This window comes from Nocardia thraciensis (genome assembly GCF_054782435.1).
Genome location: NZ_BAAGSM010000011.1, coordinates 113,552 through 170,101 on the forward strand (window position 1 = coordinate 113,552; position 56,550 = coordinate 170,101).

Genomic DNA, 56,550 nt, shown 5'->3' on the forward strand with positions numbered 1-56,550 from the left:
CATTCGATGTCGTGGATGTTTCCGTGCAGCCTCAGATCCGGAAGCCGGTCTGCCAGCGTCTGCAGTGCGATGCCGATTTCGAGCCGGGCCAGGGCGGCGCCGAGGCAGTGGTGGGGACCGCGGCCGAACGCCATATGACGTCCCGCCTGCTCCCGTGCCGCGTTCCGGCTCGGGTCGAAGGTATCGGGTTCGGGGAAGTGGGCCGGGTCACGGTTGGCCGCGCCGAGCCGGGCAAGAACCATGTCACCGGCTCGGATCCGCGTTCCGGCCAGTTCCACATCCTCATGCGCCCAGCGCGGGAAGGCCTCGCCGATCTGGCCGATCTGTAAGCGGACAACCTCCTCGACGACCGCCTCCAACTCGGTCGCTGAGCAGCCGCCGAGCGCGGCCAGTCTGCCTTCGGTGGCCAGCTGTATTACCCCGACCGAGATCGCATTGGTGGCGGTCAGGTAGCCGGAGGCGAGGATTGTCAGGGTCAGTGTGGTCAGTTCGTAGTCCTCGAGTCGCCCGTCGTCGCGGTCGCCGGCCTCGATGAGCGTGCTGAGCAGGTCGTCGCCGAGCTGTTCTCGCTTGGCGGCAATCACCTCACCGACGTAGCCGGCGAATTCCGCCCTGCAGACCGTGTTCGGGCACACAGCGTTCCCCGCCCGTCGGTGACAGAAGAATTCGGAACGGTCGTGTGTGATCCGCTGGGCGGCGACCGACTTCCGCCAATGCTGTGGTGGAAATGCCGTGACGCAACAGCGCGAGTTCGGATTCGATGCCCGCCGCAAGGATGACGGTTCCGGTGAGAACTGGGATCTGTTCGTGTTCTTCGGTCCGTTCGTCGACCCCACCGCTCTGGTTGCCGCCGGCTAGTTGTGGTGGATGATCTCGCTAACCAGGTCTGGTCCCGGGAAATCCATCATCAACACGCCGGTGGGCACGCCCGGCCGAGCGCGTAGATGGTCCAGGGTGTGCTGGTTTTCGAAGGAGGCGTAGCGGCTCGGGAATTTGGTGGGGTCGGGGGCGCCGTTGGCGGAGAGGTAGTTGACGGTGAGGGCGGAGGGTGGGGCGGTTGCCGCCTTGTCGAGGTGGGCGGCTATCGCGGCCCATTTCACGTCGCGGTCGGGGCCGTCCCACAGGTCTTGTTCGTCGAGGGGGAGGCCGCGCTCGCTGCCGAATTCGATGCCCGCGAACTGTGTGATCACGATTCTGCCGCGCACGTCACGCAGCGGCGGAACCTCGGCGCGGCCGCTGGCCGAGGGCAGCCAGACGCGGGGGTAGGCGGCCAGGTTCCGATCCACGCGGGCGAGATCCGGCTTCAGCCCACCGGCGTCGACGCAGCCGAAGGGGCGGCCGTCGCCGGTGCATTCGGCCTTCACCCGCATCAGTACGGTCTCGCGCGGATGCCGGTTCAGGAAGTCGTCGACCACGCCGAGCACGTCGTCGAGGGTCGCCTGCTGGTAGAACGAGCCGTGATGCACCGCCAGCGCGTCGGCTTCGTCACGGCGCACCCGGATGTCGAGTGCCCTGATACCGGCCTCCAGCTGAATGCGCAGACTCTGCCGCGAGGTGCAGTTGCCGTCGCTACACCCGGCGTCGAAACTCTCCTGCGTGACCACCGCGGGCCCGGCCTTGCCGCCGTGCACGGACAGGGTGTCGTGGGTGCCGGGTATCGACACCCAGCTCAGCGGCCGGTCGTCGGGCAGCGCGCCCATCCAGTCGGGATTGCTCGCGGTATCCAGCGGCGCCGCGCTCGGTCGAGCGCCCGGCAGCCCGGCCGCGACCGGGGCCACTGGAGGTTCGGAAGTCGTTGGGGGAGTGGAAGATTCGCCACACCCGGCCAGCAAAGCCCCCACCGCGACCGCCACCGCGATCCTGCGCAATACCCCACCCGACATTCGCTCACGGTAGCCGAACGGCCCGCGCCGCGCGAATTATGGTGCGTGACACGACAAAAGCCGCCGTGGTCGTCTGTGTTCACAGACCCTCTGCCACGGCGGCGTTGCGTAAGTAGGTGCGGTAGCGGCTACCGCGGGAAATCAGCCCAGCTTGTTGTAGGCCAGCGACAGCGCCGACTTCTTGTTGGCGGCCTGGTTGGCGTGGATGACGCCCTTGGAGGCGGCCTTGTCGAGGTCGCGGCTGGCGGAGACCAGCAGCTCCTGCGCCTTGTCCTTCTCACCGGCCGCGGCGGCCTCGCGGAACTTGCGGATCGAGGTGCGCAGCGCGGACTTCACCGACTGGTTGCGCTGCCGCGCGACTTCGTTGGTGCGGATCCGCTTCATCTGGGACTTGATGTTTGCCACGCTTGTTCCTCTGATTCCTGTCGTCAGTTCGGTGTCATGCTTCGGGAAGTCTGTGGGCGCACTACATCGGATCGGTAGCGCCGCGCCGACGATCGAGACTACCAGCTATCACGGTTCGGGGTGAAATCGCCCCGGTCGGAAGCATGTGGATGCGAGAAATCTACCCATCTCACCATGCGACGGCGCCCGGTGGTGGACCATTTTGCCATTCCTCCCCGCCGCGACCCCGCGACCGGTCGCGTCCGTGCACGCACCGGCGGGCAACGGCCGGGCGGCGGGGATCTTCGTCGGGTACCGGCCCGGCCGCCCTGCGATCGAAATGCTTTGGTGGACTGCGTCTTGCGTGTCGCGACGCCGCGCTATAGCGTCCCTCACCAGCGATCGGTCAGGGGTGCCCAGCCGGGCATTCGTCCTATCACACAAGGGAGAGCCTCGCGTGCGAGCCTCGGCGCGGACAGCGGCGGTATTCATTGCCACAGCACTGCTTTGTTTCGCGGCGGGTCCAACCCGGGCAGCGGCCGCACCGGCTGCGGATCCGTGCAGGTCGTTCTTCGTGCCGGTGCCGCAGGGTCAGCTGGCCGCGACGCTGTGCCTGCCCACGGACGCGCCGACGGACACCGTCATGGTGCTGATGGCAGGCTCCAATTACAACGGCACCTACTGGGATTTCGCGTATCAGCCGCAGACCTACAACTTCCGGCAGGCGATGAATCGGGCGGGCTACGCGACGCTGATCGTGGACCGGCTCGGCAACGGCGCCAGCACCCGCCCGCCAGCGCTCAGCCTGACGGCGTCGGCCACCGCGGACGCACTGCACGGCATCGTGCAGGGACTGCGGCGCGGCCTGGCCGGGGCGCGGCCGTTCGGGAAGGTCATCACCGTCGGCCACTCGCTGACCTCGGGCACCTCGGTGATGGAGGCCAGTACCCATCACGATGTGGATGGTGTTGTGCTGACGGGATATTCGCATTCGCTGAACGTCGCCGAAACGCTCGGCGTCGTGTCCACCTACCACCGCGCCGTCGACGATCCCGCGTTCGCCGGACGCGGCCTGGATCCGGGCTACGTCGTCTCGCGTCCCGGCACCCGGATGCAGGACTTCTACGGGCCCGGCAACGTCGATCCCGAGGTGCTCGCGCTGGACGAGAGGACAAAGGAGGTCTTCTCGCTCACCGAATATCCCGACGGGCTGCTGTCCACCCTCCCGGGGATGTCCAGCCACATCGACGCACCGGTCCTTGTCGTCAACGGCGGCCTGGACCGGCTGTCCTGCGGCATCGGTTACGCGGCTTGCGCGAGCGCCGACACCCTGCGGGCCGCGGAGGCGCCGTTCTTCAGCCCCGCGGCGCGGTTGCGCACCTTCGTGCTGCCCGGCAGCGGGCACTCGCTCAACCTGGCCCGCAACACCGTCGAGTACCAGTCGGCGGTCATCGAGTGGGCGGACTCGACGGTCGGTCGCTGACCGTCGGCCGTTTACGTTTGGTGCTCGCGGATTTCCGGTGGCGGGCAGGAGATCCCGCGACGGCCGCGTGGCGCGCTGCTGCAGGCCAACGCGGACAACGACCTGAGCACCGAGGAACTGGTCAATATGCTCTGGCTGGTGATCGTGGCGGGCCACGAGACGACCGTGCACCTGCTGAGCAATGCCGTGGTAGCGCTGTGCGGCCACCCCGAGCCGCGCGCGAAGGCGGTCGCGGGGGACCGGCCCGCTCGAACTCCCGGTGCGGCTGAACCCTTCCCACTGAGCGGCGCGGCCGCCCCAGGGTCGTTGTGGAGCGGGTCCGGCTCGCGTAGCGTCCGACGGGAGCGACCGTACCGGTCGTACGTTCACGAATTCTCCGCGTTGTAGCTGCTCTCGATGCTCGGCTCGAAAGGGGAAGGTGGCAGATGTCTCCGACTGCTCAGGAAGTTGTCGAGGAAGACGTCGAACGGCGGCCGGTTCCGCTGGCCCGCAAGTTGCTCGCCGAGGCGATCGGCACATTCGTGCTGGTGCTGGGCGGCGTCGGCACCGCGGTGATCGCGGGGGACCGGGTGAGCGCGCTCGGGGTGGCGCTGGCGTTCGGGTTCACGCTGTTGTTCCTGGTGTACGCGATCGGGCCGATCTCCGGCTGCCACGTGAATCCGGCGGTGACGCTGGGTCAGCTGCTGCTCGGCCGGGTCACCGTGGTGACCGCGATCAACTATGTCGTGGCACAGCTGATCGGCGGATTCGCGGCCGGTGCCGTCGTCTACGCGCTGGCGCAGAACCTGCCGTCCTACGATCGGGTCCGGGACGGCTTGGGCGCCAACGGCTGGGGCGCGCACAGCCCGTCCAAGGTGGAGATCGACGGTCCGATCGGCACGCTCACGCAGAACGGCTACGGCCTCGCCGCCGCCATCACGGTGGAGGTCATCCTGACCGCCCTGCTGGTGTTCGTCGTGCTCGCGTCCACCGATCAGTTGTCCGACGTTCCGCTGGCAGGGTTGTCCATCGGGATTACGCTCGCGGTCATCCACCTGATCTCGATCCCGATCGACAACACCTCGGTCAATCCCGCCCGCAGTCTCGCCGTCGCGCCCTATCAACCCGGCGCGCTCGCGCAGGTCTGGGTGTTCATCGTGTTCCCGCTCGTGGGCGGCGCGCTCGGCGCCCTCGTCTACGGGCTGTTGTTCGGCCGCTCCCGCAACATGGTGTCGTGATCAGAGTGTCCGATCGTGCTCACTGCCAGTGGTATTCGGCGCACAGCCGGTGGGCGACCAGGTCGAAGGTCTTGCGCGGCAGGACGGCGCCCTCGCGCCGGATTCCGGCCTCGGGCACATCCAGCACCCGGTCCAGCCGCGCCCAGCTGGTCCGGCCCTCGTAATCCCAAGGCCCGGAACCGATCTCGATCCAATTGCGGTCGCCCGCGCGTTGCGGGTTGGACGACAGCATGAGTCCCAGCAGGATGGTGCGCTCGCGGCCCACCACCAGCACCGGCCGGTCCTTGCCGTTGCTCGGGTCCTCCTCGAAGGGCACCCAGGTCCAGACAATCTCGCCGGGATCGGCCCGCCCGTCCAGCTGCGGGCAGTAGACCACCTGCCGCGCCCGCTCACGCGTGGGCACCGGCGTCGAGGCGGTCGGCCGGACCGCGACCCCGGGCGCCTTGCGCCGCCCCCGCGCCCGATCCCACATCGAGGACCGCTGCATCCGGTTCACCAGCTTCGGCGCCTGCTTCTTGACGATCCTGGGCCCCTGCTCCCTGGCGATGGTCCCCAACTGCTTGCCGAGTGAGCTCCACGTGCTGGCCATGGATCGGACTATAACGGCGTAAGGACGCAAACTCACCCCGCCCCAACTTCGTTGTGCCAGCTGGGGATTTGCCCGGTTCGCCGAGGCGTGCGCCGACAGCGACGTCCGCGGACCCGACACCGGAACCGAGGACCTGACGCATCCGGAGGCGGGCCCGCTCGCCCTCGAGTACGCCAATTACGTACTGCCCGGCCCACATTGCCTGGAACCGGTGGTGATGACCGCGCCGGAGGGTAGCACCACGCACCGCGCTCTCGCGGCGCGAGTGAGTGCGCCCGGAACCGAGCAGATCGGGTCGCCGACCGGCGCGCATATGTGACCCGCGTCGCTCTCACCGGTGCGCGGTTCCGCGCGGAAGGAGGGGACCGTGCGACGCGGCCCGACGTTGCCCATAAGCTGAAACGGAAGCGGACAGCATCACCCGGCCGCGCACCGTTGCGGCGCGACCCGGTTTCGGGGGGCTGCCGCGTACGCGACGAAGGAGCCAGCGGCGGCCGCCGAGAACCGAACCGTTCGGGCGCCACAGACCCGCGACGCCGGAGGCGGCGCAACAAGAGAGAGAGTGGAGTGCCAAGCTTCGCCGATACGACGTTCACCGAACCCGCGAAGATTCGCAATTTCTGCATCATCGCGCACATCGACCACGGGAAGTCGACCCTGGCCGATCGCATGCTGCAGCTGACCGGGGTGGTCGAGGAACGGCAGATGCGCGCGCAGTATCTGGACCGGATGGATATCGAGCGGGAACGCGGTATCACCATCAAGGCCCAGAACGTGCGGCTGCCGTGGACGGTGGACGGCACCGACTACGTGATGCACCTGATCGACACCCCGGGCCACGTGGACTTCACCTATGAGGTGTCACGGGCTCTGGAGGCGTGCGAGGGCGCGATCCTGCTGGTCGACGCGGCGCAGGGCATCGAGGCGCAGACCCTCGCCAATCTCTATCTGGCGCTGGACAAGGACCTGGAGATCATCCCGGTCCTGAACAAGATCGACCTGCCCGCCGCCGATCCGGACCGCTATGCCGCCGAACTCGCGCACATCGTCGGCTGCGAGCCCGAGGACGTGCTGCGCGTCTCCGGCAAGACCGGCGTGGGCGTGCCCGAACTGCTGGACACCGTGATCGGCAAGGTGCCGCCGCCGCAGGGGGATGCCGACGCGCCCGCCCGCGCCATGATCTTCGACTCCGTGTACGACACCTATCGCGGTGTCGTCACCTACGTCCGCGTGGTGGACGGCAAGCTCACCCCGCGCGAGAAGATCAAGATGATGTCCACCGGCGCCACCCACGAGCTGCTGGAGATCGGCATCGTGTCCCCGGAGCCCAAGCCGACCAAGGGGCTGGGCGTGGGCGAGGTGGGTTACCTCATCACCGGCGTGAAGGATGTGCGCCAGTCGAAGGTCGGTGACACGGTGACCGTCTCGAAGGGTGGCGCCGTCGAGCCGCTCACCGGGTACCGGGAGCCGAGCCCGATGGTGTTCTCCGGTCTCTACCCGGTCGACGGCTCGGACTATCCGGATCTGCGCGACGCCCTGGACAAGCTGCAGCTCAACGACGCCGCGCTGACCTACCAGCCGGAGACCTCGGTGGCGCTGGGCTTCGGCTTCCGCTGCGGGTTCCTGGGCCTGCTGCACATGGAGATCACCCGTGAGCGGCTGCAGCGCGAGTTCGACCTGGACCTGATCTCCACCGCGCCCAACGTGATCTATCGCGTGGTGATGGAGGACGGCGCCGAACACGTCGTGACCAATCCCTCGTACTGGCCGGAGGGTAAGTCGCGCGAGGTCTACGAGCCGATCGTCAAGGTCACCATCATCTCACCGAGCGAGTTCATCGGCTCGATCATGGAGCTGTGCCAGTCCCGCCGCGGCGAGCTGGGCGGCATGGACTACCTGTCGGAGACCCGCGTCGAGATGCGGTACACGCTGCCGATGGCCGAGATCATCTTCGACTTCTTCGATTCGCTGAAGTCGCGCACCCGCGGCTACGCCAGCCTCGACTACGAGGAGGCGGGCGAGCAGCAGGCCGACCTGGTGAAGGTCGACATCCTGCTGCAAGGCGAGGCCGTCGACGCGTTCTCGGCGATCGTGCACCGCGACGCGGCGCAGGCCTATGGCCGCCGGATGACCGAGAAGCTGAAGGAGCTGATCCCGCGCCAGCAGTACGAGGTGCCGATCCAGGCGGCCGTCGGCTCGAAGATCATCGCCCGCGAGAACATCCGCGCGATCCGCAAGGACGTGCTCGCCAAGTGCTACGGCGGCGACATCAGCCGCAAGCGCAAGCTGCTGGAGAAGCAGAAGGAAGGCAAGAAGCGGATGAAGACCATCGGCCGCGTGGACGTGCCGCAAGAGGCGTTCGTGGCCGCGCTGTCGACGGATTCGTCCGCGGACAAGGGCAAGAAATAGCTCCGCGCCTGAGCATGTGACCGGTTGGTAAGGCCGGTTGATCTTGGGGCTTTCGTCCGGTATCGGGCGGTGTCACCCTGGTGTGACGCCGCACGGTACCGCATGCCCCCACCTGGGGGATGTGACAGGCGGGTTTTCCGGAAATAAGGTGTAAAGCGATCTGAATTTGGCAATACCCCGTTCGGTTCGGACGCCGGACAACCGAGAGCGGAGCTTGTATGACGCGTGACCTGCCCATGGAGGACGACGATCCGGGCGCGGGGGATCACGCGGAAGATACCGCGTACCGTGTCGCCACGGGTGTCGCCCGCGTGGCCAGGGCGGGCGCGTACGTCACCGGCGGGGCACTGATCGCCTCCAACGGATCTCCGGCGCCGACGAACGAGTCGCACACCAGCCGCATCGCCGGGTGGGTCAGCAACGATCCGCAGCCGGACGCGCCGAGCCCGGTGGTCACCTATCCGGATCCCGATCCGGACTCCGTACCGCCTCCGGTGCTGGGCGGTTCCGCCCCACCCGCGCCCGCTCCCACCTCCGCGCTGCCCTGGGCCGCGCCGCATCATGCCGTGCCCCCGCAGCAGCAGGGCGGATTCCAGATGTCCACGCCCGACGGCAGCATGAGCGGCGGCGGCTACTGGTACTCCACCCCGCTGGGGGACGGGTATTCGCCGACGGTGCCCTCCGAACGGGACGAGTCGCCCTCCTCGGGCCAGCACCCGGGAACCGGGCACGGAGACTCCGACGCGGTGCCGTTCGGTTCGCTCAGCAATCCAGGTTTCGGCTTGCCCGGCCTTCCGGGGCTCGAGGGCTGGGAGGGGCAGGGATTCGGAGGACAAGGCTTCGACCTGCCCGGATATCTTCGCCACCCCACGCAGTCCGCGGTCGGTGACGTGTCGTCCGGTACCGCGCTGCCGTCCGCCGGTCGGTCCGAGACCGCGGACGACGCCCCGGACCCGTACGCCGGAGTGCCGCACTCGGCGACCTCCTTCGGGCCGGGGCTCGGCCTGCCCGGCACCCAGGGACTGCACCTGCCCGGCATGAACGGCCTGGGCGCGGGCGGCTTCGGCGGGCTGTCCGATTCCGGCCCGGAGACCGGTCACGCCTTCGACGGCGTCGGCGACGGTCCCCTGACGGGCGTGTTCTTCCATACCGAGTCGAACTTCGACGCCCATATCGGCCTCGACGGCGTCTGGGTGACCTCCGGCCTCAGCGCCGACATCGCGGTCGGCAACGTCGGCCAGCAGCTCGACAGTTTCGGTGACTGGCTGGGGCACGGCGCCGACTCCACCGGCGACACCGCGGCGGCGGACGGCGTGACCCCGCTGCTCGCGGGGCTCGACGGGCAGGCGGCCGTTACGCCGGGCGCTGCGGGTTCCGTCCCGGGCGCGCAGCAGGCGGGGGCGCATGCGCACGGCGGCGGTCCGGTCGCGGGCGTGCAGCAGTCGGGCTCTTCGGGTACCGGCTCGGCGCTGGCGGGCGCCCAGGGCGCGCAGGCACCCGGCGCCGCGCCGGGAATGCCGGGCCAGTCTCCGGCCGCCGGTCCGGCGATGGCCCCCGGTCCCATGGCCGTATCTCCGGCGCCGCTCGCCGCGGCCGCGCCGCTGGCGGTCGCCGCGCCGATCGCCGCGCCCGCGCCGATGGCCGCCGCGGCCCCGATCGCGGCTCCCGCTCCGGCGTCGAATATCGCTGTCGCGCAACCGATCGCGGCGGCCCCGGCCCCGGCGCCACCGCCGGTTCCGGCCGCGATGATCCCGCAGCCGGTCGCCGCGACCCCGATCCAGCCCACCCATCAGCCCGACGCGGCCTGGAACCCGATCGCCGATGTGCTGAATGTCCATCCGGGACTGTCGCCGCTGATCGCTCCCGGCGGCGCGGTGCCATCACTGTTCGACCACCTGCCCGGGCACGAGCCGGGTCCCGGGCACGGCGGCGCGGGGACCGACGACGACTGGTCCGGCACGTCGCCGACCTCGCTCTCCCCGTCGCCGACCGGCACCCCGTCCACCACCCCGCACGCCGGGCCGACCTCCGGCGGCGTCACGACGCCGTCGCACAGCGCCGACCCGAGCAAGCCGGATCTGCCGACCTTCGGCCCGGGGAAGTCGACCACGGTCGCGCCCACCACGGAGCCCGGCGCCACCCGGCCGGATGGGACGAGACCCGAGACCACGCGCCCCGAAACCACCAAGCCGGGCACGTCCACGAACCCGGGCGGCGCGCAGGACACCGACGATGCGACGGTCGCGCCCACGGTGACCCGCCCGCGCGGCACCGACTCCGATCAGCCCGGTGGCGTGCACCGTCCCACCGGCTCGGATACGGCCGGGCCGAGCATCACCACGCCGACCAACGACGGGCCGACCACGCACGATCTGCCGACAACCCACGACGGGCCGGGCACCAGCCCCACCCGGGACGTGCCCTCCCACGAGCCGAGCACATCCGTGCCGACCACGATGCCCAGTCATGCTCCGACGGTCCCCAGCATCAGCAGGCCGGTGCAGCCGGATCCCGACGACCTGGGCGGCGCCTCGACGCAGCACACCCTGCCGCAGCACACTCCGGTGAAGCCGCCGACCACCGCGGATCTGTCGCCCAATGGCGTAAATCCGGTGAAACCGATTGCCTATGAGGCGGATTCGTATGCCGCATCGCATTACGACGCCGCGCACGCCACGGCGATGTGGCCCCCGATCCAGCACGCGGGTCTCTCCGCCGACAGCGGCGCGCTGTCCGCCCCGCTGCTGCCGGACGCGTCCGCCCCGCAGCCGCACCATCCCATCGACCACCACATCATGCTGTGACCGAGCGCCGCGAGGGAACCATCGGCACGGCACCCTCGGTGACCGCGGTGGATGCTGCCGCCGCCAAGCACCCCGATGCGATGGCGCCGCTGCTCGGACTGCTCGACGAGCTGCTCGAGCAGACCCGCGCCGCCGGGCGGGCCGACCTGTCCGCCCGGCTCGGCATGTCCCGGGCCCGGGTGGCCGATCCGCGGGTGCGCCTGGTCGTGGTGGGTGAGCCGAAGAACGGGATGAGCACCCTGGTCAACGGCCTGGTCGGGACGGTCGTCAGCCCGACCGACAGCGCGGTCAGCGTGCCCGCGATCGCCGAGTACGGCCCGCGGCCGACGGCCACCCTGGTCCGCGCCATCGGCGGGGGCCGCACCGAGCGTCAGGCGGTCGATCCGCTGAACCCCGGTCCGGCCCTGGCCGCCGAGGGCGTGATCCGGGCGGAGTTCACCGAGCCCAGTCCGCTGCTGGCGCAGGGGTTCGTGGTGATGGACGCGCCCGGCGCCCCCGCCGACACCCCCACCACCTGGTCGCTGATCGCCGCCGCCGACGCCGTGCTGTACGTGGCCGCCGCCGGATCCGAGTACTCGCCCGAGCAGATCGCCCTGCTGCAGCGCATCCAGCAGGTGTGCCCAACGGTGGTGTGCGTCCTCAACAAGATCGACCGATTCCCGAACTGGGCACAGGTGCAGCAGCGCAACCGGGATCTGCTCGACGGGGCAGGCCTCGGGTTCGCCGTCGCGCCGGTGTCGGCGGCGCTGTATCTGCAGGCCTCCGGCGACGAGCGCCGCGACCTCGAATCCGGTGTGCCGCAGCTGATCGAGCACCTGCGCGACTACGTGCTGGCCCGTGCGGACGCGGTGGCCCGCGAGGCCGCGGTGCGCGATATCCGCACCATCACCGACCATCTGGCGATGGCGCTGCGCACCGAGGCCGAGACGCTACGCGATCCGCGCCGCCGCAGCGAGCTCACCGAGCAGTTGCGCAAGGCGCGCACCGACGCCGACGAGCTGCGGCAGCGCTCGGCGAACTGGCAGGTCACTCTCGCCGACGGTTGTTCGGAGCTGATGGCCGATATCGAGCACGACCTGCGGCACCGGCTGCGCACCCTGATCCGCGAGGCCGAGACCGAGATCGGCGCCCGCGACCCGTCCCGCCGCTGGCACGAGTTCGGCGCCGACCTGGACGCGCGCATCTGCGAGGCGGTGGAGGAGAACTTCGTCATCGCGCACTACCGCTCGATCGAGTTGGCCGAGCAGGTGTCGGAGAAGTTCCCGCACACCGAGTGGGATGTGCCGCTGCCCGATATGCGGCTGGAGAATCCGGGCGAGGTGCTCGAACCGGTGGCCTCGCTGGAACCGCTCGGCAGCGCGAAGGTCAGTGTCATCCAATCGGTTCTGAATGCCATGCGCGGTTCCTACGGCGGCCTGCTGATGGTCGGCGTGCTCACCCAGCTGCTGAATATGCCGCTGGTGAACTGGTATTCGGGCGCCGCCGCGGGTCTGCTGGGCGTGCAGGCGGTGTGGGAGGACCGCAGGATGCGCCGCGACCGGCGGCAGGCCGAGGCGAAGGTGGCCGTCGGCAGGCTGATGGACGACGTGATCTTCCAGGTGAGCAAGGAATCGCGGTTCCGCCTGCGCAACGTGCAGCGCACCCTGCGCGACCATTTCACCGAGATCGCCAACCAGACCCTGCGCTCGGTCGACGAATCGCTGCGCGCCGCCGAGGAGGCCGCGGCCGTGCACTCCCCGCAGAGCCGCGACCGCCGCCTCACCGAAATCGAAAAGGCGCTGGTCCGCCTACGCGACGTCCGCGAACGCGCCGACGCAGCCTAAACCAGAAGCCCACCTGACCCGCAGCATGCAGCCCTCCTGCTCCGCGGGCTGCGGCCCTCCTGTTCCGCGGCGTGTAGCCGTCCTGTTCCGCGGCGTGTAGCCCTCCTGATTCGCGGCGTGCAGTCCTCCCTCATCCCGGCGGGGCCCCTCCGTCATCCCGGCATGCTTTTGGCCGGGATCCCAACCGCGTCGATTGATTCCGGCCAAAAGCATGCCGGAATGAGGGAGGGGCCCTGCCGGTATGCGCGAACTGCGGTAAGTTGCTGGACCGAGTGTTGTTCGATGAGGGAGCTGCCGTGCGTACCAAACTGCTGGCCGGGGTACCGGCCGTCCTATTACTGGCCTCGGGATTGTCGGTGCTGGCCGCCCCCGCCGCGGAGGCCGCCCCGGCCTACACCTGCACCGCGAAGAACCACGCCGGTGAGGACCTGCAACCGGTCACCGTGCAGGCGCAGCACGGCGAGTTCCAGGCCCGCAAGCGGGCGCGCCCGGAGTGGTTCGGCCAGGCCGACTTCGAGACCATCCGGTGCGCGCCGACGGGAGGCTATATCCCTCCGGACCGGTGAGCCGGGTGGAAGTCGCCCGCGCTGACCGACTCCTCGGCGCGGATCACGTGCATCACGGCATTGATCAGCGCCAGGTGGGTGAACGCCTGCGGGAAGTTGCCCAGATGCCGGCCCGAGCGCGGATCGATCTCCTCGGCGTAGAGCTTGAGCGGGCTGGAGTAGCCGAGTAGCCGCTCCAGCAGATGCCGGGCCCGCTGCACCTCGCCGATCTCCACCAGCGCCGACACCAGCCAGAACGAGCAGATGGTGAAGGTCCCCTCGACCCCGGACAACCCGTCGTCGGTGGACTCGGTGCGGTAGCGCAGCACCAGCCCCTGCTCGGTGAGGTCGTCGGCGATGGCCAGCACCGTGTTGCGCACTCGGGGGTCGTCGGGCGGCAGAAATCGCAGCAGCGGCACCAGCAGCAGCGACGCGTCCAGAGTGTCGCCGCCGTAGGTCTGGGTGAAGACGCCGTCAGCGTTCACGCCGTTGTCGAGGATGTCGGCGCGGATCTCGTCGGCGATGTCGTGCCACTTGCGCGCGTAGTCGTATTCGCCGTGCATGTCGGCCAGTTTCGCGCCGCGGTCCAGCGCCACCCAGCACATCACCTTCGACGAGGTGAAGTGCTTGGGTGCGCCGCGCACCTCCCACATGCTGCGGTCGGGTTCGCGCCAGTGCTCGATGGCGGCCTGCACCTGCTTCTCCAGGATCGGCCACAGCGATTCGGGCACCTGCTGGCGCGATTTCACGTGCAGGTAGACCGAATCCAGGATGGTGCCCCAGATGTCGTGCTGGTCCTGCTGATAGGCGTCGTTGCCGATGCGGACCGGCCGCGCGCCGTCGTAGCCGTGCAGATGGCCGAGCTCGTACTCCTCGATCTGCCGCTCCCCGCCGATGCCGTAGAGCACCTGCAGCGGCACCGTCTCGCCGTCGTCGCATTTGGCGACGTCGTAGAGGAAGGCGAAGAAGTCGTCGGCCTCGCGGTTGAGCCCGAGCGTGTACAGCCCCCACAGGGCGAAGGTGGAGTCCCGCACCCAGCTGTAGCGGTAGTCCCAGTTGCGTTCTCCGCCAGGGGTTTCCGGTAGCGAGGTGGTCGCGGCGGCGAGTAGCGCGCCGGTCGGGGCGTAGGTCAGGCCCTTGAGGGTGAGAGCACTGCGCTGCAGGTAGCCGCGCCACTCGTGATCCGGGAACTTGCCGAGCGTGATCCACTGCCGCCAGTACTCGGTGGTGGCCCACATCTTCTGCGCGGCCTCGGCGAAGGTGCGCGGCGGCGGCAGCGGCGACCAGGACAGCGCCACGAATACTTCGTCGCCCTCCTGCATGCGCGTGCGCGCCTGTGCGGACCTGCCCTCGAGCCCCAGGCGCAGATCGGTGGTGAGGGTCAGGGTGGGGCTGTCCGGCTTGTCCGAGCAGCTCGCGGTGGCCTGCTCGTAGACCTGGCCGGTGTACTGCCAGTCGGCCGGGCCGCGGTGGTAGTCGAAGGACGGCTCACAGGTCAGCTCCAGTTCCACCACGCCGTTCACGCATTTCACCGTGCGCAGCAGAATGTGCTCGGCGTCCCAGTCGCGCGGGGTGCGGCGGTAGGTGCCGCTGCGCTTGTCGTTGTTGTGCCACGGGCCCAGCACCAGCGCGTCGCGCACGATCAGCCAGCCGGTCTCGGTCTGCCAGGTGGTCTCCACGATCATGCCGCTGGGCAGGTAGCGGCGGGCGGCGGGCACGTTCACGCCGTAGGGTCCGAGCCGGAAGTGCCCGGCGCTGCGGTCCAGCATCGCGCCGAACACGCTGGGGGAGTCCGGCCGGGGGATACACAGCCATTCCACCGATCCGTTGCGCGCGATCAGGCAGTTCGTCTCGCAGTCGGACAGGAATGCGTAGTCGTCGATCGGCGGATACACCGATCGGTGCGTCGTCCCCGCCGCGGTCGGGAGGTATCCCGCGCCCAGCGCCGCATCGGGCACGTCTTCCAGCGCGTCCCGCGGAACCGGCGGATCGTGCGGCGCCATCCTGCCCGGGACATCGGAAATCGGTTCATCGTAGGACGACATACAGCCATCATCGGCCCCACCCACGCACATCGTCCACCACGCATCCGCCCCGCCTCCAACCGACCGCGGACAGATTCCGGCCAAAAGCGCGCCGGAATGACAAGCGCAGGGCGCGTCTCCCAGTCATATTCCCGCGACACCCACCTATTGCCCGACACGTTTCGCGGCAGCGCTTCTACTGCCTGGGGCGTTCCGTGGTAGTGCTTCTATTGCCTGGCACGTTCTGCGGCAATCTTCATATTGCTGGCACGTCCGTGGCAACCTTCATTTCCCGGCATGCTTTTGGCCGGGATCCCGCCCGCGGAGGGACGGCCGGACAGTGCGGGCTCGACGGCTATTACGCTGGGATCGTGCAACGCATCGCTGGTTGGTGGGACGGCTTCGAACTGTGGGTCGCCGGGCTGCCGTTCGTTCCGCAGTTTCTCGTGGTCCTGATCGGGGCGCTCCCCGTGAGCCTCGCCATCGCGTACCTGCTCGACCGGGTACTGCGACTGGTGCTGCGGCTGTTGGGCCGCGACCGGGCGGCGGACGGTGATGCCGGGCCCGCGGCCGCGCCCGCGCGCCCACTGCACGAAGAGGCGGCGTGATGCCGCGCTCCCGCGTACAGCTCGCGCTGGTCGCGCTGCTGGTGCTGGTGATCGTCGCCTGGCTGTTGACCCGCTGAGGTACTGTGCACCGCATGCCAACCGATGAGGAATTCGCGGAGATCGCGCAGATGCTGGACTCCGACGAGCTCGATGAGGGACCGCGCCTGCTCTCCACCCACTACGCCTCCCCGGAGGAGGCCGTCGAGATGGTGAAGGCGGCCCAGGTGCTCGGCTTGGGTGTGCGGCTGCACAATCAGCTGCGGGTCGAGGAGACCAACGAGGAGGGCGAGGAGTCGGCCACCGAGGAGTGGATCATCGACCTGCTGGAGAGCCCGCCCGAGGTCGAGGACGAGTAAGGGCCCAGCCTCGCCATCCCGGCGTACTGCCCTCGTCCGCCCCGGCACGCTTCGACCGGGGCCTATAGGCCCAGACGCTTCCCGAGCTTCGACACGGTATTACCCACCTCTTGTCCCACGGTGCTGACCGCGGCCCCGACATCGCGGCCGAGCTCGCGCACCGTGCGGACGAGCGGGTCCTCCGAGGCGTCGAAGTTCTCCCGATACGAGCGGGCGGCCGCCCGGATCTCGTCACCGATGCGGGTGTTCTTGTCGTGCTCACGCCGCGGGTACTGCCCGTCGAGGATGCGGTCGAACTCTCCGGCGGCGATCCAGCGCCGCAGCTCCGCGGCCCGCAGCACCGAGAACGGATGCGACCGCAGCTCCAGATTGAGCAACTTCAGCACGCCGTCGCGCAGGTCGCCGGTGCGGTCGTAGTCGTCGGCCTGCTGCAGGAACGCCGCGTGGTTCATCTCCCGCACCATCGCGCCGCCCGCCAGCTTCATATGCACCCGCACCGACGCGTCGACGTCCTGCCCGCACAGCAGCCCCGCCCGGTCGCCGGACAGCTCCGACTTGCGGCTCCACTCCATCAGCGCCGCTACGATGGCGCGCAGCGCCCAGCCGCCCACCGGCATCCAGCCGATCCCGGACGCCAGCCGCAGCAGATGCATGAGCATGGTGCGGTAGACGGCGTGCCCCGACAGCGCGTGGCCGAGTTCGTGGCCGACCGCGAAGCGCAGCTCCTCGGTGTCCAGCAACTCGAGCAGCCCCGTGGTGAGCACGATGAACGGCTCGTCCATGCCGATGGTGAGGGCGTTGGCGGACGGATCCTGCAGCACGTACATCTCCGGCGTGACCGGCGCGTCGAGTATCCGCACGGCATCGGCCCGCAGCTCGTGCAGCGTCTTGAACTGGCGTTCGTCCACCCGCACCGCGGTGGCCAGGTACAGCAGCCGGTGCTGGCGCTCGCGGAGCAGACCCGACAGCGTGCGCAGGATTGTGTCGAACCCCGTGAACGACCGCATCGCGACGAGCGCGGTGCGGTCGGCGGGATGCTCCCAGGCGCGGCTGCTGATGCCGGGAAAGCTGCGACGGATGCGGTCCGGACTGGTCATTTGGTTCCCCGGTCGGTTTTCGAATGATTAGCGGGTTGTCATTCTGCTCTGCTACAGTCTGCCCGTGTCATCGAGTGTTGTGCCGCAGGTCCGCCATGAATTGGCGTTGATCGCTGTCGGCTGCCTCGTGGTCGCAGACATTCACTGTCGCTGAGCGCGCGGTCGCGCTCTCGCGGCTCGGCTCGCCCTAGACTGGCCGACGCACCTTTCACGAGCGTTTCCCGTACGGGCGGCCCCCGGGCCAGTCGTTCGCCGAAATCCGTTGTACGGCAAGGCGTGGCGGCAAGATCGGAATTTCACCGTCGGCGCCAGCGGTCGACCGGCGGGCAGAGGAAGGGTTCATCCGAATGTCTCGCAGCCCCCGGCTCACCGTCGCCGCGCTGGTCGCGCTGGCGGCGGTCGTGCTCAGCGCCTGCAGCGGCGGCGCCAGCGACATCCCCGGCAGCGGATCAGGCGGGGGCAAGGGCGGCACGCTGACGCTGTACGCCTACGCCACCCCGAAGCCGGGGTTCGACAAGGTGGTTCCCGCGTTCACCAAGACCTCGGCCGGGGCGGGCGTGCAGGTGCAGCCGTCCTACGGCGCCTCCGGCGACCAGTCCCGCAAGGTGAAGGACGGCGCGCAGGCCGACGTCGTGAACTTCTCCGTCGAACCCGACATCACCCGCCTGGTCGACGCCGGTCTGGTGGATTCGAACTGGAACGCCGACGCCAACAAGGGCATCCCGTTCGGCTCGGTGGTCGTGATCGTGACCCGCGAAGGCAACCCCAAGGGCATCGAGACCTGGGACGACCTGTTGAAGCCTGGCGTCGAGGTGGTCACCCCGAACCCGTTCAGCTCCGGTTCGGCGAAGTGGAACCTGTTGGCCCCCTACGCGGCGAAGAGCGACGGCGGCAAGAACCCGCAGGCCGGGCTCGACTATCTGAACAAGCTGGTCACGCCGGACCACGTGAAGGTGCAGCCGAAGTCGGGCCGCGAGGCGACCGAGACCTTCCTGCAGGGCACCGGCGACGTGCTGCTCAGCTACGAGAACGAGGCGATCTTCTCGCAGCGCCAGGGCGATCCGATCGAGTACTCCGTGCCGTCGGCCACGTTCAAGATCGAGAATCCGATGGCCGTGCTGAAGACCAGCAGGAATATGGACAAGGCCGTGGCGTTCAAGGACTTCCAGTACACCCCGTCCGGCCAGCGGGCCTGGGCGCAGGCCGGTTTCCGCCCGGTCGACCCGGGGGTCTTCGCCGAGTTCACCAACGACTTCCCGCAGCCGCGACAACTGTGGTCGATCGCTGACCTGGGTGGCTGGAAACAGGTCGACAAGGAGTTGTTCGCGCCCGGCTCCGGCAGCATCGCGGCCATCTACGACAAGGCGACCAAGTGAGCGAGACCAGTACCGCCTCTCCGACTCCGGCCGGATACAACAGCGGCATCCGATCCTGGCTGCGGGTGACCGGCTCGGTCGGCCCGCTGGGCATCGCCACCGCGGTGCTGTGGTTGAGCGTGATCGTGCTGCTGCCGCTGGCCGCGCTGACCTTCCACGCCTTCGACGACGGCTGGCCCGGATTCTGGGACGCCGTGACCGCGCCCGCCGCGCTCGACGCGCTGCGCGTCACCATCGCGGTGTCGGTGGTGGTGGCGCTGCTCAATGTCGTGATGGGCACGCTCATCGCCTGGGTGCTCGTCCGCGACGACTTCCCCGGCAAGGGCATCGTGAACGCCCTGATCGATCTGCCGTTCGCGCTGCCGACGATCGTGGCCAGCATCGTGATGCTCTCGCTGTACGGCCCGCAGAGCCCGATCGGCGTGCACCTCAACGCCACCCAGCCCGGCCTGGTCGTGGCGCTGGCGTTTGTGACGCTGCCGTTCGTGGTGCGCTCGGTACAGCCGGTGTTGATCGAGGCCGATCGCGACGTGGAGCAGGCGGCGATCTCGCTCGGCGCCGACAACTGGACGACGTTCCGGCGCATCGTGCTCCCGGCGCTGACGCCCGCGATTGTCTCCGGCGGCGGCCTCGCCTTCGCCAGGGCCATCGGCGAATTCGGGTCGGTGGTGCTGATCGGCGGCAACATCCCCGGGCAGACGCAGGTGGCCTCGCAGTACATCCAGCAGCAGATCGAGGTCGATCGCCCGGTGAATGCCGCGGCGGTTTCGGTTGCGCTGCTGGTGATTTCGTTCGTGACATTGTTGCTGCTGCGGTTGTTCTCCGACCGCAGCGCCCGCAAGGAACAGGCGACGCGATGAGACTGTCCGCCCTCACCCGGCTTTCGCTGCGCACCGTCGCACTGCTGTACCTGCTCGGGCTGCTGGTGGCGCCGCTGGTGATCATCCTGTGGCGCAGCTTCGAGAACGGCGTCGGCCAGTTCATCGACTGGATCTCCACGCCCGCGGCCATTTCCGCGTTCAACATCTCGATGATCATCGTGCTGATCGTGGTGCCGCTGAACGTCGTCTTCGGCATCGTGACCGCCATCGCGCTGGTACGCGGAAACTTCCCGGGCCGCACCCTGATTCAGGGCGTGGTGGACCTGCCCTTCGCGGTATCGCCTGTGGTGGTGGGTGTTTCGCTGATTCTGCTGTGGGGCGTCGGCGGCTGGTTCGGCGATGTCGAAAACCTCGGCTTCCGAGTGATTTTCGGACTGCCCGGCATGGTGATCGCCACCGTCTTCGTGACGCTGCCCTACGTGGTGCGCGAGGTGGAACCGGTCCTGCACGAGATCGGCGACGACCAGGAGCAGGCCGCCACGACGCTGGGAGCCTCACGCTGGCAGACGTTCTGGCGGATCACCCTCCCGGCCATTCGCTGGGGCCTGACCTACGGCGTCGTGCTCACCGTCGCCCGGTCGCTGGGCGAATTCGGCGCGGTGATCATGGTGGCGACCGGCCTGCCCGGCGGCGGGCAGACGCTGACGTTGCTGGTCAACGCGCGATATATGAACGACCGCAACATCTTCGGTGCCTACTCCGCGGCGACGCTGCTGATGGGCATGGCACTGGTCACCCTCCTCTTCATGACCGTTCTCGAACGTAAGCGGGGCACTGCGAAATGATCCCCCTGCCGGAGGCAAGCGAATGATTACTGTGACCAATGCGAAAAAGTCTTACGGCAGCTTCGCGGCGCTCGACGACGTCAGCATCGACATCCCGTCCGGGGAGCTGACCGCGCTGCTCGGGCCGTCCGGCTCCGGCAAGTCCACGCTGCTCCGCTCGATCGCGGGCCTGGAATCGCTGGATTCCGGCATCGTCACCATCGCCGACCGCGATGTCACCCGGGTGCCGCCGCAGAAGCGCGATATCGGATTCGTCTTCCAGCACTACGCCGCGTTCAAGCACATGACCGTGCGCGACAACGTGGCCTTCGGGCTGAAGATCCGCAAGCGGCCCAAGAGCGAGATCGGCAAGCGGGTCGACGAGCTGCTCGGCATCGTCGGCCTCGACGGCTTCCAGCACCGCTATCCGGCGCAGCTGTCCGGCGGCCAGCGCCAGCGCATGGCCCTGGCCCGCGCGCTGGCGGTGGATCCGCAGGTGTTGCTGCTCGACGAGCCGTTCGGCGCCCTGGACGCCAAGGTGCGCCAGGATCTGCGCAAATGGCTGCGGCGGCTGCACGAGGAGGTGCACGTGACCACGGTGCTGGTCACCCACGACCAGGAGGAGGCGCTGGACGTGGCCGACCGGATCGCGGTCATGAACGCCGGACGCATCGAGCAGGTCGGCAGCCCGGAGGACGTCTACGACCGCCCGGCCAACGATTTCGTCATGTCGTTCCTGGGCGCGGTGGCGAAATTGAACGGGCACCTGGTGCGCCCCCACGATATCCGCATCGGCCGCGATCCGAGCATGGCGATGGCCGAGCACGAGGGCACCGCCGAATCGGCCGGTGTCACCCGCGCCACCGTCGAGCGCATCGTGCGCCTGGGTTTCGAGGTGCGCCTGGAATTGCGCAATGCCGCCACCGGAGATTTGTTCACCGCCCAGGTCACCCGCGGCGACGCCGAGGCATTGCGACTGGCCGACGGCGAGACGGTGTTCGCCCGCGCGACCCGAATTCCGGACCTCCCCGTGACTTGATTCAACACCGGCCATCCCCGCACGCCATGGGCTCTCGAACCATTCCGCGCCCTGTGGCTCTCGCGTGATTCCGCGCCTTATGGCTCTCGAGTCATTCCGCGCCCTGTGGCTCTCGAGTGACTCAGCGCCTTGTGGCTCTCGAGTGATTCCGCGCCTTGTGGCTCTCGAGTCATTCCTGCGTCCCGTGGCCTCCTGGTCATTCCTGCGTCCCATGGCCCTCCTAGTGATTCCGGCGCCCCGCAGCCTTCCTGGTCATTCCGGCATGCTTTTGGCCGGAATCCACCGAGACCCCGGCCAAAAGCATGCCGGGAAGACGTATCGAATGTGCGACACGCCGACGGTAAATGGCGTTTCAGATTCGGAATATGTGATCGAATACCCCGCATGCGAAACGAGTAATTCCGCAGTGGATCGGAACGTGAGCTCGTGGGTCGCGCGGCTGCGCGATCGCATATCATCGCCCGGACGACACTCTCCCGGGTAGTCCCTGTAACCACCGCCGCTGCCGCGTGATTATTGTGGTGAATGCGGGCGAAGTGGGGGAGCGGCGGATGCACAGAATTGCCCAATTCCATGCCCATACCTCGAATATCCCTTGCGGTGGTGGCCGTCTGCTGTGTGCTGGCGGTAATCAGCGGAACCACGGACGCCGGGCCGGACCGTATGATCGCAGACGAACCGGAACTCGCCCGAATATACGCCGAGCCGATACCCGTCGGCCCGGCCGCGCTGCCCGAACCTCCACGCGATTCCTATAGCAGTCCCGCACCCGAAGAACTGCTGCCGCGCGAGGTGGTCGGATTCCAGCGACATTTCACGCCCGGACCGCAGCAATGGGATCATGCACGCCTGATCGTGGCGGCGGCGCGCGAGCGCGGACTGCCCGTCTACGCGGCGGTGATCGCCCTGGCCACCGCGCTGCAGGAATCGCTGCTGGAGAATCTCACCGTGCCCGTCGACCACGATTCGCTGGGCCTGTTCCAGCAGCGCCCGTCGACGGGCTGGGGCGCACCGGAACATCTGACCGACCCGACCCGCGCCGCGGGCCTCTTCCTGGACGCCCTGGTCGCCCGCGCCCCGGACTTCCGCCACCTCCCGCTGTGGCAATCGGCCCAGGCCACCCAGGCCTCGGCCTTCCCCGAGGCCTACGCCCAATGGGAGGAGCAGGCAGCGGACATGGTCCGCGAAATCCTGGCCGAGTGATCCCGGCCAAAAACATGCCGGGACGACGGGTTGTTCGACCATGTCGGGATGGTGGGTCGTCCGACTACGCCGGGATGCGCTGCTTCTGACCGCCGGAGAAGTCGGCGGGATAGCGGTCGGCGTGTTCGGGGCGCAGGCCGACCTGTTTCAGCAGTTCCGGTGCCCGCCTGCGGATCTCCTCGCGAGACCGTCCGTCGGTGGGTTGTCCGACTACGCCGGGATTGCGGGTTGTCGAGGCGTGCCGGGATGACGGGGCTCGAGGCAGGCGGAGATACCGAGTTCGTCGAGGCATGTCCAGATGATGGGTGTCGTACGCCTGGGTTCCGGTGGTTGCGCGGTGGCCGCCTGGGGTCCCGGTGGTTCCGGCGTCCGCCCCGGAGCCGTCATCCCGGTGTCTCGGCCAGAGTCCGGCAGCTCGGTGTCTCGACCGAGTCCGTCGTTCCGGTGTGTCGGCTCGGGTCCGTCGTTCCGGTGTGTCGGTCCGGGTCCGTCATTCCAGTGTGTCGGCTCGGGTCCGTCGTTCCGGTGTGTCGGCTCGGGTCCGTCGTTCCAGTGTCTCGGTTCGGTCCGTCATTCCGGCATGCTTTTCGCCGGAATCTGGCAAATCGGTGCAGGTCGGTTGTCGGACTGTCGTCGTCCCAACGGCTTGTGGCTTACGAAGGCTGATTGCGCAGGTAGACCCCCGGTGCACGGGTGAGATGTGTAGCCCGTCTCAGAACCGGCGCTCGGCGGACAATCGCATGTCCGGTGGTTGGCAATCTTTCAGCACAATGGTTGCCTGAATCCGGTTCGGATCACGGTTCGGTAAACGGCTCGTCGATCGAGGGTGGACGTGATGACGGTTGGGCTCGGAGTCAGTATCGGCACGGTGAACACGGTGTGCGCCGTGGCGGAGGGCAGCGGCGGTAGGCGCGGGCCGGGGCACAGGTCCGCGCCGCGGCGGCCGGGTGGTCCGCCCGCCACCTGGCGCACCACCCTCACCTTCGACAGCACCGGCACGGCCCGGGTGGGGCGGATTCCCAAGCACGGCCGCGCCATCACCGATTTCGCCGACCTCACCCAGCGCTCGGCGCCCACCGCCCGGGTCGGTCACCGCGCCCTGTCAGCGGCCGACCTGGTGGCGACCGTTGCCGCGAGCGTCCTGGAAGACGTGCTCGGCGCGGCGCCCGAGCCGGAATACGGCATCACCGTCACCCACCCGGTCGGCTATCCCGCGCACCGGGTGACCGACCTGCGCGAGGCGCTCGATGCCGTCGGGTTGCGGCAGGCCGCGCTGGCCGCCGAGCCGGTCGCGGCCACGGCGTGGCTGGAGGACGCGTGCGGTCCGCTGATGCCCGGCCTGGCCCTGGTGTACGACCTGGGCGGCTCGGGTCTGCGGGTCACGCTGGTCCGCGTCGGCGCGGGCTCCCCCACCGATCCGATCGTCGGTGAATCGTTGCGCTCCACCGATTTCGGCGGCCGCGCGTTCGGCGCGTACATGGCCCGCAGCGCCAACTGGCGCTCCGCCGACACCCCACACGTCGCCACCGACGCGGTGATCACCGAACTGCGCACCGCGCACGTGCGCAAGTCGCTGGACGTGGTCTACCAGTGCCTGCGCATCGCCGACGTCACCATGGCCGACGTCGACCGCGTGCTGGTGATCGGCGGCGCGGCCCGCCCGCCGGAGGTGGCGGCGGTTCTCGCCGCCGCACTCGCCCGCCCCGTGATCGTGGCGCCCGATCCGGAGCGCACCGTCGCGGAGGGCGCGGCGATCCTGGCTCGGCGGGCGGCCGAGGCGGAGTTCGGCACGGTGGGGCACCGCCGCGGCCGCTGGAATGTGGGGCAGATCCGCCTCGGCCGGGCAGGCGTCGGCGGGCGTGGCCGCCGACTGAGCCGAGCGGCGGTAACGGCCGCACTGGTCGGGGCCGGTGCGCTGTTCGCCGCCACCGCGGTCGCCGGCGACGCGGCCAGCATCGCCGCGGTGACCCCGGATGCGTGCATGGTCCACCTCTACCGCTGACCCACTGCCGGCAGGCGCCTTTCGGCGCCCCGTCCACCACTTCGTTGTGGCGGGTGTCAACGCCTCTGGGCGGAGTGACCCACTTATTGCAGGCGGACGCTCCTCCGCTTCCGCGCGTTGCCCACTCCTGGCGCCATGCCTGCTCACCTGTGTCCACTTGCCCGCCCGCGGCAGGCAAAACAAACAAGGGTGGCCAGCCCGGATCAGCCGTTACCGATCCCCGGGTCCCGTATTCGTGTTGAGGACTCACTGCCAGGTGGGCCGCTGCGGTTCGTGATCCAGGCCCATACCTCCTGGCGGGCTGAGGTGATGCGGAACACGTTACCCCGCGGTAGCGGTTCAGGGGTGTCGCTCCGACCTGCGTCGACGAGCCATCCGACTCTCGGTTCGGTGTACAAGTGTGCACTCGAATGGCGGGTTCTATTGACCCGCGACGGCGTTGGTGTAACCATGGGACACAGTTACCCGCGCAACATGGAGAGGCTGTGACGACGATGTCCGTTGCCGCTACCAACGACCTCGATCCGGTGGTCGAAGAAGCTCAGCAGTACGCCCAGAAGCTGATGCTGCTCTCCGAGGGATCGGTGAACAAGCACTTCGATCCGTATGAGGACATCGACTGGGAGAATCCGGACTTCGACCCGGAGTCCAAGCCGGAGCGCTGGATCCTGCCCGTCTCCGCGGACCCGCTCGGCCGCCACCCGTGGTACCGGGCGCTGCCGAAGGAGCAGCAGATCGCGATCGGCAAGTACCGCCAGGCCAATGTCGCCAAGGCCGGTCTGCAGTTCGAGTCGATCCTCATCGTCGGTATGCAGCAGTACATCTTCTCGCTGGCGAACGGTTCGCCCGAGTTCCGGTACTGCTCCCACGAGATGATCGAGGAGCACAACCACACCCTGATGTTCCAGGAGATGGTGAACCGCATCGGTATCGACGTGCCCGGCATGGGCCCGATCACCCGGCAGTTCCGTCATCTGGCGTCGCCGGTGGCCGCCATGTTCCCGAATCTGTTCTTCATGGCCGTGCTCGCCGGTGAGGAGCCGATCGACCACATCCAGAAGCAGATCCTGCGCTCGGGCGAAGAGGTGCACCCGATCATGCGCGGCGTGATGGCGATCCACGTGGCCGAGGAGGCCCGCCACATCTCCTTCGCGCACGAGTTCCTCAAGCTGCACGTTCCGGAGAAGAACGCGGGCAGCCGATTCGTCCTGTCGCTCGCGATGCCGATCGTGATGTGGATCCTCGGCCGGTCCATCGCGACGCCGCCGCGGTCCTTCTTCCGCGAGTTCGACATCCCCGAGTCGGTGCGCAAGGAGCTGTTCTACGGGTCCAAGGAGGCCAAGCAGACCTTCGCCGACTACTACGTCGACGTGCGCGCGCTGGCCAAGGAGATCGGGATGATGAACCCGGTGTCGAAGGCGCTGTGGAAGGCGCTGCGCATCGACGGCCGGTCCAGCCGCTACCGTTCGGAGCCGATCCGCTCCGGCGCGGCCGGCTGAGGGAGTAGGTCGTACAGTGCCGTACGTCGTCACCCAATCCTGCTGCAGCGACGCCTCGTGCGTGTACGCCTGCCCGGTCAACTGCATCCATCCCACCCCGGATGAGCCGGACTTCCTGACGGCGGAGATGCTCTACGTCGACCCGCAGGCGTGCGTGGACTGCGGCGCGTGCGCCTCGGCCTGCCCGGTGGACGCGATCACCTCGTCGAAGAAGCTGACCGACGAGCAGCAGCCGTTCATCGAGATCAATGCCGACTTCTACCGGCAGACTCGGCCGCGGGCCATGCTGGCCAAGCCGATTCCGGCGGCGGCGGTCGAGCCCGGCCGGGGTGCGCTGCGGGTGGCGATCGTGGGTTCCGGGCCGTCCGCGATGTACGCGGCGGACGAACTGCTGACCCAGCCGGACGTATCGGTGACCGTCTTCGACCGGTTGCCCGTGCCCTACGGGCTGGCCCGCCACGGTGTGGCGCCCGACCACACCCGCACGCGGCAGGTCAGCCGCCTGTTCGACGTGATCTCGGCGCAGCCCGGCTTCGGCTCGTATCTGAATGTGGCTGTGGGCGAGCATATTTCGCATGCCGAGCTGGTCGAGCACTATCATGCGGTGATCTACGCGGTGGGTGCCTCGTCCGATCGCAAGCTCGGCATTCCCGGCGAGGGCCTGCCCGGCAACATCTCCGCCACCGAGTTCGTGGCCTGGTACAACGGGCATCCCGGCCATGCCGGGCGCGAATTCGATCTGTCGCAGCGGCGCGCGGTGATCGTCGGCAACGGCAATGTCGCGCTCGATGTCGCCCGGATTCTCACCGTCGATCCGCAGACGCTGTCGGAGACCGAGGTATCGCCGGTGGCGCTGGAGGCGTTGCGGCACAGCAAGATCGAGGAGGTCGTGATCGTCGGCCGCCGCGGCCCGGCCGAATCCGCCTTCACCGTGCCGGAATTCGTGGGTCTGCTGGGCGCCGATGTCGATATCGTGGTAGAAGGCGATGTGCCGGAACCGGTCGCGGGGATGGCCCAGAAGGTCGAGCAGAAGCTGCGCCTGCTGCGCGGCGTGGCCGATCGGCCCGTCGGGTCGCGCAAGCGCATCGTGTTCCGCTACCTGTCGTCGCCGACCGCGCTGACCGGCACCGACCAGGTCAGCGGAATCGAGCTGGAGCGCAACGAACTTCGCGCCGACGCCGACGGCATCGTGCGTGCCGTGGGCACCGGTGCGACCGATACCCTCGACGCGGGCCTGGTGTTGACCTCGGTTGGCTACCGCGGCGTGGCGCTGCCCGGCCTGCCGTTCGACGAGAAGGCGGGCGTGATCCCCAATCTCGACGGCCGCGTGCTCACCACCCCCGGCGGCTCGACGTTCCCCGCGACCTACGTGACCGGCTGGATCAAGCGCGGCCCGACCGGCTTCATCGGCACCAACAAGTCCTGCGCACAGCAGACCGTCCGCCAGCTGGTCGACGACTTCAACGCGGGCCGCCTGGCCGAACCCGCCCGCGACGCTGCCCATTTCGACCGCCTGGTCACCGGCCGTCGTCCCGCGGCCATCCGCGGCGGCGGCACCGCGCAGCCGTGGTGGAAGCGCAAGCTTCTCGCCCGCACCTAACCCACGTTCTCGCCACCCCTGCAGGTTCCCGCACCCCGCCCAGTCTCCTGGGCGGGGTGGCAACCTTTGAGCCATCGGTGTTTCAGGGCTGAAATTCGGTCTCGCGGTGAAGTTTTTCGGAGGTTTACCGCACACCGGTTGGTATGTCCGAATAGTTACTGCAAGGTAGCTAGTTTCGGTAGCTATTTGCCATGTCAACATGAATCTGAACTCGTGACCATGACCGGATAGGCGGTCTATCAGGGTTTTTGCCATATAGACCGGTGGGTATGAAAGCTTTTCCGCCCATTCGGTATTCGTGATCGACATCTACCAGCTAACCTGTGATCGCTGTTTGGTAAACGACCGCGACCACATGGTTCGATTACGTGGGGCCGTGGTCTCGGTGCGTTGACGGGATGGCAATGACAGTTGGCTTCGGCTTGAGCATCGGCACAGTGAACGCCGTCTGGGCGGCCGCGGGGGAGCGTGATCGGCCCGCCGTGCGGGTGCGTCGCACGGCCGTCACCTTCGACAGCGCGGGCGGTGCGCGGATGGGCGGGCTGCCCCGATTCGCCCCTGTCGTCACGGATTTCGCCGATCTCACGCAACATACGGAGCCGGTGATCGTGGGCGGCCGGGCGTGGACGCCGCCCGAACTGGTGGCCGCGGTGGCCGGCTGCCTGATCGAGGCGGACGAACCCGCCGCGCGCCCCGTCGTCGCCTATCCCGCGTGCTACACCCACCGTCAGCTGGCGCCACTGCGCACGGCACTGGACCGCGTCGGCGTCGGCGACGTGCTGCTGATGCCGGAACCGGTGGCCGCGGTGGAATGGCTCGACGCCGAGCACGGCGTCTCGGAATCGGGCCTCACGCTGGTGTACGACCTGGGCGGCAGCAGCCTCGACCTGGCCGTCGTGCGCACCGAGGGCGACCGGAACGAACGCGGCGTGCTCGGCAGCGCGGTGCGCTCCCACCGGTATGGTGGCCGTCCGCTCGGCACCGTGCTGGCCAGGTATGCGCGCGCCCTGGGCCCCGGGGCGCCCGCGCCGGTGTCCAAGGTCGTCCCGGCGAGCGACGCCACCCGATTACGCACGTGGACAGTGCGCAATTCCCTTCGGCTGGTGCGCAAGTGCGTGCATCACGCGGGGCTCACGATGCGCGATATCGACCGGGTACTGCTCGTCGGCGGTGCGGCCCGCCCCGCCGAGGTGGCGCAGGTGCTGGCCGAGCTCGGACGGCCCGTGGTGATGTCGCAGGATCCGGCGCACACCGTGGCCGTCGGTGCGGCCGTCGCCGCGGCGCGGCTGGCCGAGCCGGGGTCGAATTTCGGTCGGTACGCGCGGGGCGCTGCCGTATTGTCCAGTGCCGCCGTGGCTTCCGCGGTGGCGATGTCGGCGGCCACCATGTTCGGCAGTGGGCCGATCGGAACCGACGGCCCGGCACTGGAATTCGCCCCCGCCCTGGCGGGTCCGGCCAACGGAGCCCGCGACCAGTTCCGGGATCTGCGCCTGCTCGAAGCCCTCGAGGGCCTCGGCTCGGTGCCCGGCGTGCCTGCGGCGGCGGACGGACTGCTGTCGTCGTTCACCCCCTCGCGCTCGTACAGCACTGTGGCGCAGTCGTTCTCGAATGCCGCCGCCGCCACGGCGAACGTGGAGCGGGCGGTGCGGGAGTACGGGCCGGGGGAGCACTGCGATCCGATCAGCCGCCGCGCCGCCGCGGGGTATGCCGATCCGGCCAGATTCACCAACCCGCTACCCTTCGGCTCGACGGCGGCGTCCGGCAGTGCCACCCCGGCCGGTACCTCGACCGGCACGATCCCGTCGATCAGCCTGCCGCGCTTCGGATCCTCGGCGACGCCCAGCGCCGCCATGCCGGGACCGATCTCGCTCGGCACCGTCTCCGCCCCCGATTTCGACCCGCGCCCCGCTCCGGCGGCGCCGTCTCCGGGCAGTTCCCTCGCCAACCCCAGGACGGGTGCGGGCACCCAGTCCGGCACTGGGCGGGCGGGCGGAAACGACACGGGCGCAGGGAAATCGGACGAAAGGAAGACCACGCCGGTCGCCGGGGCGCTGCCGGGCCCCGGCGCCGGCGGTGGGTGGGCCGGGGGCGGATTGCCATCCGGTGGTGCCGCATCCGACCCCGCGCGAGGTGAGGGGGCGGGGTCGGGCGGACCGGGAGGCGGGCCGACGTCCTCCGGAGGCCTGTCCTCCGGAGACCGCGGTCCGGGCAATTCGTCCCCGGGGAGCGGCGCGCACTCCGGCGGAGGTTCCGCGCCGGGTGGGGTGTCGAATCCCGGTGGAGCCTCGAATTCGGGCGGATTCTCCCGTGGCGGAACGAATTCGGGCGGTTTCTCCGGCGGGGGCACGAATTCGAGCGGTGTCGCCGGTGGCGGTGCGGATTCGGGCGGCGGATTCGGCAAGGGCGGGGACTCGACCTCGGGCGGATCCAAGAGCGACTCCAAGTCCGGCGGATCCTCCTCCGGCGGCTCCGGTGGTGGCTCGCGCGGTGGTGGTGGCTCCGGCGGTGGAGGCGGCTCCCGCCGCTGATCACCCAGGGCCGCTTCGAATCTCGACAAGAATCTCGATAAAGATGAGGCATAGGCGGTGCGATGAGGGCATCGCCTACGACCATCGGCCGCACACCGAAGGGCGTGCGGCCGACGGGTGTCGGCGTTCTACCGTGCGGTGAAACCGCCGTCGATCGTCATGGCCGCGCCGGTGACGAAGCTGGCCTCGTCGCTGAGCAGATAGGCGCACAGGGAGGCGATCTCGTCGGGGCGGGAGATGCGGCCGACAGGGTGCAAGGCGGCGACCTGCGCCTCACCCTCGGGAGTGCCGCCCATCGACGCGCGGAAGGCGGGGATGTCCACCGCGCCCGACACCAGGGCATTGACCCGCACGCCCTGCTGCGCGGTCTCCAGCGCCACCGCGCGGGTCAGGCCGATGACGCCGTGCTTGGCCGCCACGTACGGCGCCACCGAGCCCATGCCCACCACGTCGAGATTGGACGCGTTGTTCAGGATCGCACCCCCGCCGGAGCCGAGCATCGCCGGAACCTGATGGCGCAGGCCGTGATACACGCCGGTGAGGTTCAGCTCCAGCTCGGCGCGCCAGGCCGCCTCGTCGATATCCTGGATCGGACCGAAAGCGCCGATAGCCCCGGCGTTGTTGAACGCGGCATCCAGCCTGCCGAATTCGCCGAGCGCGGTTTGCGTCAGCCGGGCGACCTCCTCGCCCACGGTGACGTCGGTCGGCACGAACACCGCGCGACCACCCGCGGCCCGGATCTCCTCGGCCACGCGATCACCGGCTTCCTTGCCGCGTGCGCCGAGCACCACCGCGGCGCCCTCGGCGGCCACCCGGCGTGCCACCGCGGCGCCCACACCCGAACTGGCGCCGGTGATCAGCACGACCTTGGACTCGAACCGAGCGTTCATCGTTGACTCCTTGTTTCTCGCGGATCTTCGCTTGACGAGACTCAGTCAAACAACGCGGGAGACCCGAAGCTGGCGGAATCCGGACATTGAGTTGATGTGTCATGTATTTCGACCGTGGCCCGCGCAGGGCATCTGCACGAACGGGTGACAATTGGCGCGTGGACACAGCAGAGAAGCCGCAGTTGATAGCGCTCGATGTGGACGGCACGCTCCTGAGCACCGGCGAACCGATCAGCGCGCGAGTCCGCGACGCGGTCCGCGCGGCGGTCGCGGACGGGGCGCACGTGGTGATCACCACGGGCCGCACCCTGCTGGCCACCCGCTTGGTCGTCGAGGAGCTAGGACTCCACCAGGGGCAGGCGCTGTGCTCCAACGGCGCTGTGCAGGTGGACATTTCGAATTGGAAGCCGCTGGCGCTGCATACCTTCGACGCGGAACCGGCGGTGGCGGTGCTGCGTGAGGTGTTCCCGGACATGGTGCTGTCGGTGGAGAAGGTCGGCATCGGTACCTGGGCCACCGGCTACTATCCGGGCAGCTTCCGGCTCGGCGAGTTCCGCTTCGTCGAGGACCACGAGTTGGCGCGGGAGCCGACCACCCGATTGAACGGCTGGTGGCCCGGCGGCACCCTCGCCGACATGGTCGCGGTGATGGCCGAGCGCAGCCTGCCCGGCGCCGGATGGGTGCACGGGGAGCACGAGCCCTGGCTGGTGGCCTCCAAGCAGGGCGTGTCCAAGGGCTGGGCCCTGGAATGTCTCCGGCAGGAACTCGGCATCCCGCACGAGGCCACACTCGCCATCGGAGACGGCTATAATGATCGCGAAATGCTTTCCTGGGCAGGACTTTCCGTTGCGATGGGCAATGCGGTGGAGCCGGTGCTGGAAATTGCGGACGAGGTCACGGTGGACGTCGCCGAGGACGGTGTCGCGCTCGTGCTGGAACGGTGGTTCCGCAATTGAGAATGTATTGCCGACGTATTGAGCGTCGATTACGACTTGTGTACGGCAGTGCCACAAACGAATTCGGGTCTAGCCAGCCGCGCATTGATCGACTACAACTGGTGCGTGGATGAGGGCGGGCAGACATTCGGGCACGGTCAGGCAACCGAACTCGTCCGACGACTCATGCGTCGCGAACCGGACGGTCGGGTCACGCGTAGTCTGAACCATCCGGTCCTGGTCGTCGAGGGTGCCCGGGGTTACGGAAAGTCGGCACTGCTCGACGAACTGGCACGCAAACTCGAGGGGCACGTTCCCTGCGCCCGCATCGATTTCGAACGGCATCGCGCCGCGACGGTCCCGGAAGTGTTGTCGGCGATCGCATTTCAGCTGGGAAGCGCGTGCGACAGCTACGGCTCGCTGCAGTTTCCGCTGCTGGCCATCGGAAGACGGGTGATGCGGGCGGAGCTGCCGGAGGACCGCCCTGCGGCGCGCACGGCGCTCGAGCAGTTGCTCGGCAAGCAGGCCGACGGCGGCACCATGCGCGAGTCCCTCCGGGAGGCGTCGGGGGAACTCGCCTCGCTGCTGGAAGACGAGCCGATCACCGTCGCCGCCCGCCTCATCGCCGTCGTGGGGGTCGAGCCCGCGCTACGCTTCGTCCGCCGCGGCCGCACGTGGTCGCCCGACTGGTACGGCCGCCGCGACGGCGCCCGGCACCGTGATCCGCTCGACGTCCTCGTCGACCTCTCGAACTGGGTGCGCGAGGAGCGGACCGCCCAGGTCGACGAGCTGCTCCTCGCGGCGTTTCTGGCCGATCTGCGGGAGAACTTCCAGAAGTCGAGGACGGCTGCGGAGATGACGCTGAACTGTGTCGTCCTGCTCGACAACGCCGATACTGCGCTGGGCCAGAAGCTCGTCAACGGCCTGGTGGATGTCCGCAAGGGCCGCTGGGTACTGGGCGACGATTCGGCCGATCCGATCACGGCGGTCGCGACGAGCCGCGGCGAACTGCTGGCGCCCATCACCCAGGACGGGCCGCTCGACGCCGTGAGCCGCGGCCTGGTCGCCTTCACCGGCAAGGAGAGCGACCACGAGTTGACCTACGACATGCAGGGCGAGCCGAACCTGTGGTGCCGCTTCACACTCCGAGACCTGAAGGAGGACGAGGTCGGCGCGATGGTGTCCGGATTGCCGCCACACGCCGAGGGCGCCGTCGACCTGATCGGCAATCACCAGCTGACGGCGATGGTGTACGGCCTCACCGACGGTCATCCGGCGTCGACCGCGCAACTCGTGGCGGCGCTGCGCGATCGTCCGCTGGTGAACGGGGACGCGCTCGGAGTGCTGCTGGAGCGGCGGGACCCCGGTCGGGCGGTCGGGCGGCATCTGGAAGATCGGTTGTGCGACAAGCTGATCGGCGAGTTCTCCGAAGACGGCTACTTCGACATGGTCACCTGCGCGGCGGCGCGGACATTCGATCACGCCGGACTGCTCGCCGCCCACAGCGGACTGCTCCGGGGCGGCATTCACAGCTATCGGGAGATCAAACCGGTGGTGTGGCCGGTCTCCGGTGGCGCCGGGCAGATCGTCCTGCGTCGGCTGCTGCTGCGTCGGCTGGCGGCGAGGTCCGATGGTGCGCCGGCGAATTGGGGGAAGGTCTTCGGCTGGCTTCGTGATCGAAGTAGGGACGACGGCGACGAGGAGAGCGTTCTCCATTACGCGATGGCCGCGCAGGACTTCGCGACCACCTGGGACGGGATGCGTCGGCGGCTCGACGAGGGTGCGACCCGTGACTGGGTGCGGCTGCTGCGCTCGGTGACCACGATGCCCCGCCGGCGCCACGATCCGGATGTGTCCGCGATGGACCAGTTGCATGCCGCCGTGGAGGGGACGCCGCAGCCGATCCACCGGTTGATCATCGCCCGCTGGATCGCCTCCGATCCGTTCGTGTCGAATCGGCGTCGCTCGCTGCATTGGCAGATCGCGGCGGATTACGACGTCGTCGCCGGCCTCGCCACGGGGGATCCGGTGCCGCTGCTGGAAGAGGCCGACGAACACCGACGAACAGCCGAGCTGTGGAGCTGAGGGCTCGTGAGCGATAACACTCCGAATGGATTCACACCACCGCCGCCGTCCGGCCGATGGCGCCGGTTCCGCATTCGGCTGCGCAGACACAAGCTCGCGGTCGCGTTGGTGGTGGTCGTCGCGATCGCCCTCGCCGGGGTCGTCTACCGGTTGGCGCAGCCGGACAATGCCTGCGGGCGTTCGGATTCCGGCGTAGAGCGGATCGGCGCGGAATGCGTCGGGATCACCGACGGCAGCTACGTGTTCCACGAGGCCTACGCGGACGTGCAACGCAAGATCGCCGCAGAGAATGCCGCGGTCAGCGGCTCCGGGCACACCGTGACCATCGCGCTGCTGGACCCTATGACGGTCGACAAGACGTCGGCGAATACGCCCGAGATGATCCGGAACGAACTCGAGGGCGCGTACGCGGCGCAGATCCGGATCAACCGGACCGCGGCCGTCGGTGATCAGCGGCCGCTCGTCAAGCTGGTCCTGGCCAACTGGGGCAGTCACGGGCAGCAGTGGGAGCTGGTGGTTCAGCGGCTGGAGGGCATGGTCGACGACCCGGAGCCGCTGGTGGCCGTGGCCGGGCTGCGACTGTCCACGATTCAGACCGAACTGGCGGCCAAACATCTTGCCGAGCACAACATTCCGATGGTCAGCTCGATCGCTACCGCGGACCAGCTCAACTACGGTCAGATTCGCGGTTTCATTCGTTCCGCCCCGCCTAACTCGGAATACGTTGCGGCGCTGCATGATTATGTGCAGGGCCGCCCGGAACTGAATTCGGCGATTCTGGTGTACGACGCCAATTCCGATATCAACGACGATCCGGGCACGACCTCCGGCGCGGACCTGTTCACCCGATCGTTGCGCGACGATTTCAGTTCTCGCTTCGCCGATGTCGTCACATTCCCGGCGCAGAGCTATGTGGGCATATCCGGTCCCACGGCGGCCAGCCCGAGCCTGTTCACCAATATCGTGCAGAACATCTGCGCGGTGGAACCCAAAGTGGTGTTGTACGCCGGTCGCGTCGTGGATTTCGGCAACTTCCTGGAGTCGATGTACGCGCGGGTATGCCCGGGAACCCCGGTCACGGTATTCGGGGCGAGCGCCGATTTCGGTGCGTTGCAGCTGCGAAATCACGAGGCCAAGCTGCGGGAGAAGAACATTCGCATCGCCTATGCCACGGAGACCGATCCGGCGGGCTGGTTGCGCAACGCCCCGGCCACGCCGCCGTTCTTCCGGGAGTTCTACGACAAGTTCGGCGAACTCGGATTCGACCCGGCGCACCTCGACGACGGCGGCGCCATCTCCACCCACGACGCGCTGCTGATCGCCGCCAAGGCGGCCCGGCTCTCCGCTCGCGCCCATGTCGGGCAGGAACTGCCGAGGCACGACGACGTGCTCAACCAGATGCTGAACCTGAACAGCCTGGACGAGGTGCCCGGCGCCTCCGGCCAGCTGAGCTTCAGCTTCCGGGGCGCGGACAGCGGCAATCCCAGCAACAAGCCGATCCCGGTGATCGAGGTGCCGTCGGCCGCGGTCGCGCACACCGCCGAAGTGCATCTCACGAAGTAACCCCTGCCTGACGCTCTCAGGCCGACATGGCCAACATCGGCGTCGCGGCGGCGGCGAAGCGGTCCAGTGCGACGTCCGTGAGCAGTTGGTGTGCGCCGATGGTTTCCGCGTGCGCGAGATGCGGCGCCGCATGGTGGAGTCGGTCGGTGAGCAGGCCGGGTGCGAGGAACCACGGGGCGACCAGCACCCGATCGCAGCCCTGCCGGTGCAGGTGTGAAACAGCCTGGGGCAGTGATGGATCCGCGGTCGCGAAGCAGACCGATGCCTGCCACGCCGTCCCCGCGGCCAGGAGCGCGCCGATCCGCGCGGTGCGGAGGTTGGCTCGCGCCGACGATGAGCCCACCGCGGCGACCGCTATGCCGGTGCGGTCATCGTGCGGGTCGGCTCCGGCGGCCAGCAGCCGCTCGCGCACGGCGGTCACCAAGCGGAGATCGCTGCCGAGGACATCGGCCTGGGTCAGACGCAGGCGGGGGTGACGAGTGCGGGCGGCGGCCAGCATGCCCGGCAGATCCACCCGCGCGTGGAACGCGTCGCCTAACAGAAGTGGAACCACCACGGCTTCGGTATGCCCCTGTGCCGCAACGGCATCCACCACTTGCGCCACCGACGGGGTGTTCAGATCGAGAAAGGCGAGGCGGATGTCGAGATCGGGCCTGCGGGCCGCCAGAGCCGCGACCACAGCGGACATCGTTGCGGCAGAGCGGGGATCACGACTGCCATGCGCAACCGCGATGAGTGCCGGGCCGGATGCACGAAAGCCCACCCCGTCGGGACGACGGGAAGGGTTCGCGTCGGATCGTTGGGGGAAGTCGGCCCCCGCAGCCGAACTCATCTCAGACCTCGGCCTCGGTACCGACCTCGACTGCGGTGAGCACGTCACCCACCAGGCCCGCGGCCAGGGTGTTGCCGCCCGCCGGATCGATGAGCAGGAAGCTGCCGGTGTGCCGGTTGGTGCGGTAGTCGTCGGCGACGATCGGGTCGGCGACGCGCAGGGAGATGCGGCCGATGTCGTTGAGCGACAGCGACTTCGGGTCGGGGTCGGCGGCCAGGTTCTGCTCGTCGAACCGCTCCAGCAGCGCGCCGACGATGGCCTGGGTGGTGCGGGTGCCGTGCTTGAGCAGCAGCCGCGCGCCCGGGCGCAGCGGCTTGTCGCCGAGCCAGCAGACGGTCGCGTCGAACGCCTGGATCGGCTCCGGCGCGTCGGCGGCCGCGGCGATCGTGTCGCCGCGGGAGATGTCGACGTCGTCGGCGAGCACCAGGGTCACGCTGCGGCCGGGCTGCGCGGTGGCCAGCTCGCCGTTCGCGGTGTCGATGCGTTCGACCGTGGTGCGGATGCCCGACGGCAGCACCACGACCTCGTCACCCTTCGACACCACGCCCGCCGCGACCTGTCCCGCGTAGCCGCGGTAGTCCGGGTGGTCGGCGGTGCGCGGCCGGATGACGTACTGCACCGGGAAGCGCAGGCCCACTTGGTGGCGGCCGGAGCTGTCGGCGTCGGCCGGCACCGACTCCAGGTGCTCGATGAGCGAGGGCCCGTCGTAGAACGGGGTCTGCTCCGACCGGGAGGCGATATTGTCGCCGTGCAGCGCGGACACCGGGATCTCCACCACGTCCTCCGGCGCCCAGCCGAGTTTCGTTGTGAGTTCCGTGAATTCGGCCGCGATCTTGGCGAAGACCCCGGCCGCGTCGTCCACCAGGTCGATCTTGTTCACGGCGAGCACGAGTTTCGGCACACCCAGCAGCGCCATCACGGCGGCATGGCGGCGGGTCTGCTCGATGACGCCCTTGCGGGCATCGACGAGCAGGATCACCAGCTGCGCCGTCGACGCCCCGGACACCGTGTTCCGGGTGTACTGCACGTGTCCCGGCGTATCGGCGAGCACGAAAGTCCGTGTGGGCGTGGCGAAGTAGCGGTAGGCGACATCGATCGTGATGCCCTGCTCCCGCTCGGCGCGCAGGCCGTCGACGAGCAGGGACAGATCCGGTGTGGCCAGGCCCTTGTCGACCGACGCGCGGGTGACGGCGTCGATCTGGTCGGCCAGCACGGATTTCGTGTCGTAGAGCAGCCGTCCGACCAGGGTGGACTTGCCGTCGTCGACACTGCCGGCGGTGGCCAGTCGTAACAGGTCGGACATCAGAAATAACCTTCTCTCTTACGGTCTTCCATCGCCGCCTCCGACACCCGGTCGTCGCCGCGCGTCGCGCCTCGTTCGGTGAGCCGGGACGCCGCCACCTCGGCGAGGATCGCCTCGTTGTCGGCGGCGTCGGAAAGAATTGCGCCAGTGGAGGATCCGTCGCCCACGGTGCGGTAGCGCACCGCCTTCACGACCAGTTCCTCGTCGTCGCGCGGACCGCCCCAGGAGCCGGGCGTCATCCACATGCCGTCACGCTGGTACACCGGGCGCTCGTGCGAGTAGTAGATGGTGGCCAGTTCGACGTTCTCGCGGGCGATGTAGCGCCAGATGTCGAGTTCGGTCCAGTTGCTCAGCGGGAACACGCGCACGTGCTCGCCCGGCGCGTGCCGCCCGTTGTACAGGTTCCACAGTTCCGGGCGCTGCCGCTTGGGATCCCACCGGCCGAACGCGTCGCGCAGCGAGAAGATGCGCTCCTTGGCGCGCGAGCGCTCCTCGTCGCGGCGGCCGCCGCCGAACACCGCGTCGAAACGGTTCTCGGCGATGGCGTCCAGCAGCGGCACGGTCTGTAGCGGGTTGCGGATGCCGTCGGGGCGCTCGGTCAGCCGCCCGTCGGCGAGGTAGTCCTCGACCGACGCGACATGCAAACGGAGCCCGTACTTCTCGACCACGTGGTCGCGGAAAGCGAGCACCTCCGGCAGGTTGTGCCCGGTGTCCACGTGCAGCAGCGCGAACGGCAGCGGCGCGGGCCAGAACGCCTTGAGCGCCAGGTGCAGCAGCACCGTGGAGTCCTTACCGCCCGAGAACAGGATCACGGGGCGCTCGAACTCGCCCGCGACCTCACGGAAGATGTGGATGGACTCCGACTCGAGAGCGGCCAGGGTATCGAATTCCTCGAGCGAAGCGAGAATATCGAATTCGGTGTCGGTGACTGGTGTACTCATGAGCTGTGCAACCCGCATTCGGTCTTGGCGAGGCCGGCCCAGCGGCCGCTTCGCGGATCGGATCCCGGTTCCGGCTTCCGCGTGCACGGAGCGCAACCGATGGACGGATATCCCTCCTCCACAAGGGGATTGACGAGGATGCCGTGCCGTTCGATGTAGCCGGTCATCTCGTCGTCGGACCAGGCGGCGATCGGGTTGATCTTCACCAGTCCGAAGGCCTCGTCGAAGGAGACCAGGGGCGCGTTGGCGCGGGTGGGGGATTCCACGCGGCGGATGCCGGTGACCCAGGCGTTGTAGCCGGTGAGGGACTTCTTCAGCGGCGCCACCTTGCGCAGGCGGCAGCATTCTGCGGCATCGCGCGCGAAGAGATCCTTGCCGAGCAGCCGATCCTGTTCCGCCACAGTGTGTTCCGGCTCCACATTGACGATGTTCACGCCGTACACGGTCTCCACGGCATCACGGGTACCGATGGTCTCGGCGAAGTGATAGCCGGTGTCGAGGAACAGCACGTCCACGCCCGGGTGCACCTGTGCGGCCAGGTGCACCAGCACCGCGTCCTGCATGTTCGAGGCGACGATGTAGCCGGAACCGAAGGTGTCCTCGGTCCACCGCAGCAGCTCCTGCGCCGAGGCGTCCGAACCCAGTCGCGCCGCACCGTCTTCGGCGATCTTGCGCAGTTCGCTCTCGGACAGCTTCTCCAAAGTGGTTGCCATAGCTGAAATCTCCCGTTACCGAAGGTCTGCGTCGTCGGCGCGGACAGCCCACTGCGCGAACCGCTCGCCCTCGTCGCGGTTCTTCACGAAATTGCGCACCACACGCTCGATGTAGTCGCCGAGCTCGTCGCTGGTCACCTTGTGCTGGCGCAGCTTGCGCCCGAAGGCGCTGTCGAACCCGAGGCTGCCTCCCAGATGAACCTGGTAGCCCTCGACCTGATTCCCGTCGCTGTCGGCGACCAGCTGGCCCTTGAAGCCGATATCGGCGATCTGGGCGCGAGCGCACGAGTTCGGGCAGCCGTTGATGTTGATGGTGACCGGGACGTCCAGCTGCGCGTTGATATCGGCGAGCCGCTGCTCGAGTTCGGGCGCCAGCGCCTGCGAGCGCTTGCGGGTCTCCACGAACGACAGCTTGCAGAACTCGATCCCGCTGCAGGCCACCAGGTTTCGCCGCCAGATCGACGGCTTCGACTGCAGCCCCAGGGGTTCCAGGTCGGCCTGCAGCTGTTCGACCTTGTCGTCGGGGACATCCAGCACGATCAGCTTCTGGTACGGGGTGAACCGGACCCGGTCGGAACCCGCCCGCTCCGCCGCGTCGGCGACCTTGGCGAGGATGGTGCCCGACACGCGCCCCGCGATGGGGGAGAAGCCGACGGCGTTGCGCCCGTTGCGCAGCCGCTGCACGCCGACGTGGTCGATGACCTGTGTCACCTGCTCCGGGGCGGGGCCGTCGATCAGCTTGCGCTTCAGGTATTCGGTCTCGAGGACCTCGCGGAACTTCTCGATGCCCCAGTCCTTCACGAGGAACTTCAAGCGTGCCTTGGTGCGCAACCGGCGGTAGCCGTAGTCGCGGAACAGCGACACGACCGCCTCCCACACGTCCGGCACCTCGTCCAGTGGCACCCACACGCCGACGCGCTTGGCCAGCATCGGGTTGGTGGACAGGCCGCCGCCGACCCACAGGTCCAGGCCGGGCCCGTGCTCGGGGTGGTCGACGCCGATGAACGCCACGTCGTTGATCTCGTGCGCCACGTCCTGCTGGCCGGAGATCGCGGTCTTGAACTTGCGCGGCAGGTTGGAGTACTCCTTCTTGCCGATGTAGCGGCTCACGATCTCGTCGATCGCCGGGGTCGGGTCGATGACCTCGTGCAGCGACTCCCCGGCCAGCGGCGAGCCGAGCACCACGCGCGGGCAGTCGCCGCACGCCTCGGTGGTCTTCAGGCCGACCTCCTCCAGCCGCCGCCAGATCTCCGGGACGTTCTCGACCTCGATCCAGTGGTACTGGACGTTCTCGCGGTCGGACAGGTCGGCGGTGTCGCGGCCGAACTCGGTGGAGATGCCCGCGATGGTGCGCAGCTGGGCGAGATTCAGGGCGCCGGCGTCGCAGCGCACCCGCATCATGAAGTAGCGGGCCTCGAGAATGTCGATGTTCTCGTCGCCGGTCCAGGTGCCGTCGTAGCCCTGCTCGCGCTGGGTGTAGAGGCCCCACCAGCGGAACCGGCCGCGCAGATCCGCCTTGTCGATGGAATCGAAGCCGCCCTTGGCGTAGATGTTCTCGATGCGGGCGCGAACGTTGAGCGGGTTGTCGTCCTTCTTGCTCTGCTCGTTCGGGTTCAGCGGTTCCCGGTAACCGAGCGCCCACTGGCCCTCCGACTTGCGGCGGACCGGCTTGCCGGTGCGCTGCCCGGTGGCCTCCGGGCGCGGCCGCGCCCGGCGTTCCCGGGCGGCTTGTTCGCGCTCGCGCGCGACGTCCTGCTCGCGCGCGGCGCGCACGGATTCTGGGCTGGGACCGGCGTCGGTGCTCGACGTCATGGGGTCGCTCCTGCGGATGGATCAGGCCTTTACGGCAGGCGGGAGGGGCTGACTCGCGCCTTCGGTATTCAACGGCCGGGATGTCGGCGTCGAGAATGGACGCCGGAGTCGGAATGCGCCGAACTACCGGAGGCGATCCGGCAGACAGCGGTCACTGCAGACACGCTTGTAGTCGACGTGGCGTCGCGCCACCAGTCGTACTCCAAGCCCAGTCATGGAGCCTATTGTGCCATGTCAGCGGGGTCGTTCGGACCACTGGCCCATATTCTCCGCAGATTCGGGGGAAATTCCCTGGACGGCCGCTCAGTTTTGTGAAATAGCTCATAGATCAACGCGCCGAAACCATCGCGCCGATTCGGTATTGACCTCGAGTCGAGTTCGGATTGCAGGATCGTCGGCATGACAACGACACAGACCGACGAGCTCGAGGCGATCCGCGACATCGTCGCCACCGTCGAGCATGCGCAGCGGAACGAGCTGGTGGACGAGTTCGTCTCGCTGTTCCATCCCGACGCCATCTGGACCACCGGCCACGGCACGCTCCTCGTCGGCCGCGCCGCCATCGCCGAATTCACCGCCAAGGTACTGCCCGGCGCTATGCGGGACGGCACCGCGACCTACGAGGTGGTCCTGGTGCGTTTCCTGCGCCCCGACGTGGCCGCGGTCAAGGTCCGCCAGCGGTACCTGGACCTCTCGGGCGGTGGTAGGTTTCGTCGACATTGTGATGAATTGGCGACAGAGCGCGGGGATGGTGGCCGATCGTGTCCGGGATCGGTATTCGGATCTCGTGCGCCGGGGGAAGGCTCGTGCCTCCTGGCAGATCACTCGCATTCGCGAACTGAATTCGGTTGCGCGGGTGCGGTTTCCGCAACTGCCGATCGAGCGGCGGTGGGCGACCGGGCGTTCGGTGTTAGCGACCCTGCCGCTGGCCGGGCTCTCCGTCGGGATCGCCGTGACGGTCTTCGTTCGGGCGATTGTCGTGGTATCCCGTTGGGGCACTGAGTCGCTCGCGGAGATCGTGGGCGGCATCGGCTTGGCGGTCGCCGCGATCGGCCTCTTGATCATGGGGCTGGGCATATTCCGCGAGGTGGTGCCGCGATCGTCGATCGTGTTCGGTCTTCCGGTTCGCCGGTGTTCGGATGTGGATCGGGGCGCCGGTGTGCGGGTGAGTCAGCCGACCCGGGTCGTTCCGCTCGTCTCGACTCTGTTGGGGCTCATCGTTTTCGGGCAGGCGTGCTGGTGGGAGCGATCGGTCGGCGGCGCGGCCTCACCGTTCGCGACGCTCGGCTTCGACTGGGCGACCGCCGCCCTGGCGGGCTCGGCGGCGCTGGTCGTCGTCTTGGCGCTGGTGTTGCTCGCGGCCCGCCGGCGCATTCATGTCGAGCTGTATCCGTCGGGCATTCTGCGGCGTAATCCCCTGCGGGACTTGCGGGAAAGGGACCGCTTCGTGTCCTGGGACGATATCGCGGGGGTGGACGCCAGAACGCAGTACGTCGCGAGCTACCTGCGTGAGGGCCCCACCATCGTCCTGCGTCTGACCGATTCGGCGACACCGGTGGCCAACCGATTGTTCGACAGGGTCGGCGAATTCGGCATCCCGGCCTACTTGGCGAGATGCGAGTCCAACCTGCTACTGACCCTGATCGAGCACCTGGTCGAGGAGCCCGCCGCCCGCCGCCTGCTCGCCGCCGAGGGCGTGCAGAAGTGGTTCGACACGCACCACCATCTCCCGGCGACCCGTGGCCGCGACGGCCGAACGGCGCTAGTTTGAACTGATGGAGGTCCGTGGCTACACCAGCGCCGACCGGGCGGTGGTGACGATGGTGGACACCGGCGGCAAATAGTGGCGGTGTCCGCGAGGGCGGGCACCGCCACATGGGTCGAGTAACCATTGTCGGGAGCCTGTCGGGTTGGCCTACGCAATCGACGTGATCGCGTCCTCGCCCTTGGCCCGCAACAGCTTCGGACGGTGCTTGCCATCGGAGAACCAGCGGTGCTTGCCGGGCTTCCGCGCCTCGGCGGCCAGGTGTTTGATACCGGCCTCGCAGGCGAATTCCTTGAGCTTCTTGCCCGTGAAACCCTTGACGTACAAGCGCATTGCGGTCTCGTTCTTGTGGCCGAGCTGGTAGATACCCGCGTTGCGGCCGATGCTCAGGCACATGGCGGGGAACGACATGTCGATCGGTGTGGGCTGTTCGCCCGCGATCCGGTGCAGCAGGGTGTCGGCGGCGTGCGCGCCGAGGCAGTACGCGGTGTAGGCGCTCATGCGGAACGGCAGGTCCGAGGGCGCCGACGAGTCGCCCGCCGCGACGATGCGCTCGTCGTCGACGCTGGTCAGCGTCTCGTCGGTGAGCAGGCGCCCGGCGGCGTCGGTGCTCAGGCCGCTGCGCGCGGCCAGGTCCGGGACGCCGAAGCCCGCGGTCCAGATGGTGACGTCGCTGGCGCGGGTCCGGCCATCGGCGAGTTCCACGGCGTCGCGGGTGACGGCCGTGACGGACGCGTCGGCGCCCTCGATCACGGTCACGCCCAACCCGGCGAGGTACTTGTGCGCCGTGCGCCGCGCCTTGGGGTGCAGGTATGGAACGAGCGCGCTGCCGCAGATCAGGGTGACGTCGCGCCCCTGCTCGGCCAGCTCGGCGGCGGTCTCGATCCCGGTCGGGCCGCCGCCGATCACGGTCACCGCGGCCGTCAGGGGCGTGTCGAAAAGCCTCGACCGCAGCCGCTGCGCCGCTTCCAAGGTCGCTACGGGATAGGCGAATTCGGCCGCACCCGGTACCCGCGGCGCCGGAGTGCCGCTGCCGACCGCGTAGATCAGGTAGTCGTAGGTCAGGCTGCCGCCCTCGGCCAGTGTCACCGTGCGGCCGGTCGCGTCGATCCGCGTCACGCTGTCGACCACCAGCCGCACATTCTCCGACAGCACGTCCCGGTAATCGACGACCGCCTCGTGGGTCGCGCCCACCAACTGGTGCAATCGCAGCCGCGGGACGAAGACCTGGCGAGGATTGATCACGGTCACCCGCACGTCGTCACGCTGCGTCAGTCGGTTGGCCGCCATCACACCGGCGTATCCGCCACCGATTACGACGACTTCATAGGTGCTGCTCATTGTCTTTCCTCCGTTCGGCGAGGGGTTCGGGCACAAGACACCGGGTTCCCCACCGACGTGACAGACAGTGATTCAGGTCACATTCGATCGTTTCGGATCGCTTCGCTAACGCGGCGGCACAGGATGTCGGCGTCGAGTCGGCATTCCGCGGCTACCTGATCGCGCTATCCGGTGGACGGCTTTTCGACATCGTGCGTGCCGCGGTGGGATTGGTGCAGTGACGAACCGCTGGTTCCTTCGCTGATGCGTTGCCTCGTTACCTTTGCGCGGCGATGACCTGGCGGGTACCGTCAGATCGAGCTTTGACGGGGGCGGAAAGCCGGTCCGACCCCAGCGGTGCGGAACCGGTGCGAGAGGACGACATGGCGAGCTGGGGGAAGGTAGTGCGGGGCGCGGCTCTCGGGGCCGGGGTGATCGCGCTTGTGGCGGGGTGTGACTCTGGCGGTGGTGGTACGGAGGGGAGTACGGGTGCGTCGGCTACGTCGACTGTCGCGGCGGATGTTCCGGCGGGGTTCGACGCGTGCAAGCTCCCGCAGTCGGTCGTTCAATCCGAGCAGTTGATCAACCCGGAAGTCGACACGAAGGATGGCGCCGGGGGTATCAAATGGCGGGGTTGTGGCTGGATCCAATCTGACGGATATGGAGCCACTATCGATACCACGAACATCACGTTGGCGATGGTCCGTGCCAACAAAGAGTTCACAGTCGCCGAAGAGCTGTCGGTGGCCGGTCGGCCAGCAGTGGCTTACGGCCCTGCGGATCAGAAGGCACTGCAAGCACACTGTCTCGTGAGCGTGGAAATGAAGGGCGGCAGCCTCGAGATCAGCATCAACAACCCGCCGTCACGCAAGAAATCTGGAGCGCAGCACTCCTGCGAGATTGCCAAGCGCTTGGCACAGGGGATCGTTCCGGCGATTCCTGCTGACGCTTGAGCTGGAGCAGTCTCCGGTCCGCGCGGGCCGGAAGTCATGGGGAGGACACTGATTATGACCGAAGGCGCGGGGCCACTCGCCAGCCTGATCACTGACGCGCAGGACGGGAATCTCACCGTTAGTTTCAGTGACCAGGTTGTCGTCAATGCCGATGAGTTTGTTTATATCGAGCGTGACTGTCAAGCTTTCAAACAAGAGATACAAGCTCTTCAACGGATCGCGACAAGTATTTCGGAGCGCGAAAAATGGGGCCTCGGCGAGCTGACGGAAGGTCTGAATTCGGCGAGCACTCTTGTTGGGAGATTCCGTGGAAAAGCTATGAGCCGTGGCTCTGATAGCGATACGGCCAACAATGTATACGATATCCTGCAACAACATTACGATATAGTCGACGAAATCGAGACATTGCACCGGACGATCGCCCAAAAATTCATCGAGACCGACCAGGCATTCGCCGCCGAGTACAACAGGCTGATGGCGGACAAGCCGAAGAGCCTTATCGGCCCGCAGACAAAGTTGCAGCCGGGTGTCACAGCGCCTCCGGCGGTGGGGGCGCCGCAGTGACCGGCGAGAACGAGCCCGCGAAGATCACCGGCGGTGGGGAGCATACCGACAGCTGGAAGCACTCGCAGATCTACAATGCGTTCAATCCTTTGGTTACCGACGAGGCTGGTAAGAGTGTCACCGAGTACGCCGACATCGCCCAGCGCTGGAGTTCGGCGGCGGAACTGTTCGCCAATAGGATTCGGCACTCCAGTGAAGCTGCCTGGGAAGGCCAGGCTGCGACGAAGTCTCGCGAGGCAATCGGCAATTACGCTCAGCGTGCCCTTGATCTGTCGTTGCCGCTGCAGAACCTCGCGCAGCGGATCTCCACCGCGATCGAGGGCGTCAACAATACGAAGAACGCCGTAGATAAGCCGCCGGACGGTGGGTCCTGGTACAACCCTCGCAGCTGGGCTGTCGGGCCTTTTCATGGGCCGAGTTCCCAGAGTGTCCGTAACGACTGCGAGAACGCTGCGCGGGAAGCGATGAAGAATCACTACGTCGCTAATTTTCTCCAGGCGGACCAGCAGATTCCGGTGCTCCCGGTGCCGGATAGTCCGACGAATCCCTTGTACAAACCGCCGGAGAATACGGATCAGCCCTATATCCCGGGGACGGGGACGGATGACCCGGGCGGGACCGGAGAGACCGGCGGTACCGGGGGGACGAGCGGGACGGCCGATCCGACGGAGCAGACCGGCGAAGAACCGGCGGGAACTACCGAGGACCCCTCGACCACCTCGTCGTCGAGTGAGGACTCGTCGACGAATCCGGCGAGCGCGGCGGCTACCGAGCCGACCTCGACCACACCGAGCGGCGTCGGCACGCCGACCACGTCCAGCGGTTTCTCCGGCGGCTCGGGCGGCGGCGCCGTAGGCGGTGGTGGCGGCGGGCTCGGCGGCGGCATCCCCGGCCCGGGGACGGGCGGGCCCGGTCGCAGCGTGGCCGGTGGGCAGCCGGGTGCGGGCACGGGCCTGGCCGCTGCCGCCGGTGGGGGCGCGGCCACCGGGAAGGGCATGTCGGGCATGCCCGGCATGGGTGGAATGGGCGGCGCCCGTGGCAAATCCGAGGACGAGGAGAAGGACCGCGACATCCCCGAGTGGCTCCGGAACATGGAGAACGCTGAGGAACTGCTGGGCCCCGATCCGAGGACGATCCCCGGCGGCGTGATCGGCGGAGACTACGCCGATCCGCCACCGCCGACCAGCTGATCGCCACGTCGCGCCCGCGACACCCCTGAATTTCGTTGGCTTGCTGCCGATTCCACGCCCGGAGATGACACCGGACCTCGGCAAGATCTGATTGGACGACCACCGCGATGGCCGAATGGAGTTGGGACCCGGACGATTTCGCCGTGCTCTGGTACAGCGACGCGAACGACCGGTTCCCGCATCCGCTGCACTACACCAGCCGTCTGGCCACCAACGACGAGGTCGCGGCGCACCGCGCCGCCGTGCGCGCGCGGTACGACACCGACGAGACCGATCGCATCACCCTCGCGCTGCACACCCTCACGGCCAGTGACCTCCGCATCGAAATCGGCGGTGAGTCAACGGTTCTCGGCAAGGGCAAGCCCCGGGAGTACCGCATCCTCGGGGCGCGGACCCCGTACCACGCGGTGATGCTCACCCAGACCGCCGCCGACGGCGTCGACGGCCCCATCCGCTGCCGCCTGTTCCGCCCCGAACAGCTCCCGGCGCGCTTGGCGGCCATCCTGCCGTCGGCGCCGCCCGGCAGCGGCAAGCCCGACACCTTCCACGTCGACGAATTACGTTCCCGCGACGACGGTTACGGCAGCCGCAACAATCCGCGCGAGCGCTTCGACCGGCTCACTCGGCGCCCCTTCGACGGCAGCGGCGCCGCTGGCCTGCTCGCCGGATACCTGCACAGCCGCCCAGACCCCTGGTACGCCATGGGCTGGTTCGACGTCACCGGCGACGGCCGCTACGTCCAGCAGCAGACCCGCGAGCACATCACCGTCCGCCCCGCCACCACCCAGGACCTCACGAGCCATTTCGAAACCTGGATCGAGCGTTCCCTGCGGCGCCTGCGCGAGGACGAGCCCGCTACCTGGTAGCGAATGATCCTGCGCCGCTTCGCGCAGCCGGTGTCACAAAACCGCGGCCTCCGGTGTCTGGTGGTGACACTCACCAGAGCGAACAGGAGCCGCCATGCCCGGCACGTCCCGGACCATCCCCGACCCCGCCACCGAGGCATTCGTCATCCATCGCAGGCTGCTGTTCACCGTCGCCTACGAGATGCTCGGTTCGGCCGCCGACGCGGAGGACGTGCTGCAGGAGACCTGGTTGCGCTGGGCGGGTGTGGATCTCGGCATCGTGCGGGATCAGCGCGCGTATCTGGTCCGGATCACCACGCGCCAGGCCCTGATCCGGCTGCGCACGCTCGGCCGCCGCAGGGAGTCCTATGTCGGCCCGTGGCTGCCCGAGCCGCTGCTCACCGCGCCCGATGTGGCCGAGGACGTCGAACTGGCCGACAGCGTCTCGATGGCGATGCTGCTGGTGCTCGAGACGCTCGCGCCGACCGAGCGCGCGGTCTTCGTGCTGCGCGAGGTGTTCGATCTGGGCTACGACGAGATCGCCGCGGCCGTCGACAAGGCCCCGGCCGCGGTCCGCCAGATCGCCCACCGCGCACGGTCACACGTCGCCGCCCGTCGCCCGCGCGGCGACGTGTCCCCGGCCGAATCCCGGGCGGCGCTCGAGGCGTTCCAGCGTGCGATCGAGACCGGCGACCTGCGGGGCCTGCTCGACCGACTCGCGCCGGATGTGGTGTTCCTCGGCGACGGCGGCGGAATCAGACAGGCCGCGCTGCATCCGATCGTGGGCGCCGATCAGGTGGCGGGCCTGCTCACGGCCTCGCTGCCACGGATCGGTCGCGAGCTGTCGGTCGAATTGGCACAGATCAACGGCTACCCGGCCCTGGTGCTGCGCCGGGACGGCGAGATCGACACCGTCATGGCGGTGCGTCTCGACGACGGCCGCATCACCGGTCTCTACTCCGTCCGCAACCCGGAGAAGCTGTCGCAGGTGGACCGGGAGACCGCGCTGGGCCGCTGACCCTACGCGGCGCGCGGTGCGGGCTCGGGCTTGCCGACCAGTTCGGCCCGCAGGTCGCGGTGCGCCGCGCACCGATGGACCGGCCCGGGCGTGACGAACGCGGGGTCCAGCCGCTGCACGAAGGTGAGATTGTCACGGCGCCAGCAATCGATGCACACCAGCTTGTCCATGTCGCTCTCCCATCGATCAAGAGTCCTCTGCGAGTGGAGTTCCCGCTAAGACCCGGGAATCGGACATTGCGCGGCCATCAGCGGCCGGATCGTTATCGATGAGCCGGCGCGGCATCCCCGATGCACGTCACACCGGGCCTACCGGCAGACTGGACCCGTGACCTCGATTGCCGCCGGTACCGCCGAGCCCGACTCGGCGGAGTCCGTGCTGCGCGACTTCGGCGGCGGCCCCTTCGGCATCTACATCCATGTGCCGTTCTGCGCCACCCGGTGCGGGTACTGTGATTTCAACACCTACACGGCCGGTGAACTGGGCAGCTCCGCCTCGCCGCAGTCCTGGATGGTGGCGCTGCGCGGCGAATTGTCCACGGCCGCACGACTGTTCGGCGAGCTGCCGAGTCCGCAACCGGAGGTGTCGACAATCTTCGTGGGCGGCGGGACGCCGTCGCTGCTCGGCGGCGACGGCCTGACCGAGGTGCTCGATGCGATCCGCGCGGACTTCACGTTGGCCGCCGGTGCCGAGATAACCACCGAATCGAATCCCGAATCGACCTCGCCCCGGTTCTTCGAGCGCATCCGGGACGCGGGCTTCACCAGGGTGTCGCTGGGCATGCAGTCGGCGGCCCCGCACGTGCTGCGGGTGCTCGACCGCACCCACACGCCGGGCCGCGCTGTCGCCGCCGCCCGCGAGGCGCGTGCCGCCGGATTCGACCATGTGAACCTCGACCTGATCTACGGCACCCCGGGGGAGACCGACGCCGACCTGGACGCCAGCCTGGACGCCGTCCTCGCCGCCGGTGTCGACCACGTGTCGGCGTACTCGCTGATCGTCGAGGACGGCACGGCCCTGGCCCGCCGGGTGCGCCGCGGCGAACTGCCCGCCCCCGACGACGACGTCCTCGCCGCCCGCTACGAGCGCATCGACACCCGCCTGGCCGCGGCCGGACTGACCTGGTACGAGGTATCCAACTGGGCCGCAACCGATTCCGCCCGCTGCCGCCACAACCTCGGCTACTGGGACGGCGGCGACTGGCTCGGCGCGGGCCCGGGTGCGCACAGCCATCTCGGCGGGGTCCGGTGGTGGAACGTGAAGCATCCCTCCCGCTACGCGCACCGGGTACACGAGGGCGGGCTGCCCGCGGCGGGCTGGGAGGCGCTGACCGACGCGGAGCGGCATACCGAGCGCGTGATGCTCACCGCCCGACTGCGCACCGGCCTGCCGCTGGCCGATCTGGACGAATCCGAACGCCGGTCCGCCGACCGGGTGATCGCCGACGGCCTGGCGATCCGATCCGCCGACCGCCTGATTCTCACCGACCGCGGCCGCCTGCTGGCCGACGCGGTGGTCCGCACGCTGCTGACTTGACCGTGTCGGACCGCTCCTCGGGTGGCGATCGGATCGTTGGGCCCGCGATCTTGGGGGCCCGGGTGTAGCGTTCGAGGCAACCCCGAGGAGTCTCATGTCCCAGGCACGACGCATCACCCTTGTCCACGAGCAGAGCGATTTCGCCGAAACGCGTGCCGCGGAGAAGGCCGAATCCGCTCGCCGCAGCGCGATGGCCGCCCGGGCCGTCGCCAGCTATGCCACCGACGCCGATGACTGCACATCGCTGCTGGCAATGCTGGGGCTGGACGCCGCCGCTGGCAAGCTCGCGGGTTCCGACTGATACCCCAGGCGCTCCCGGCGGCCCGTCGTCATTCCGGCACGCTGTTGGCCGGAATCCACCCGCACCGACCAACACTGCCCGATGGATCCCGGCCAAGAGCATGCCGGGATGACGGATATCGGACCGTGATGTCGGGTGCATGCCGTGATGTCGGGTGCACGCCGGGATGACGGATATCGGGCCGTGCTCGGCCGAAGCCACGCAGGTCAGGACACATGCGCGGGTGATCTGCCCGCGTGCAATTAAACTGGTGTTCGGATGAACCCGGATCCGCGTGATCGTGCCGTGCCCTGACACGCTCGCGCGTCCGGCGGACCGAGGGCGAAAGCAAGGAGGTGGGCCGATGCCGAGCACGGAGCAGCGGCGGATCGAGGTCTTGCGCGCGATCGTCGCCGACTACATCGCCACCAAGGAGCCGATCGGCTCGAAGACGCTGGTAGACCGGCACAACCTGGGCGTCTCGAGCGCCACCGTGCGCAACGATATGGCCGTGCTGGAGGCCGAGGGCTACATCACCCAGCAGCACACCAGCTCCGGCCGCATCCCCACCGACAAGGGCTACCGCCAGTTCGTCGACCACATCGCCGAGGTGAAGCCGCTGTCGCCGGCGGAGCGCCGGGCCATCATGGAATTCCTGGAGAGCGGCGTCGACCTCGACGATGTGCTGCGCCGCGGGGTGCGGCTACTGGCCCAGCTGACCCGGCAGGTCGCGATGGTGCAGTATCCGACCGTCTCGGCCTCGACGGTCCGCCACCTCGAGGTCGTCGCGCTCAATCCGGCGCGGCTGCTGCTGGTGGTGATCACCGACACCGGCCGCGTCGACCAGCGCCTGGTCGAACTGGGCTCGGTCGTCGACGACGAGGATCTGGCGGCGTTGCGCGCGATGCTGGGCAAGGCCATGGACGGCAAGCGGCTCGCCGCCGCCTCCGCCGCGGTGGCCGAACTGCCCGAAAACGCCCCGTCCCGGCTGCGCGAGGTGCTGGTCCGGGTGTCGACCGTGCTGGTGGAGACCCTGGTGGAACATCCGGAGGAGCGGCTGGTGCTGGGCGGCACCGCCAACCTGACCCGTAACGTCGGCGACTTCGGCTTCCCGGGCTCGCTGCGCTCGGTGCTGGAGGCGCTCGAGGAACAGGTCGTCGTGCTGAAGCTGCTGGCCGCCGCGCAGCAGCCGGGCATGGTGACCGTGCAGATCGGCGAGGAGACCCAGGTGGAGCAGATGCGCGGAACCTCCGTCGTGTCCACGGGGTACGGTGTGCCGGGTACCGTGCTCGGCGGTATGGGAGTGCTGGGACCGACCCGCATGGACTACCCCGGGACCATTGCCTCGGTGGCCGCGGTCGCCCGATACATCGGCGAGGTGCTCGCCGAGCGGTGAGCCCGCGGTCGTGAACGGAACAGATTCGGAACAGGACTAGAGACACAAGTGGCACGGGACTACTACGGAATTCTCGGCGTCGGCCGCAATGCGAGCGACCAGGAGATCAAGCGCGCCTACCGCAAGCTGGCGCGGGAACTGCATCCCGACGTCAATCCCGACGCCGACGCGCAGGAGAAGTTCCGCGACGTATCGACCGCCTACGAGGTCCTCAGCGACCCGGAGAAGCGGCGCATCGTCGATATGGGCGGGGACCCGATGGAGTCCGCGGGCGCCGGGGGCGGTTTCTCCGGTGCCGGATTCGGCGGGCTCGGGGACGTGTTCGAGGCGTTCTTCGGCGGCATGGGGGCCACTGGTGGTCAGCGCCGGCCGCGCGGGCGGGTCCAGCCGGGCGCGGATTCGCTGTTGCGGACCCGGCTGTCGCTGGCCGAATGCGCGGTCGGCGTCACCAAACATCTGACCGTCGACACCGCGGTGCTGTGCGACCTGTGCCAAGGTGCGGGCACCAACGGCAGCTCCAAGCCGGTGCGCTGCGAGACCTGTGGCGGCGCGGGCGAGGTGCAGACGGTGCAGCGCTCGTTCCTGGGCCAGGTGATGACCTCGCGCCCGTGCCCGACCTGCCGCGGCACCGGCGAGACCATCCCGGATCCGTGCCGCAAGTGCGGCGGCGACGGCCGGGTGCGGTCGCGTCGCGAGATCGCCGCGCCGATCCCGGCGGGCGTCGCCAACGGCATGCGGGTGCGGCTGGCCGCGCAGGGCGAGATCGGCCCCGGCGGCGGCCCCGCGGGCGACCTGTACGTGGAGATCGTCGAACAGCCGCACGACACCTTCGTCCGCGACGGCGACGACCTGCACTGCACGATCCGGGTGCCGATGGTGGACGCCGCCCTCGGCGCCACCGTCGTCATCGACACGATCCTCGACGGCCCGACCGAGCTGTCGATTCCCGCGGGCACCCAGCCCGGCGAAGTGTCGGTGCTGCGTGGGCACGGCATGCCGAAGCTGCGCTCCAGCGCGCGCGGGGATCTGGTCGCGCACCTGGACATCGTGGTGCCGACGAAGCTGGACAACAAGCAGTCCGAGCTGCTGCGCAAGTACAAGTCGACGCGCAACGGCGAGCGGACCGAGGTGCTGTCGGCGCAGTCCGAGCACAACAGCGGCCTGTTCGCGCGGCTGCGGGCCTCGTTCAGCGGACGCTGAATCCGCGGTGGCCGCGACCGTTTTCTACCTCGACGAGATTCCGGAACCGGGCGCGGTCGCGGTGCTGGACGGCCCGGAGGGCCGCCATGCCGCGACGGTGCGCCGGGTCCGGGTCGGCGAGCCGATCACCCTGTCGGACGGGGCCGGTGTGGTCGCCGCATCGGAAGTGGTCGCGGCGCAGAAGGACCGCCTCGAACTGAGGGTCCTGGACCGGTCCGTGGCCGAGCGGGTGGCGCCGCCGGTGACGGTCGTGCAGGCGCTGCCGAAGTCGGATCGCTCGGAGCTGGCGGTCGAGCTGATGACCGAGGCCGGGGTGGACGCCATCGTGCCGTGGCAGGCGGCGCGCTGCGTCGCCAACTGGGAAGGCAAGGCGCGCAAGGGAGTCGACAAGTGGCGGGCGGCCGCGCGCGCCGCGGCGCGTCAGTCCCGCCGGGCCTACATCCCCGAGGTGGGGGAGCTGTACCGTACCCCGGATGTGCTGGAGCTGGTGCGGAACACGAAGGCGGACAACGGAGTTGCCGCCGCCCTGCACGAGTCGGGCGAGACCCGCTTCGTCGATCTGTCCTTCGCGCAGGCGTCGCGGATCGTGCTGATCGTCGGCCCGGAAGGCGGACTGGACGACGTCGAGTGCGAGGCGCTGTCTGCCGCCGGTGCCGAGGCGGTCCTGCTGGGGCCCACCGTCTTACGCACGTCTACGGCCGCCGCTGTTGCACTGGGGGCACTAGGCGCCCTCACTTCGCGCTGGGCGTGAAATCCGCACGACCGTCGAGATCCGCCGATGCCCCGCTCGGACTGCGGCCTTACGGTCGTGCGGCGGGACCCGGCCCGGCTCGACGAGTTCTTGTCGCGAGAGCGGGTTCCCCGGTCGGAACCGGCCTCCGCCGGATCGGCTCCGCGCGGGGACAGGATACGGTCCTCCGCTCCGCCCCGGCACCGCCGATGGCCCGCGCCCCGTGTCGTCGGCGGCGAACCTGGACGACGAGGTGGCGGAGCTGTTGCGGCTCGCCGAATGGTGGCCTGCCGCCGAGCTTTTCGTCGCGACGGGGGTGTATCGCGTCCGGGAAGGGGCACAGCGGGCGATAAGTTCGGCAGCATGAGCCGGTCGGCATCGGACTCGCCGGCGGAAGCAGTCTGGTGTGCGAGACCTGGAGCCGGGCAGCCGATTCAGATTGCCGCGCCGGGCATTTCGTGCCCGGCGCGGCGGTTTCCTGCGTGCCGTGTAGCAGGCGTATCAGGCTCCGGGCGGCGGCGGGAGCGGCTTGCCGTCGGGGCCCAGCGGGGGCGGGCAGGGCTTGCCGTCGGCGCCCAGCGGCGGGGGCAGCGGCCTGCCGTCCGAGCCCAGCGGCGGGGGCAGGGGCTTGCCGTCCGAGCCCAGCGGCGGGGGCAGGGGCTTGCCGTCGGGGCCCAGCGGGGGCGTCGGGCACCCTTCCGGCGCGGTGTGGTGGTCGGTCTGCACGACATGCGGCGCGGCTGCCGCCGCCCCGGCATCGACCAGTCCGAGGCCCGCGACCGCACCGGAAACGAGGATGGTTGCCATCCGAAGTTCATACAACTTCCTTCTCTCGAACGGTATTGCCCGTCAACGCATTAGACGTGGCGAACGGCCCTCTGTTCGGCGTGGCCGCGAATTGTGATTCAAGCCATACTGTGCGAAGTGGTCCATGCGCGTGATCTCGGAATCCATGCCGTCAGGCCGACCAGGGACGAATGAGCTTCGAGGTTGGTATCTAGGTTGGTATCATCGATACATGGCATGGACTATGCGCCTTCCCGACGACGAGGATGCTGCCCTCGACAAACAGGCCAAGGTCGAAGGGCGGTCCAAGCACGACATCACCCGCGACGCACTGCGCTTGTATCTGTTGCGGAACCGCACATGGGAAACCCCGTTGTTCGCCGATGACGAGGGCGTCGACCTCGGCGGGCCGATCACCAAGGACGACATCCGGAACATCATGCACCGCTCCGCATGATTGTCGTGGCAGATACCTCCGGGGTTCTTGCGCTGCTGAACCGTAGTGACCCGGAGCATCTGGCGGCGCGGCGCGCGGCGAACGCGGCCAGCACCCTGGTCGTGAGCGCCCTGTCGCTGACAGAGGTGCACCACGTGGCTACCGCGCGTGCCGGGCGTGCGGTAGCGGACCAGTTGTTGCTGCTGTTGGCGGACCGCATCGCGACGACCCGGGTCGAGGTCGCCAATTCCGACGCGGCGCAGATCAGGACGGCGGTTGGCATTCGAAGCCATTACAGCGGCCTGGATTTGGACCTGGTCGATGCGGTCTGCGTCGCGCTGGCGGCCGAATATGACACCAACGCGATCCTGACGTTGGATCGGCGCGATTTCCGCGCGCTTCGCCCACTGACTCGCTACCCCGCGTTTCGCGTGCTGCCGGACGATATGAGCTGAGGCGGTGCGTCGGTCGTCTGGCCGGAATTACTGTGCGGCAACAGCTTCGGAGGTTGTGGCGGTGCGGGAGCCGGAGGCGAGGGTGGTTACCAGGGCTGCGGCGGCGAGGATGAGGATGCCTACGTAGGCTGCCAGTCCGGCCCAGCCGTGCCAGCTGTAGGCGAGTCCGGCGGCGGCGCCGACTATGGAACTGCCGAGGTAGTAGGCGAACAGGTAGAGGGATGAGGCGGCGGCGCGGTTGCCGGTGGCGGCGGCGCCGACCCAGCCGCTGGCTACCGAATGGGCGGCGAAGAAGCCTGCGGTGCAGAGGAGTACGCCGAGCAGGACGAGGGGGAGGTTGTCGGGAATCGTGATCACCAGCCCGACGGCCATGGCGCAGATGGAGATCGCGAGCACCCGCGCGCGGCCGTGGCGGTCGGCCAGGCGACCGGCGGCGGCCGAGGTGACGGTGCCCGCCAGGTACATGACGAACACCAGACCCACGGTGGCGGCGGATAATCCGAACGGTTCCCGGGTGAGGCGGTAGCCGAGGAAGTTGTACATCGAGACGAAGCCGCCCATCAGGACGAAGGCCAGCCCGAACAGCGGCAGCAGCGTCCGGTGCCGCAGGTGCCCGACGAAATCGGCTGCCAGCGAACGGACTCCGAGTTGCCCCGGCACGAACCGCCGGGAGGCGGGCAGGCAGCGCACGAACCACACCGTGCACAGCGCCGCGGCCACCGCCAGTACCGCGTCGCCCCAGCGCCACGACCCGATCTCCAGGGTGAACGCCGGAATGAGCCGTCCCGCAAGGCCTCCGATGCTGGTGCCCGCCACATAGACGCCCATCGCCGCGCCGAGCCCGCTCGCGCCGATCTCCTCGGCCAGATACGCCATCGCCACCGCCGG

General features: G+C 68.7%; 53 protein-coding genes and 2 pseudogenes (2 of these 55 only partly in view). 38 read left to right on the plus strand and 17 right to left on the minus strand.

The genetic code is table 11. From position 1 onward, the window contains the following. Positions 1–584: the 5' portion of a cytochrome P450 gene (locus ACYVLQ_RS05595; RefSeq protein ID WP_460696288.1), read on the minus strand. 52 nt of this gene lie to the left of the window's left edge; the window shows 584 of its 636 coding nt (coding positions 1–584); the start codon lies at positions 582–584; the stop codon falls past the left edge of the window. A gap of 148 nt (positions 585–732) precedes the next feature. Between ACYVLQ_RS05595 and ACYVLQ_RS05600 the strand changes: the two genes are divergently transcribed. After that, positions 733–858 carry a hypothetical protein gene (locus tag ACYVLQ_RS05600; protein WP_460696289.1) on the plus strand — a complete coding sequence of 42 codons (126 nt, stop codon included), beginning with the start codon at positions 733–735 and terminating at the stop codon, positions 856–858. On the opposite strand, the gene ACYVLQ_RS05605 is transcribed toward ACYVLQ_RS05600, so the two are convergent. Further along, the gene (locus ACYVLQ_RS05605; protein WP_460696290.1) at positions 855–1,883 is read right to left on the minus strand and encodes a phosphatidylinositol-specific phospholipase C; all 1,029 of its coding nucleotides are present in this window, start codon (positions 1,881–1,883) and stop codon (positions 855–857) included. The two genes, ACYVLQ_RS05600 and ACYVLQ_RS05605, sit on opposite strands and share 4 nt — an antisense overlap. Before the next feature lie 141 nt (positions 1,884–2,024). Next, positions 2,025–2,288, minus strand: coding sequence for a 30S ribosomal protein S20 (gene rpsT / locus ACYVLQ_RS05610; protein WP_460696291.1), 264 nt, complete (start codon positions 2,286–2,288; stop codon positions 2,025–2,027). A gap of 553 nt (positions 2,289–2,841) precedes the next feature. On the opposite strand from rpsT, the gene ACYVLQ_RS05615 reads away from it, so the two are divergent. Continuing rightward, positions 2,842–3,750, plus strand: a complete 909-nt coding sequence (locus ACYVLQ_RS05615) for an alpha/beta hydrolase (RefSeq protein WP_460696292.1) — start codon at positions 2,842–2,844, stop codon at positions 3,748–3,750. A gap of 425 nt (positions 3,751–4,175) precedes the next feature. Next, the gene (locus ACYVLQ_RS05620) at positions 4,176–4,967 is read left to right on the plus strand and encodes an aquaporin (RefSeq protein WP_460696293.1); all 792 of its coding nucleotides are present in this window, start codon (positions 4,176–4,178) and stop codon (positions 4,965–4,967) included. 19 nt (positions 4,968–4,986) lie between these two features. Here the strand turns inward: ACYVLQ_RS05620 and ACYVLQ_RS05625 are convergent, their stop codons facing one another. After that, entirely contained in the window at positions 4,987–5,556 is a 570-nt protein-coding gene (locus tag ACYVLQ_RS05625) for a type II toxin-antitoxin system PemK/MazF family toxin (RefSeq protein ID WP_460696294.1), read from the minus strand. A gap of 79 nt (positions 5,557–5,635) precedes the next feature. Here ACYVLQ_RS05625 and ACYVLQ_RS05630 point away from each other — a divergent pair. From ACYVLQ_RS05630 to ACYVLQ_RS05650, 5 genes and pseudogenes are all read left to right on the plus strand, one after another. Next, a pseudogene (locus tag ACYVLQ_RS05630) lies at positions 5,636–5,875 on the plus strand (MmyB family transcriptional regulator); the annotation flags it as partial. A gap of 248 nt (positions 5,876–6,123) precedes the next feature. Next, positions 6,124–7,965, plus strand: coding sequence for a translation elongation factor 4 (gene lepA / locus ACYVLQ_RS05635; protein WP_460696295.1), 1,842 nt, complete (start codon positions 6,124–6,126; stop codon positions 7,963–7,965). A 218-nt stretch (positions 7,966–8,183) separates the two neighbouring features. Then, entirely contained in the window at positions 8,184–10,769 is a 2,586-nt protein-coding gene (locus tag ACYVLQ_RS05640; RefSeq protein ID WP_460696296.1) for a hypothetical protein, read from the plus strand. Beyond that, positions 10,766–12,592 (plus strand): P-loop NTPase family protein, encoded by a 1,827-nt coding sequence (locus ACYVLQ_RS05645; protein ID WP_460696297.1) that lies wholly within the window; start codon positions 10,766–10,768, stop codon positions 12,590–12,592. The genes ACYVLQ_RS05640 and ACYVLQ_RS05645 overlap by 4 nt, the downstream gene beginning before the upstream one ends. A gap of 296 nt (positions 12,593–12,888) precedes the next feature. Then, the gene (locus ACYVLQ_RS05650) at positions 12,889–13,158 is read left to right on the plus strand and encodes a hypothetical protein (RefSeq protein ID WP_460696298.1); all 270 of its coding nucleotides are present in this window, start codon (positions 12,889–12,891) and stop codon (positions 13,156–13,158) included. Here ACYVLQ_RS05650 and ACYVLQ_RS05655 read toward each other — a convergent pair. Beyond that, on the minus strand, positions 13,137–15,182 hold the full coding sequence (locus tag ACYVLQ_RS05655) for a glycoside hydrolase family 15 protein (RefSeq protein ID WP_460696299.1): 2,046 nt from the start codon (positions 15,180–15,182) through the stop codon (positions 13,137–13,139). The two genes, ACYVLQ_RS05650 and ACYVLQ_RS05655, sit on opposite strands and share 22 nt — an antisense overlap. Positions 15,183–15,532: 350 nt before the next feature. Between ACYVLQ_RS05655 and ACYVLQ_RS05660 the strand changes: the two genes are divergently transcribed. Together ACYVLQ_RS05660 and ACYVLQ_RS05665 are read left to right on the plus strand one after the other, a co-directional pair. Further along, positions 15,533–15,769 carry a hypothetical protein gene (locus ACYVLQ_RS05660; RefSeq protein ID WP_460696300.1) on the plus strand — a complete coding sequence of 79 codons (237 nt, stop codon included), beginning with the start codon at positions 15,533–15,535 and terminating at the stop codon, positions 15,767–15,769. Between the two features lie 92 nt (positions 15,770–15,861). Further along, the gene (locus tag ACYVLQ_RS05665) at positions 15,862–16,125 is read left to right on the plus strand and encodes a hypothetical protein (RefSeq protein WP_147288866.1); all 264 of its coding nucleotides are present in this window, start codon (positions 15,862–15,864) and stop codon (positions 16,123–16,125) included. Positions 16,126–16,187: 62 nt separating this feature from the next. On the opposite strand, the gene ACYVLQ_RS05670 is transcribed toward ACYVLQ_RS05665, so the two are convergent. After that, positions 16,188–17,222: a M48 family metallopeptidase gene (locus tag ACYVLQ_RS05670; RefSeq protein ID WP_460696301.1), complete on the minus strand. Its 1,035-nt coding sequence runs from the start codon at positions 17,220–17,222 to the stop codon at positions 16,188–16,190. Between the two features lie 64 nt (positions 17,223–17,286). Here ACYVLQ_RS05670 and ACYVLQ_RS05675 point away from each other — a divergent pair, with 64 nt between their 5' ends. The 6 genes from ACYVLQ_RS05675 to ACYVLQ_RS05700 all read left to right on the plus strand — a co-directional run bounded on the left by ACYVLQ_RS05675 (position 17,287) and on the right by ACYVLQ_RS05700 (position 22,485). Then, positions 17,287–17,376, plus strand: coding sequence for an Ms4533A family Cys-rich leader peptide (locus ACYVLQ_RS05675; protein WP_324192512.1), 90 nt, complete (start codon positions 17,287–17,289; stop codon positions 17,374–17,376). Positions 17,377–17,569: 193 nt separating this feature from the next. Beyond that, entirely contained in the window at positions 17,570–18,598 is a 1,029-nt protein-coding gene (locus tag ACYVLQ_RS05680; protein WP_460696302.1) for a sulfate ABC transporter substrate-binding protein, read from the plus strand. A 47-nt stretch (positions 18,599–18,645) separates the two neighbouring features. Beyond that, positions 18,646–19,458 (plus strand): sulfate ABC transporter permease subunit CysT, encoded by an 813-nt coding sequence (gene cysT, locus ACYVLQ_RS05685; RefSeq protein ID WP_460696427.1) that lies wholly within the window; start codon positions 18,646–18,648, stop codon positions 19,456–19,458. Next, positions 19,455–20,264, plus strand: coding sequence for a sulfate ABC transporter permease (locus ACYVLQ_RS05690; protein WP_460696303.1), 810 nt, complete (start codon positions 19,455–19,457; stop codon positions 20,262–20,264). The genes cysT and ACYVLQ_RS05690 overlap by 4 nt, the downstream gene beginning before the upstream one ends. 22 nt (positions 20,265–20,286) lie before the next feature. After that, positions 20,287–21,282, plus strand: a complete 996-nt coding sequence (locus ACYVLQ_RS05695) for a sulfate/molybdate ABC transporter ATP-binding protein (RefSeq protein ID WP_460696304.1) — start codon at positions 20,287–20,289, stop codon at positions 21,280–21,282. Positions 21,283–21,945: 663 nt separating this feature from the next. Beyond that, positions 21,946–22,485 (plus strand): hypothetical protein, encoded by a 540-nt coding sequence (locus tag ACYVLQ_RS05700; RefSeq protein WP_460696305.1) that lies wholly within the window; start codon positions 21,946–21,948, stop codon positions 22,483–22,485. A gap of 64 nt (positions 22,486–22,549) precedes the next feature. Here the strand turns inward: ACYVLQ_RS05700 and ACYVLQ_RS05705 are convergent, their stop codons facing one another. Then, entirely contained in the window at positions 22,550–22,777 is a 228-nt protein-coding gene (locus ACYVLQ_RS05705; protein ID WP_460696435.1) for a hypothetical protein, read from the minus strand. A 543-nt stretch (positions 22,778–23,320) separates the two neighbouring features. Between ACYVLQ_RS05705 and ACYVLQ_RS05710 the strand changes: the two genes are divergently transcribed. The 4 genes from ACYVLQ_RS05710 to ACYVLQ_RS05725 all read left to right on the plus strand — a co-directional run bounded on the left by ACYVLQ_RS05710 (position 23,321) and on the right by ACYVLQ_RS05725 (position 30,114). Next, positions 23,321–24,487: an Hsp70 family protein gene (locus ACYVLQ_RS05710; protein ID WP_460696306.1), complete on the plus strand. Its 1,167-nt coding sequence runs from the start codon at positions 23,321–23,323 to the stop codon at positions 24,485–24,487. Between the two features lie 494 nt (positions 24,488–24,981). Next, complete coding sequence (locus ACYVLQ_RS05715) at positions 24,982–25,986, plus strand: AurF N-oxygenase family protein (protein WP_460696428.1); 1,005 nt, start codon at positions 24,982–24,984, stop codon at positions 25,984–25,986. A gap of 16 nt (positions 25,987–26,002) precedes the next feature. Further along, entirely contained in the window at positions 26,003–27,586 is a 1,584-nt protein-coding gene (locus tag ACYVLQ_RS05720; RefSeq protein WP_460696307.1) for an FAD-dependent oxidoreductase, read from the plus strand. A gap of 422 nt (positions 27,587–28,008) precedes the next feature. Beyond that, positions 28,009–30,114 carry an Hsp70 family protein gene (locus tag ACYVLQ_RS05725; protein ID WP_460696308.1) on the plus strand — a complete coding sequence of 702 codons (2,106 nt, stop codon included), beginning with the start codon at positions 28,009–28,011 and terminating at the stop codon, positions 30,112–30,114. Between the two features lie 128 nt (positions 30,115–30,242). Here ACYVLQ_RS05725 and ACYVLQ_RS05730 read toward each other — a convergent pair whose 3' ends face one another. Then, complete coding sequence (locus ACYVLQ_RS05730; protein WP_460696309.1) at positions 30,243–31,004, minus strand: glucose 1-dehydrogenase; 762 nt, start codon at positions 31,002–31,004, stop codon at positions 30,243–30,245. 158 nt (positions 31,005–31,162) lie between these two features. Here ACYVLQ_RS05730 and ACYVLQ_RS05735 point away from each other — a divergent pair, with 158 nt between their 5' ends. The 3 genes from ACYVLQ_RS05735 to ACYVLQ_RS05745 all read left to right on the plus strand — a co-directional run bounded on the left by ACYVLQ_RS05735 (position 31,163) and on the right by ACYVLQ_RS05745 (position 35,587). Beyond that, the gene (locus ACYVLQ_RS05735) at positions 31,163–31,960 is read left to right on the plus strand and encodes an HAD family hydrolase (RefSeq protein ID WP_460696310.1); all 798 of its coding nucleotides are present in this window, start codon (positions 31,163–31,165) and stop codon (positions 31,958–31,960) included. A 105-nt stretch (positions 31,961–32,065) separates the two neighbouring features. Then, positions 32,066–34,024 carry a hypothetical protein gene (locus ACYVLQ_RS05740; RefSeq protein WP_460696311.1) on the plus strand — a complete coding sequence of 653 codons (1,959 nt, stop codon included), beginning with the start codon at positions 32,066–32,068 and terminating at the stop codon, positions 34,022–34,024. 6 nt (positions 34,025–34,030) lie between these two features. After that, positions 34,031–35,587 (plus strand): ABC transporter substrate-binding protein, encoded by a 1,557-nt coding sequence (locus ACYVLQ_RS05745; RefSeq protein WP_460696312.1) that lies wholly within the window; start codon positions 34,031–34,033, stop codon positions 35,585–35,587. A 16-nt stretch (positions 35,588–35,603) separates the two neighbouring features. Here the strand turns inward: ACYVLQ_RS05745 and ACYVLQ_RS05750 are convergent, their stop codons facing one another. Genes ACYVLQ_RS05750 through ACYVLQ_RS05770 form a run of 5 tightly spaced genes read right to left on the minus strand, consistent with a single transcriptional unit; the run spans position 35,604 to position 41,188 of the window. Beyond that, positions 35,604–36,419, minus strand: a complete 816-nt coding sequence (locus ACYVLQ_RS05750) for a sirohydrochlorin chelatase (protein WP_460696313.1) — start codon at positions 36,417–36,419, stop codon at positions 35,604–35,606. Between the two features lies 1 nt (position 36,420). Beyond that, positions 36,421–37,722, minus strand: a complete 1,302-nt coding sequence (locus ACYVLQ_RS05755; protein WP_460696314.1) for a sulfate adenylyltransferase subunit 1 — start codon at positions 37,720–37,722, stop codon at positions 36,421–36,423. After that, on the minus strand, positions 37,722–38,663 hold the full coding sequence (cysD, locus tag ACYVLQ_RS05760) for a sulfate adenylyltransferase subunit CysD (protein WP_460696315.1): 942 nt from the start codon (positions 38,661–38,663) through the stop codon (positions 37,722–37,724). The genes ACYVLQ_RS05755 and cysD overlap by 1 nt, the downstream gene beginning before the upstream one ends. Beyond that, positions 38,660–39,376: a phosphoadenylyl-sulfate reductase gene (locus tag ACYVLQ_RS05765; RefSeq protein WP_460696316.1), complete on the minus strand. Its 717-nt coding sequence runs from the start codon at positions 39,374–39,376 to the stop codon at positions 38,660–38,662. Before ACYVLQ_RS05765 ends, cysD begins: the two co-directional genes overlap by 4 nt. Before the next feature lie 15 nt (positions 39,377–39,391). Next, positions 39,392–41,188 (minus strand): nitrite/sulfite reductase, encoded by a 1,797-nt coding sequence (locus ACYVLQ_RS05770; RefSeq protein ID WP_460696317.1) that lies wholly within the window; start codon positions 41,186–41,188, stop codon positions 39,392–39,394. A gap of 399 nt (positions 41,189–41,587) precedes the next feature. Between ACYVLQ_RS05770 and ACYVLQ_RS05775 the strand changes: the two are divergent. Next, positions 41,588–41,833, plus strand: a pseudogene (locus ACYVLQ_RS05775) (SgcJ/EcaC family oxidoreductase); the annotation flags it as partial. Between the two features lie 103 nt (positions 41,834–41,936). Next, entirely contained in the window at positions 41,937–42,959 is a 1,023-nt protein-coding gene (locus tag ACYVLQ_RS05780; protein WP_460696436.1) for a hypothetical protein, read from the plus strand. A gap of 144 nt (positions 42,960–43,103) precedes the next feature. On the opposite strand, the gene ACYVLQ_RS05785 is transcribed toward ACYVLQ_RS05780, so the two are convergent. After that, the gene (locus tag ACYVLQ_RS05785; protein ID WP_460696318.1) at positions 43,104–44,294 is read right to left on the minus strand and encodes an NAD(P)/FAD-dependent oxidoreductase; all 1,191 of its coding nucleotides are present in this window, start codon (positions 44,292–44,294) and stop codon (positions 43,104–43,106) included. Between the two features lie 362 nt (positions 44,295–44,656). On the opposite strand from ACYVLQ_RS05785, the gene ACYVLQ_RS05790 reads away from it, so the two are divergent. The 5 genes from ACYVLQ_RS05790 (at position 44,657) to ACYVLQ_RS05810 (ending at position 48,843) form a co-directional block, all read left to right on the plus strand. Further along, positions 44,657–45,226 carry a DUF3558 domain-containing protein gene (locus ACYVLQ_RS05790; protein WP_460696429.1) on the plus strand — a complete coding sequence of 190 codons (570 nt, stop codon included), beginning with the start codon at positions 44,657–44,659 and terminating at the stop codon, positions 45,224–45,226. A gap of 54 nt (positions 45,227–45,280) precedes the next feature. Next, positions 45,281–45,790, plus strand: coding sequence for a hypothetical protein (locus ACYVLQ_RS05795; RefSeq protein WP_460696319.1), 510 nt, complete (start codon positions 45,281–45,283; stop codon positions 45,788–45,790). After that, positions 45,787–46,980: a WXG100 family type VII secretion target gene (locus ACYVLQ_RS05800; RefSeq protein WP_460696320.1), complete on the plus strand. Its 1,194-nt coding sequence runs from the start codon at positions 45,787–45,789 to the stop codon at positions 46,978–46,980. Before ACYVLQ_RS05795 ends, ACYVLQ_RS05800 begins: the two co-directional genes overlap by 4 nt. Positions 46,981–47,087: 107 nt before the next feature. Continuing rightward, complete coding sequence (locus ACYVLQ_RS05805) at positions 47,088–47,846, plus strand: ESX secretion-associated protein EspG (RefSeq protein ID WP_460696321.1); 759 nt, start codon at positions 47,088–47,090, stop codon at positions 47,844–47,846. 94 nt (positions 47,847–47,940) lie between these two features. Further along, positions 47,941–48,843, plus strand: a complete 903-nt coding sequence (locus tag ACYVLQ_RS05810) for an RNA polymerase sigma-70 factor (protein WP_460696322.1) — start codon at positions 47,941–47,943, stop codon at positions 48,841–48,843. A 2-nt stretch (positions 48,844–48,845) separates the two neighbouring features. Here ACYVLQ_RS05810 and ACYVLQ_RS05815 read toward each other — a convergent pair whose 3' ends face one another. Continuing rightward, complete coding sequence (locus ACYVLQ_RS05815) at positions 48,846–49,013, minus strand: hypothetical protein (protein WP_460696323.1); 168 nt, start codon at positions 49,011–49,013, stop codon at positions 48,846–48,848. 166 nt (positions 49,014–49,179) lie between these two features. Here ACYVLQ_RS05815 and hemW point away from each other — a divergent pair, with 166 nt between their 5' ends. The 6 genes from hemW to ACYVLQ_RS05845 all read left to right on the plus strand — a co-directional run bounded on the left by hemW (position 49,180) and on the right by ACYVLQ_RS05845 (position 54,352). Continuing rightward, on the plus strand, positions 49,180–50,379 hold the full coding sequence (gene hemW / locus ACYVLQ_RS05820) for a radical SAM family heme chaperone HemW (RefSeq protein WP_460696430.1): 1,200 nt from the start codon (positions 49,180–49,182) through the stop codon (positions 50,377–50,379). Positions 50,380–50,473: 94 nt separating this feature from the next. Beyond that, positions 50,474–50,680, plus strand: coding sequence for a hypothetical protein (locus ACYVLQ_RS05825; RefSeq protein ID WP_460696324.1), 207 nt, complete (start codon positions 50,474–50,476; stop codon positions 50,678–50,680). Positions 50,681–51,023: 343 nt separating this feature from the next. Beyond that, positions 51,024–52,055: a heat-inducible transcriptional repressor HrcA gene (gene hrcA / locus ACYVLQ_RS05830; protein ID WP_460696325.1), complete on the plus strand. Its 1,032-nt coding sequence runs from the start codon at positions 51,024–51,026 to the stop codon at positions 52,053–52,055. A gap of 48 nt (positions 52,056–52,103) precedes the next feature. Beyond that, positions 52,104–53,255: a molecular chaperone DnaJ gene (gene dnaJ / locus ACYVLQ_RS05835; RefSeq protein WP_460696326.1), complete on the plus strand. Its 1,152-nt coding sequence runs from the start codon at positions 52,104–52,106 to the stop codon at positions 53,253–53,255. A gap of 7 nt (positions 53,256–53,262) precedes the next feature. After that, positions 53,263–54,006 (plus strand): 16S rRNA (uracil(1498)-N(3))-methyltransferase, encoded by a 744-nt coding sequence (locus ACYVLQ_RS05840; RefSeq protein WP_460696327.1) that lies wholly within the window; start codon positions 53,263–53,265, stop codon positions 54,004–54,006. A 202-nt stretch (positions 54,007–54,208) separates the two neighbouring features. Beyond that, positions 54,209–54,352, plus strand: coding sequence for a hypothetical protein (locus ACYVLQ_RS05845; RefSeq protein ID WP_460696328.1), 144 nt, complete (start codon positions 54,209–54,211; stop codon positions 54,350–54,352). 134 nt (positions 54,353–54,486) lie between these two features. Here ACYVLQ_RS05845 and ACYVLQ_RS05850 read toward each other — a convergent pair whose 3' ends face one another. Then, a complete protein-coding gene (locus ACYVLQ_RS05850; protein WP_460696329.1) occupies positions 54,487–54,792 on the minus strand; it encodes a hypothetical protein in 306 nt (101 codons plus the stop codon). A gap of 211 nt (positions 54,793–55,003) precedes the next feature. Between ACYVLQ_RS05850 and ACYVLQ_RS05855 the strand changes: the two genes are divergently transcribed. Further along, complete coding sequence (locus ACYVLQ_RS05855; protein ID WP_460696330.1) at positions 55,004–55,228, plus strand: ribbon-helix-helix domain-containing protein; 225 nt, start codon at positions 55,004–55,006, stop codon at positions 55,226–55,228. Beyond that, on the plus strand, positions 55,225–55,662 hold the full coding sequence (locus ACYVLQ_RS05860; RefSeq protein WP_460696331.1) for a PIN domain-containing protein: 438 nt from the start codon (positions 55,225–55,227) through the stop codon (positions 55,660–55,662). The genes ACYVLQ_RS05855 and ACYVLQ_RS05860 overlap by 4 nt, the downstream gene beginning before the upstream one ends. Positions 55,663–55,689: 27 nt before the next feature. Here the strand turns inward: ACYVLQ_RS05860 and ACYVLQ_RS05865 are convergent, their stop codons facing one another. After that, positions 55,690–56,550 carry the 3' portion of an MFS transporter gene (locus ACYVLQ_RS05865; RefSeq protein WP_460696332.1) on the minus strand. Its footprint extends 369 nt past the window's final position, so 861 of the gene's 1,230 nt are visible here — the last part of the coding sequence; the start codon falls outside the window, past its right edge; it ends in the stop codon at positions 55,690–55,692.

Bases quoted from the DNA above. Each gene is read 5' to 3' on its own strand.
- ACYVLQ_RS05605 (WP_460696290.1), bottom strand. From the start codon at position 1,883: ATGTCGGGTGGGGTATTGCGCAGGATCGCGGTGGCGGTCGCGGTGGGG.
- ACYVLQ_RS05620 (WP_460696293.1), top strand. From the start codon at position 4,176: ATGTCTCCGACTGCTCAGGAAGTTGTCGAGGAAGACGTCGAACGGCGG.
- ACYVLQ_RS05625 (WP_460696294.1), bottom strand. From the start codon at position 5,556: ATGGCCAGCACGTGGAGCTCACTCGGCAAGCAGTTGGGGACCATCGCC.
- ACYVLQ_RS05640 (WP_460696296.1), top strand. From the start codon at position 8,184: ATGACGCGTGACCTGCCCATGGAGGACGACGATCCGGGCGCGGGGGAT.
- ACYVLQ_RS05655 (WP_460696299.1), bottom strand. From the start codon at position 15,182: ATGTCGTCCTACGATGAACCGATTTCCGATGTCCCGGGCAGGATGGCG.
- ACYVLQ_RS05665 (WP_147288866.1), top strand. From the start codon at position 15,862: ATGCCAACCGATGAGGAATTCGCGGAGATCGCGCAGATGCTGGACTCC.
- ACYVLQ_RS05670 (WP_460696301.1), bottom strand. From the start codon at position 17,222: ATGACCAGTCCGGACCGCATCCGTCGCAGCTTTCCCGGCATCAGCAGC.
- ACYVLQ_RS05680 (WP_460696302.1), top strand. From the start codon at position 17,570: ATGTCTCGCAGCCCCCGGCTCACCGTCGCCGCGCTGGTCGCGCTGGCG.
- ACYVLQ_RS05690 (WP_460696303.1), top strand. From the start codon at position 19,455: ATGAGACTGTCCGCCCTCACCCGGCTTTCGCTGCGCACCGTCGCACTG.
- ACYVLQ_RS05695 (WP_460696304.1), top strand. From the start codon at position 20,287: ATGATTACTGTGACCAATGCGAAAAAGTCTTACGGCAGCTTCGCGGCG.
- ACYVLQ_RS05700 (WP_460696305.1), top strand. From the start codon at position 21,946: ATGATCGCAGACGAACCGGAACTCGCCCGAATATACGCCGAGCCGATA.
- ACYVLQ_RS05705 (WP_460696435.1), bottom strand. From the start codon at position 22,777: ATGCCTCGACGAACTCGGTATCTCCGCCTGCCTCGAGCCCCGTCATCC.
- ACYVLQ_RS05710 (WP_460696306.1), top strand. From the start codon at position 23,321: ATGACGGTTGGGCTCGGAGTCAGTATCGGCACGGTGAACACGGTGTGC.
- ACYVLQ_RS05715 (WP_460696428.1), top strand. From the start codon at position 24,982: ATGTCCGTTGCCGCTACCAACGACCTCGATCCGGTGGTCGAAGAAGCT.
- ACYVLQ_RS05730 (WP_460696309.1), bottom strand. From the start codon at position 31,004: ATGAACGCTCGGTTCGAGTCCAAGGTCGTGCTGATCACCGGCGCCAGT.
- ACYVLQ_RS05750 (WP_460696313.1), bottom strand. From the start codon at position 36,419: ATGAGTTCGGCTGCGGGGGCCGACTTCCCCCAACGATCCGACGCGAAC.
- ACYVLQ_RS05755 (WP_460696314.1), bottom strand. From the start codon at position 37,722: ATGTCCGACCTGTTACGACTGGCCACCGCCGGCAGTGTCGACGACGGC.
- cysD (WP_460696315.1), bottom strand. From the start codon at position 38,663: ATGAGTACACCAGTCACCGACACCGAATTCGATATTCTCGCTTCGCTC.
- ACYVLQ_RS05765 (WP_460696316.1), bottom strand. From the start codon at position 39,376: ATGGCAACCACTTTGGAGAAGCTGTCCGAGAGCGAACTGCGCAAGATC.
- ACYVLQ_RS05770 (WP_460696317.1), bottom strand. From the start codon at position 41,188: ATGACGTCGAGCACCGACGCCGGTCCCAGCCCAGAATCCGTGCGCGCC.
- ACYVLQ_RS05780 (WP_460696436.1), top strand. From the start codon at position 41,937: ATGGTGGCCGATCGTGTCCGGGATCGGTATTCGGATCTCGTGCGCCGG.
- ACYVLQ_RS05785 (WP_460696318.1), bottom strand. From the start codon at position 44,294: ATGAGCAGCACCTATGAAGTCGTCGTAATCGGTGGCGGATACGCCGGT.
- ACYVLQ_RS05790 (WP_460696429.1), top strand. From the start codon at position 44,657: ATGGCGAGCTGGGGGAAGGTAGTGCGGGGCGCGGCTCTCGGGGCCGGG.
- ACYVLQ_RS05795 (WP_460696319.1), top strand. From the start codon at position 45,281: ATGACCGAAGGCGCGGGGCCACTCGCCAGCCTGATCACTGACGCGCAG.
- ACYVLQ_RS05805 (WP_460696321.1), top strand. From the start codon at position 47,088: ATGGCCGAATGGAGTTGGGACCCGGACGATTTCGCCGTGCTCTGGTAC.
- ACYVLQ_RS05810 (WP_460696322.1), top strand. From the start codon at position 47,941: ATGCCCGGCACGTCCCGGACCATCCCCGACCCCGCCACCGAGGCATTC.
- ACYVLQ_RS05815 (WP_460696323.1), bottom strand. From the start codon at position 49,013: ATGGACAAGCTGGTGTGCATCGATTGCTGGCGCCGTGACAATCTCACC.
- ACYVLQ_RS05825 (WP_460696324.1), top strand. From the start codon at position 50,474: ATGTCCCAGGCACGACGCATCACCCTTGTCCACGAGCAGAGCGATTTC.
- hrcA (WP_460696325.1), top strand. From the start codon at position 51,024: ATGCCGAGCACGGAGCAGCGGCGGATCGAGGTCTTGCGCGCGATCGTC.
- ACYVLQ_RS05850 (WP_460696329.1), bottom strand. From the start codon at position 54,792: ATGGCAACCATCCTCGTTTCCGGTGCGGTCGCGGGCCTCGGACTGGTC.
- ACYVLQ_RS05855 (WP_460696330.1), top strand. From the start codon at position 55,004: ATGGCATGGACTATGCGCCTTCCCGACGACGAGGATGCTGCCCTCGAC.
- ACYVLQ_RS05860 (WP_460696331.1), top strand. From the start codon at position 55,225: ATGATTGTCGTGGCAGATACCTCCGGGGTTCTTGCGCTGCTGAACCGT.